We start from the raw sequence: 57671 nt of genomic DNA, 5'->3' as shown, positions 1-57671 counted from the left end.
CAACAATAAGTTTAATAGCATCTTGAGGAAGTTTTTGCAGCACACGCTCCAAATCTTCCATGTCGTTGTGCTTGTAACGGAGCTGTGTAGCAAAGCTCAAACGGCGTCCATCAACAATACTCGCATGGTCACGGTCGTCGCAAATAATATAATCGCCACGACCTACAACTGAAGCGATAACACCAGAATTTACAGAAAAACCTGTTGAAAAACAAAGAACATCGTCTTTGTGCATAAACTCAGCAAGTTCTTTCTCTAATTGTACATGCAAATCAAGCGTACCATTCAAAAAACGGCTACCTGCGCAGCCAGAACCATATTTGTCTAAAGCACGCTTGCCAGCCTCAATAACCCTTGAGTCATTGGGCAATCCTGTGTAGGCATTTGAACCAAACATGAGAATTTCATGACCATCAATGTCGGTCACTACAGTTCCTTGCTTACTTGTAATTTCTCGGAAATAGGGATAAACCCCTGCATCGATGAATTTCTGCGGTTCACAGTAACTTTTGTACTTGTCTTGTAATTGTCCCATATATATAAGGTGTAGCCGAAGCTACGTTTTTCATTAGGCTACAAAGATACGATTTTTTGTCGGAATATGGCATTTTTTCTTAATTGATTAACTAATTAATCTTTTTTCACAATAGATAATTTATTAAATACATATTAATCATTAACTTTGCTTATTAATGCTCTAATAGAGAAAAACGACAAGATGAAGAAGAAAGTTCTGTTTATAATGAATCCTATTTCGGGAACGAATAAAAAAGATTCAATTCCCGAAGAGATTGATAAATATATTGATAAAAAATTATTCGATTACCAAATAGCTGTAACCGAATATGCAGGTCATGCAATAGCTTTAACCCAAAAGGCTGTAGCCGATAAAATTGACATCGTAGTTGCCGTAGGTGGCGACGGAACTGTTAATGAAGTTGGTCAAGGATTAATCAATTCTGAAACCGCAATGGGTATCATTCCTTCTGGTTCGGGAAATGGTTTAGCACGTCATTTATGCATTCCTATCAATATACAGAAGAGTTTGGAAATTATCAACCAAAACGTCATCCACGCATTGGATTACGGAATCATCAACAATCACCCTTTTTTCTGCACATGTGGTATGGGGTTTGACGCATTCATTTCGATGAAATTTGCCGAAGCTGGTAAACGAGGTCCTATCACATACGTCCAAAAAGTTTTGGAAGAAGGCTTGCGTTACGAGCCTGAAACTTATGAGATAGAAGACGATGAAGGTGTTCATCATTACAAAGCTTTTTTGGTATCTGTAGCCAATGCTTCACAATATGGGAATAATGCTTATATTGCCCCACAAGCACACATGAGCGATGGAATGTTAGATGTCATTATTATGGAACCTTTTAATGTATTAGAAGCTCCAAAAGTAGCGATTCAAATGTTTAACAAAACATTAGATAAAGACACTAAAATCAAGTCGTTTAAGGCAAAAAGCATACACATACATCGAAAAAAGAAGGGAGTAATTCACTTCGATGGCGACCCTATAATGGCTGACAAAGATGTAGAAATAAAACTCGTTCCTAAAGGCATCAAGGTGGTTGTCAATCCTGCTGATTGCTCAGAAATAAGACGTCCGAATGTGATTCAAACTTCTTTTTCTGAGTTATTTTCATATATTGATTTAATTCGTCTCAATGTGCATAAACAAAGTAGAAAATTTCAAGCTCTTAACAAGATTATTTTCAGAAAACTAAATATGTAATGGGATTTACGTTCAAACAATTTCATATTGAACAAGACCAATGTGCGATGAAAGTAGGCACTGATGGTGTACTTTTAGGAAGTTGGGCTAATGGCGGAGAACATATATTGGACATTGGAACAGGCACAGGTTTGTTAGCTTTAATGATGGCGCAACGCTTTGAAAAAAGCCTAATTGATGCCATAGAAATTGAAGAAAATGCCTATCAACAAGCAGTGCAAAATGTGGCAAAATCAGTTTTCAAAAGTAAGATAAATATTATTCATTCGTCTTTACAAAACTTTGCGAAAAGCAACATTAACCAATACGATTCAATTATCTGTAATCCACCCTATTTCGTTAATTCATTAAAGAATAACAAAAAGAGTAAAACCATTGCACGACACAACGATACCCTTCCTTTCAACGAACTCATTTCTTTGGCTTATAAATTACTCAAAACAGAAGGAACATTATCATTGGTTTTACCCGTTAATATTTTTCCATTGATTGAAACAGAAGCAGTCATTTATGGATTCTTCTTGAACAGAAAAATAAGCATTAAAACTACTGAAAAAAAACAGCCCAAACGCGTTTTAGTAGAATACAAAAAAGAACCTACTCAAATAGAAACCTCAACGGAATATTTATTAAACCAAAATGGAGAAAAATCTATTTGGTATCAACAACTAACCAATATTTTTTACATCAACTAAGCTATTTTTCACCAAAAGCAACAACTTTGAGAAAAAAGAAAAAGCCCCATTCTTTAAAAGAGCCTATTTTGCAGCACAAAACAATAACTTTTGAGGGGTAAAATAGGCACTTTTACATAAAAAAGAAGTTGCTATTTTTCATCTCAACCCTAAATAGTGTTTACTGAATAATTTATAACTCTCTGATATTTAAGTTTATATAACTTTATTTCTTTGTTTGTTTAACTAGAAAATCGTACCTTTATATAGTTAAATCCATAGCAAGATGAAGTTTTACGCTCCAAAATACAAGCAACTTGACCTCGGTTTGCTCCGCTCATCCCTTGATGAAGTTGGACAAGACAAACCGATGGGTGGCTCTCGGAGACCTTCTTCCATGGACAGAACTTGAGAAGGAATACAACTCAAGGTTGGACAATCAGAAGAAAGGTGCAGGGAACAAGCCGGCACGCATGATTCTCAGCGCAATGATTATCAAGCACAAACTAAACCTGAGTGATGCCGAGACCATCGAGATTATCAGAGAGAGTCCCTACATGCAGTACTTTTGTGGATTGCATGAGTTCACCGACAAGCCTATATTCGACCCGAGCCTATTCGTCACGATACGCAAGCGAATCTCAGAGGAAGAACTCAACAAGATGACAGTCAAGCTTCTCGACAAGCAGAGGCGTCTTCTTGAAGAGAAACGCAAGCGTGAAGAAGAAGAGGCGAAGAGGAATGATGAGGACCCGCCGGCTCCGAAACCAGAGGATCCGAATGCCGCTTCCTTCACCGACTCAAAAGGTCGCGAGCACAAGGGAGTGCTGAAGATTGATGCTACCTGTGCCGATGCAGAGATGCGTTATCCTGTTGACGTTGATATAATACATGATGGTTGCCGCAAGGTTACCGACTATATTATAAAGGTGTGCGAGATGTTTGAGCTGCACAAGCCACGCACGAACTACAAGCATGCACGTCAGGCATACCTTCAGCTTGTCAAGAAAGCCAAGAAGAAAGGCAAGATGGTGCGTGATACTATCGGGGTGATGCTCAACTACTTGCGCAAGGACATCCGCATCTTAATGGACTTGCTTGCAAAGAACAAGACGTACTACGAGAGCCTATTCCTATATGAGAAACGCACCTTGACTGCAATCCTCACGATGTACCATCAGCAGGAGGAGATGTACAGGTCAAAGACTCATACTTGTGCAGACCGCATACTGAGCATCTTTCAGCCACACGTCCGTGCCATTGTCCGTGGAAAGGCTAAGGCAAGGACTGAGTTCGGGGCCAAGATAGGTGCAAGCATAGTCGAGGGCTATACGTTCATCGACCACCACAGCTGGGATGCCTACAACGAGAGCCAGGATCTCTTGCTACAGATTCAACTTTTCAAAGAACGCTTCGGCTACCTTCCGGCCACCATCCTTGCGGATAAGATTTACCTGAACAGGTCAAACCGAGATATACTTGAGGATTTTGAAATCCATTCATACTGCAAACCGTTAGGGCGACCACCGAAGGATCCTCCTTCAGATGAGATGAAATCCAGAATGGCCAAAGCCATCGGGGAACGCAATGAAATCGAATGCTCATTCGGTACTGGCAAGAGAATCTATCGAGCCAATGACATAAGAGCCAAGCTTCCAGATACAGCACGATGCTGGACAGGAATGTGCTACTTCGTTAAAAACGTGATGAAGTTCCTCAAGGAACTTTGTCTTGCCCTGACCGAAATCTGGCGGTTTTTCATCATTATCGTCACTATGAGGGGCTACGTCTGCTACCCTCTGTCTGTGAAGAGATAATAATTCAGCAGACCCTAAATATATTAAAGAAAAATACCAACATCATCACAAAAAATGATTTGAATCAACCTAAAACCTAATTTGTTAGGCATTATTAAGATTTATGCTAAGGCATTTATTGCCAAGATTCAGTTTTATTTTGTAATTTTGCACGTTAAAAGAAATAATGAAATTTTGATGAAACAAAATAATTCGATACAAATGTTTGCTGACTACGAAGGCGACCTTCCTGATTTTGATGTAAAAGTAGAAGGCGATGTGCCTGTATTTGTAACGCGCAACCTTGTGATGTTTCCAGGTGTTTTAATGCCTGTATTAGTAGGACGTAAGGCAACTCTAAAGTTAGTAGAATTTTTAGAGAAACACCCTAACACAATTTTTGCAGTATTCAGTCAGAAAGACGGCAATGTTGATGACCCTAAAGAGAAAGATTTATATCGTACTGGTATTTATGCACGCCTCGTTCGTGCTTTCGATATGCCAGGAAATACGCATGGAGAAAATAGAACGGCTATTCTTCAAGGTTTGGGACGTTGTAAATTAGACAAGATAACCAAAAATTCTCCCTATATGATAGGGCTTACTCACGCTGATCCTGATGCACAAGCAGATTTGAATGACTATGAGTTTATAACTGCTGTCAATGATATGAAAATGACAGCAAAGGAGTATATTCAAGGTAGCGATGAAATTCCTGACGACTCACAGTTTGCACTTGACAACATAGCAAACCCTATTGTGTCAATCAATTATGTTTGTGCAAACATGCCTTTCAGCGTTGTCGACAAAATATATCTTCTCGAAGAAGAAACTTTGAAAGACCGTTTGTTCAGGCTCATGAAGACGTTGAACAGAGAAATACAGTTTCAACACCTTCGTCAAAATATACGTTCAAAGACAAGAGAAGACTTGGACGAACAGCAAAGAGAATATTTCTTACACCAACAAATCAAGAACATTCAAGAGGAATTGGGCGACGGAGAATCAACTCCAGAGAGAAAAGAACTCTTAGACAAAGCGAAAAAGAAAAAGTGGACTGAGGATACGCAAAAGATTTTCCAAAAGGAATTTGACAAGTTGAACAATCTCAACCCACAAAGCCCTGATTATAGTGTGCAAATCAACTATTTGCAGACCATGGTAAACCTTCCTTGGAATGAATTTACAAAGGACGATTTAGACCTCAAACGTGCCGAACGTGTCCTCAATAGCGACCACTACGGCATGGAAAAAGTAAAGGAACGTATCCTTGAATACATGGCTGTCCTCAAATTGAAAGGCAGTTTGAAATCGCCTATCCTCTGTTTATACGGCCCTCCTGGAGTTGGAAAAACAAGTTTGGGCAAGAGCATTGCCGAATCAATGAAACGTAAATACGTTCGTATGTCGTTAGGTGGTCTGCACGACGAATCAGAAATTCGTGGTCATAGACGTACCTATATCGGTGCAATGCCTGGTAGAATTATCAAGAATATACAAAAGGCTGGTTCGTCAAACCCAGTGTTTATTCTCGATGAAATCGACAAAGTAACTCAAAACACCATCAATGGCGACCCAGCTTCTGCCCTATTAGAAGTACTCGACCCAGAGCAAAACTTTGCTTTCCATGACAATTATTTGGACATGGACTACGACCTTTCAAAGGTGTTATTTGTGGCAACGGCAAACGATATAAACGCTATTCCAAAGCCATTGCTCGACCGTATGGAGTTAATCGAGGTTTCGGGCTACATAACTGAAGAGAAAGTAGAAATTGCAAAACGCCATTTGCTTCCAAAAGAACTATCAAACACAGGGTTGGACATCACACACCCTAAGTTTAAATTCACCAAAGCGGCGTTCGAAAAACTCATCGAAAGTTATACCCGTGAGAGCGGTGTGCGCCAATTGGAAAAGCAAATCAATAAGCTATTGCGCAAATTAGCTTACAAGCAAGCCGTTGACAACGAATTAGCATACGAAAGTGTAGACCCAACAAAGTTGGAACAACTACTCGGCAACCCACCTTTCTATCGCGACATTTACCAAGGCAACGACTATGCAGGCGTGGTAACAGGATTGGCATGGACAAGTGTAGGAGGCGAAATTCTGTTTATCGAAACTTCATTATCAAAAGGAAAAGCTGGGAAGCTCACACTGACAGGTAACCTTGGAGATGTCATGAAGGAATCGGCAGTAATCGCGCTCGAATACGTTAAAGCACATATTGACAGACTAAACGTGGATTATCGTATTTTCGACCAATGGAACATTCATATCCATGTGCCAGAAGGAGCAACACCAAAGGACGGACCTTCAGCAGGTATTACCATTGCAACGAGTATCGCTTCGGCACTGACTCAGCGCAAAGTTAGAAAGAATACTGCCATGACGGGCGAAATAACATTGCGTGGAAAAGTGCTTCCAGTAGGTGGTATCAAAGAAAAAATTCTTGCCGCTAAGCGTGCTGGAATCACCGATATTATAATGTGTAAGGACAATAAAAAGAATATCGAAGAAATTCCAGAGAAGTATCGCAAGGGAGTTGAGTTCCATTACGTTGAAAACATTCAAGAAGTATGGGATTTTGCTTTAACCGACCAAATGGTAAAAAATCCAATCGACTTTACCATCACAGAAGAAAACAATAAAAACAACTAAAGAATGACATTTGAACTTCAATGCACTGACAATGCAAGCGATGCAAGAACAGGTATTATAACAACCGACCACGGACAAATAAAGACACCTATCTTTATGCCCGTGGGAACGGCTGGCACCGTAAAAGGTGTACACTTTTCTGAATTAGTAGAACAGGTTAAAGCCCAAATCATTCTTGGCAACACCTATCATTTATACCTTCGCCCAGGATTAGAAGTACTCAAAGCAGCAGGCGGACTTCATAAATTTAATGGTTGGAACCGCCCTATTCTCACCGATTCTGGTGGTTTTCAAGTATTTTCTTTGACAGGTATTCGCAAATTATCGGAAGAAGGTTGCCAATTCAGAAGCCATATTGACGGTTCAAAGCATATCTTTACGCCTGAAAACGTTATGGATACGCAACGTGTAATCGGTGCCGATATTATTATGGCGTTCGACGAATGTCCTCCAGGCAACAGCGACTATGAGTATTCGAAGCGCAGTTTAGGGCTAACCCAACGTTGGTTAGACCGCTGTATCAAACGTTTCAACGAGACAGAACCACTCTATGGCTACAAGCAGAGCCTCTTCCCTATCGTTCAAGGTTGCACCTACAAAGATTTACGCACCGAAGCAGCTAAATTTGTAGCCGACAAGGGAGCTGACGGAAACGCCATTGGCGGTTTGGCAGTAGGCGAACCAACAGAGGTAATGTACGAAATGATTGAACATGTCAATGCCATTTTGCCAAAAGACAAACCTCGCTACCTCATGGGAGTTGGTACACCACAAAACATTCTCGAAGGAATTGAACGTGGAGTTGATATGTTCGACTGCGTAATGCCTACCCGTAATGGTCGAAACGCAATGCTTTTCACCTACGAAGGTACCATGAATATGCGCAATAAAAAGTGGGAAAAAGACTTCTCGCCAGTCGATGCTGACGGCTGCGATATTGACGTCATCACGTCGAAAGCCTACCTTCACCACTTGTTTAAAGCAGGAGAATTGTTGGCAATGCAAATTGCAAGCATTCACAACATAGCGTTCTATTTGCGATTGGTTACCGATGCACGCAAGCACATAAAACAAGGCGACTTTGTAACGTGGAAGGCTTCCATTATAGAAAAGTTAGGACGCAGACTGTAAGACAAAATATGAAAGAGAAATTCGACAAATATAAAGCCATTGCAACCGATAAACTGAAGTCCCTCCGTGGGCATCAGTTTCTTCAAACAGCAATGAATGTTTTGCGTTGGTTAGCTAATAACTTTCATCATTTACACCCAAAACATATTGTCGGATTATTAGATTGGTACATCATAAAGAAATTTATTGGTACTTATATCTTCTCTATCGTTCTTATTATTTCCATTGCTATCGTCTTCGATTTCAACGAAAACCTCTCAAAGTTTACACAGTATCATGCTCCTTGGCGTGCAATTATCTTTGATAACTATGCGAACTTCATTCCATATTACTCGAATCTTTTCTCGCCATTGTTTGTTTTCATTGCTGTCATCTTCTTTACATCAAAATTAGCTGGCGACTCCGAAATCATTTCAATGCTAGCAGCAGGCATTTCTTTCAACAGATTGATGCGCCCATACATGATTTCTTGCATTCTGATAGCGGGGGTTACTTACTATTTAAATAGCTCAGTTATTCCGCATGGCACAGTGATTCGCCAAAATTTCAATGCACTGTATCGTAATGATAAGAAGAATACAACGGGCGAAAATATACAATTAAAGGTTGCCAAGAACACCGTTGCGTACATTCAGCATTACGATAATACATACAAGCGAGGTTATGGCTTCTCATTAGATAGGTTTGAAGGAAAAAAATTAGTAGACCATCTGACTGCAACTGAAATTCAATACGACACAATTGCTGATTCAAAGTTTCATTGGAAAGTAACAAATTGGAAAATAAGGAAGTTAAAAGGTTTGAAAGAACACATCACAACAGGAGCAGAAATGGATACGGTTATCCTCATGGAACCTACCGACCTTATCTATTTTGACGGTCAGCAAGAGGAATTTACATCGTCCCAACTATTAGATTACATATCCAAACAGACCAGTCGCGGCTCGAAAAATGTAATTCAATATGAAGTCGAATTTCACAAGAGAATAGCCATGTCGTTCTCTTCTTTCATACTTACTATCATAGGATTATCGCTTTCGTCACGTAAACGCAAAGGCGGAATGGGTATGTATCTTGGTATTGGGTTGGCTTTAAGTGTCAGCTACATTTTATTGCAAGCCATTTCTTCCACCTTTGCCATTAATACAAATGCTTCACCAATGTTGGCAGCGTGGATTCCCAACATTATTTTTGCAGCAATAGCTTATTTTTGTTATCGTAAAGCACCAAATTAATTAAAAAGAAAATATAAATAACCCTTTGTGAGAAGGGCAAAAACAATAAAATATGAATTTTGAAAGTTTAGATTTAAATGACGATATACTCGATGCACTCTATGATATGCGCTTCGAGAAATGCACACCCATCCAAGAAAATTGTATTCCTGAAATATTAAAAGGTAAAGATGTATTGGGTGTAGCACAAACAGGAACAGGAAAAACAGCTGCTTATCTATTGCCAGTCTTATCAAAATTGGCTGACGGAGGCTATCCAGAAGATGCAATTAACTGTTTGATAATGTCGCCAACCCGCGAGTTGGCACAACAAATTGACCAAGCAATACAAGGCTTTTCATACTATCTTAATGGCGTTTCATGCGTGGCTGTCTATGGCGGAAACGATGGAAATCGTTACGACCAAGAATTAAAAAGCCTCTCATTGGGTGCCAACCTCGTCATCGCAACCCCTGGAAGATTCATTTCGCACATGTCATTGGGCAATGTAGACCTATCGAAAGTGAGTTTCTTTATACTTGATGAGGCTGACAGAATGTTGGATATGGGATTTTCGGAAGACATTATGACTATCCAAAAGAATCTCCCCAAAACGTGCCAAACCATTATGTTCTCGGCTACCATGCCAAAGAAAATTGAAGATTTAGCACAAACTTTGCTCACCAACCCATCAGTCATAAAACTCGCAGTAAGCAAACCTGCTGAAAAGATTCATCAATTGGCATACGTTTGCCATGAAACCCAGAAAATGGGAATCATTAAAGACATTTTCAAAGCAGGCAATTTGCAACGTGTCATTATCTTCTCTGGTTCAAAACAAAAGGTAAAACAAATTGCTTTATCCCTCAATCAGAAGAAGATTAATTGTGGTCAAATGCACTCAGACTTAGCACAAGCCGAACGCGATGAGATGATGTTCAAGTTTAAAAGCGGACAAATTGACGTGTTGGTAGCGACCGATATATTGGCTCGTGGCATTGATATTGACGATATTGCCATGGTTATTAACTACGATGTGCCGCACGATGCCGAAGATTATGTACACAGAATTGGTCGTACAGCCCGTGCTGACCGCAAAGGTTCTGCTATTACTTTCGTTAATGAAGATGATATTTACTATTTTCAACAGATAGAAAATTTCTTAGAAAAAGAAGTTGAGAAGGCTGAACTCCCAGAAGGGTTAGGCGAAGGACTTGACTATGTAAGTAGAAATAAAGAACGCCGTAAAACTTCTGCCAAATCGCGCCGTAGAAAAGACCGCGACCAACAAAGTCATAAGGATAAGAAAGTACGCAATAACCGCAGAAACAATAATCAGCCTACTGCTACCAATGAAACGAAAAAGCAAGATGTAAAGACTAAAAAGGTACAGGACGGAAAGAATGAACCTGCAAAAAGCTATAAAAAGAATAATAATCGCAAGCAACGTCCTACCAATTTTAACGGAGAAGTTGTAGAAACGACTGATAAACAGACTCCTAAGAAAAGACAAAACAGAGTTCAAAAAGATAACAAGGACTCTAAAACCGATAAAAAACAACCACAAACGGTTGCAGAAACCACTAATAATAAACCTAAAAAGAAGCGTCCAAAAAAGAAAAAGCAACCATCGTTTGAGGCAAATGATACGCAACGTAGTAGCAAATATGATATGAGCGAATACTTCCCAAAGCCGAAAAAAGAAGAAAGCAGACTTAAAAAACTCATCAAAAAGCCATTAAAATGGTTGAGTAATTTAGGAAAGAAATAAAAAACAAATCTCATTTAAAAAGCCTTACTCATTACCTTAAAAAGGTTTAACAATGAGTAAGGCTTTTCTTTTTACCTAAATTTCTCGAGAAAGAGTGGCATCATAAGGCGAAATACAACTATTTCCCACTACTTACTTTTATTGATAAAAATGCAAAGCCCACACAGCTTTTCAATTTAATAGCGTTTTGAGGGATTTCGACATATAAAAAGAGCTCACTACAAATTTTGTAATAAGCTCTTTTCCAGATATTTTTCTTTTATCTTATTCTATCAGCTGCTCTTACCAATGCCTCATCAGCCTTAATCGCTTGTCGTGATAAGAACAAGAGAATAAGCGAAACTAACGGTAAACATGCTGCATAAGAAAAATGGAAAGTTATATCTTTCAACATTATTTGCGTCATTGCGATGTATGCACCATACCAAATAATGTTCAGAATCATGTAAAATCCACAACTTTTAATCTGTCGTTTCCTATTCTTATAGTCGAATATCGTGAATAAATGGCAAGGTAACGAAAGTAAAAGAATAGCAAACAATGGCCAAACTTTAAAATCTTTTGCTTCATTCGCCCCTTCTATCCACAAATTTGTCATGTTGCTTGGTGTTCCCATACCTTTGGATTCTAACCAACCAATTGGGAAGCAAAGACATAAGAGAATAATGATGAATGATAAGAAAAGGAAAATTGTTTGTTTCCTCTGTATCATATGTTATATTCTTCCTCTTCTACTCCGTCTTTAGATGGGTCGCGCCAATAAATATTACCGTCCAAAAATTCTTGCGTTGCCAACAATACTGGTTTTGGAAGTTTCTCGTAATAACGGCTAATCTCTATTTGTTCACGATTTTCAAATACTTCCTCCAAAGAGTCGCTATAAGAAGCAAACTCTGCAAGTTTCTTACTGAGGTCTTGCTTAATCTCAATTGAAATTTGATTAGCACGTTTTGCGATGATAGCAACACTTTCGTAGATGTTGTTTGTTCCTTTCCAAAGTTCTACCACATCACGGGTCACTGTGTTTACAGGTGATTTTGACTTCTTGTAATCCATTATATGTTTATATATTTAATATTCTATTTCTTATTTTTTGCCTCAAATTCTTTACATTTTTCAATGTATTTTTCAGCTGTTGCACGTTCTTTCGAATCAGGATACTCGTTGATAAAACCATAACATTCGTCTTCTGCATCTTGATAACGTTGCAATTTCTTTTCCTCAACACTCATTTGTGCTAATTCAAACTTACCTTTCATCACGAGAATTGCAAAATCTTCACGCAATGAAGAATAAGGGAAATCGTTTAAAGCACTTTGTGCTGTAATGATACAAGCCTCATAATTGTTGCCGCCATCGTTGCCGCAGTTGCCAAAATAAGAGCCAAGATTATAATATAACTTAGCATTCAAATATTCTTTGCGAATAAGTTTATCTTGCAAAGCAAAGAGTCTTTGTTGCGCTGTACTCTTCATTTTGCCATTAGGATACAAATCCAAATAATCTTGGAATGCGGCAATTGCAGCCACAGTAGGTGTTTGGTCTAAACGTGCTTCTGGTGTTCCTTCATACAGACTTTGTCCGATGTAAAACGAAGCCATTTCTGCGTATATTCCATGCGGATAAGTTTGAAAATATTTCTTGAAGGTTTCTGAAGCAGCTTCATAATCTCGCATGCCAAATTCCGACATTGCAAGCATATAAAGGCATTCTTCAGCGTTATCGGTACCTTTTTGTATGGTAACTACATCTTGTAATAATGGAATTGCAAAGGAGTATTTTCCGTTTGCGAAACACTCTTTTGCATATTCGTACTTGTAGGTGTAATCAGTACTTTTAAATACTTGGTTATATTCATGTGCGCAACTTGTAAAAAGTAATGTTGCAACAAATGTAATAAGAATATTCTTCTTCATAAATTCACTTTGAATTGCAAAGTTACACATAATTCGTTAATTAAACAAAGCTACTATAGTATTTTTAGCAAAAAATAGTTTTTATAGTGATTTATCCGCTCTTTTTTCCTAACTTTGTACATAGAAAATGGAATTTGAATTAACATCGAAATATAAGCCAACAGGCGACCAACCAGAAGCAATTAGACAATTAACGGAAGGTATAGAACGTGGCGACAAAAGTCAAGTTCTTTTAGGCGTAACGGGGTCTGGCAAAACTTTTACAATGGCAAATGTTATTGCCAATGTAGGAAAGCCCACGCTCATTTTATCGCATAACAAGACTTTGGCAGCGCAATTGTATGAGGAAATGAAAGGATTTTTTCCTCATAATGCGGTAGAATATTACGTTTCATACTACGATTATTATCAGCCTGAGGCTTACATGCCCACCACCGACACTTATATTGAAAAGGATTTGGCTATCAATGACGAAATTGACAAGCTCCGTCTTTCGGCTGTTTCTTCCTTATTATCAGGGCGAAAGGACGTTGTTGTCGTGTCTTCCGTATCGTGTCTTTATGGTATGGGCGGTCCTGTGGCGATGAAAGATAGTGTCATACGACTCAAAAAGGGGCAGATTATTGACCGAAACGAATTTTTAAGGCGGCTCATCAATGCGCTTTATGTTCGAAATGATATTGATTTGCAGCGTGGAAACTTCCGTGTAAAGGGCGATACGGTGGATATTGCCATGGCTTATAGTGATAATATTTTGCGCATTACTTGGTGGGACGATGAAATTGATGCCATTGAAGAGGTTGATTCTGTTTCCTATCATCGTTTGGGTACATTTGAAGCATACGAGATTTACCCTGCCAATCTTTTTGTTACAACGAAAGAACAAACCGAAGGTGCTATCCGACAAATACAAGACGACCTAAGATTGCAAATTGATTTCTTTAACGAAATTGGTGATAACATTAAAGCTCAACGCATTAAGGAACGTGTAGAATATGATATGGAAATGATAAAAGAGCTGGGACATTGCTCTGGAATCGAAAACTATTCTCGCTATTTTGATGGTCGTGAAGCTGGTCAACGTCCCTATTGTTTGTTAGATTTCTTCCCAAGTGATAACCTCATAATGATTGATGAAAGTCATGTTAGTGTGCCACAAATATCTGCCATGTATGGTGGCGACCGTGCAAGAAAGAAAAATTTGGTAGAATTTGGTTTTCGTCTTCCCGCGGCTTTCGATAATCGTCCATTACGTTTTGAGGAATTTCATAGTCTTATCAACCAAATTATTTACGTTTCAGCTACCCCTGCAAACTTTGAATTAGAGGAGGCTGAAGGTGTTGTAGTAGAACAACTTATCCGCCCAACGGGGTTGCTTGACCCTGAAATAGAAGTACGTCCGTCTGAAAATCAGATTGACGACTTAATGGAAGAAATACTTATTCGTGCTGAAAAAGATGAGCGAGTACTTGTTACCACGCTGACAAAGCGTATGGCAGAGGAACTGACAGAGTATTTGCTGAACCATGAAGTGCGTACCACTTATATCCATAGCGACGTAGCAAGTTTAGACCGTGTAAAGATTATAAACGACTTTCGCATAGGTATTTACGATGTATTGGTTGGAGTAAACCTTCTTCGTGAAGGATTAGACTTACCCGAAGTTTCTTTGGTAGCGATTTTAGATGCTGACAAGGAAGGTTTTTTGCGCAGTCATAGAAGTTTAACACAGACGGCTGGACGTGCTGCACGCAATGTAAATGGACGTGTAATTATGTATGCCGACAAAATTACTGACAGCATGCAAAAGACGATTGACGAAACAGCACGCCGTCGTGAAAAGCAATTAAAGTATAACGAAGAAAATCATATCACACCTACGCAAATTGTAAGAACTATCAAAGACACCTTGCCTTCGAGTGAAAATTCGGCTACGATTGTACCTATCAATAAGGCTAAAGCACCGCAAGCTTACAGTGAACCAACATTTGAAACCAGCATAGTAGCCGACCCTATTGTGATGAAAATGACAAAAGCACAATTGGAAAAGAGCATTCAAAACACAACATTGCTCATGCAAGAGGCTGCTAAAAATCTTGATTTCTTACAAGCTGCACAATATCGTGATGAAATATTACGTTTGCAAGCTGAATTAGAAACAAAAGAATAAGTCGGATAAAAGTAATATTTTTCTAACAAACATATTTTAGTAATTTATCTACAAAAAATCAAGCAAATTATTTTTTTTTCAAAAGAGCCTATTTTGGAGTGAAAAACATGCCCTTTTTCATCTCAAAACAATAGGTTTTATTTTTCCGACCTCATTGCCATAAACGTTAAAAGATTGGTAAAACATCTGTAATACTCTATTTTTTTGTACCTTTGTTCGGAAAATGTGTTAAGTAATTATTGAAATAAGAATTATGACTGAAGAAATAAAAAATAGCAGCGCACGCCCCCCTCATCACAGACAACCGCTTCACAATAATAAAAGTGAACGTTCCATGATACGCCAAGTGCTAAATATCATTTTTATGATTGGTGCAATCGTTGGACTTATCTTCTATTTTGCAATGGATAATCAGCAAACTGGTATCATCATTATTTTGGTATCAATGGTCTTTAAATTCGCAGAATCGGCTCTTCGACTATTTCACAAATGAAAAGATACATCTCGCTCATTTTCACGTTATTAATATTTAGCACTACTACACAGGCACAAATAATAGATCCTTTTTCTGACGATGGAACTTTTGGTGCTAAGAAATTAGGTACAAATGGAAATTTTGGTCGCTCAGACTCTATCCAAAGTCAGCATAAAGAAATACCTCGTGGCATGAAAGTGTGGACGGTTGACGATAGATTTGGCGACAAAAAAGCTGTTGTACCAGATACTTTGTCAGAGTTATTCATGAATAGTATCTTCAATACAGGACTGCGAGGCGAATATAATGCGTTAGGAAATTTAGGTTCACCACGCCAAAATCGTATTTTTATTGATAGAAAAAGTGGGGAGGAATTTATATTTATCAACCCCTACAATGGGTTTATTGTGGAGCCTTCTCAATTTCATTTCACTTCAACATTGTCGCCTATTACAAATCTTTCGTATAGCACAGCAGGCAATAGAACCAATGGCGAAGACCAATTCAAAGCACTTTTTGCAGTAAATGCAGGCAAACGTTGGGGATTTGGCTTTAAATTCAACTATCTATATGGGCGTGGTTACTACACCAATCAAAATACCTCGCACATCAATTACTCTATTTGGGGTAGTTATACAGGAGAAAGGTATCAAGCACATTTATTATTTTCGCTCAATCATCAGAAGGTTGCAGAAAATGGAGGCATTACAAATGATGCCTATATCACCAATCCAGAAATCTTCAATGAGACATTTAGTACCAACGAAATTCCAATGACGCTGAATAAAAATTGGAATAGAAACGACAACCAACACATCTTTTTCAATCATAAATATAGCCTCGGATTTTTCAGAAAAGTGCCTATGACAAAGGAAGAAATCGAAGCTAAAAAGTTTGCAATAAAGTCGGCTCAGTCGAAAAAAGAGGACGAAGCAAGACAAAAAGCAATGAAAAAAGCAGAGGAAAACGGAGAAGAATTTGATGAAGAGATGTTCAATAAAAACATGAAGGCGCAAGGTCGTCCTGACGATGCGCATATTGTAGATAAAGTTGCCCCCAAAGAAAAAACTAAAAATACAGATATTCTCTACCCTAACGCACAAGAAACTGCTAAAAACGAAGCTGATGAGCAATGGGTAAAAGACGAATATGTGCCTGTAACGAGTTTCATTCATTCATTCAGATTTGATAACTATAGACGCATTTATCAAGCATACGAAACTCCAGAGGGTTACTATTTGAATAATTATTACACCAATACCGCTACTGCAAACGATTCTATCTACGACCAGACAAAGCATTTTTCGCTAAAAAATACCTTTGCTATAGCATTGTTAGAAGGGTTTAACAAGTGGGCAAAAGCAGGGTTGAAAGCCTTTATTTCTCATGAATTGCGCCATTACGAGTTACCTACACTACTTAATTCTACACCTCCAACAGCGACACCTCTATTTGGTGGTTACGAAAAAGTGAATAAAAATGATATTTCCATTGGTGGACAACTTTTAAAAACCAATGGAAACACCTTACATTATAATATTACTGCCGAAACGTGGTTGGTAGGAAACAAGGCAGGACAACTGCATATTGACGGTAAAGCAGATTTAAATTTCCCACTCTTTGGTGATACTGTTCAGTTGGCTGCAACTGCTTTTTTCCATCGTTCTAACCCATCTTATTACATGGAAAACTTCCATTCACGTCATTATTGGTGGGACAACACGCTCGAAAAGCAAATCCACTCGCGTATTTTGGGCGAACTCTCATGGCAGAAGACCAAGACAAAATTACGCATTGGCTATGATATGTTGAAAAATTACACCTATTTTGGGGTACAAAACGATAGAACATTACAAGAAAAAAACTATCTCATCACCAAGCAACAAGTCAATGTTCGCCAACATTCAGATGCGATTAGTTTGCTAACATTACAACTCCAACAGGATTTACGCTTTGGTATTTTCAATTGGCAAAATGTATTAACATTCCAAAAGTCAAGCAATGAAAATGTATTCCCTACCCCAACGCTCAACATTTACAGTAATTTCTTTATGCGATTTAAGATTGCTCGTGTGTTAGATTGTGATTTGGGTGTTGATGCAAGGTATTTTACAAAATACAATGCACCAGAATATATCCCAGGTATGGGCGCATTTGGCATTCAAGAAAACGAAGCAAGTCGCACTAAAATAGGTAATTATCCTGTACTGAACGCTTATGCCAACTTCAATTTACAGCATACACGCTTCTTCATTATGATGTCGCATGTGAATAGTAGTAGCGGTGGTAACTACTTTTTTGTGCCACATTACCCTTTAAATGAGCGTATTATACGTTTCGGATTGAGTTGGAATTTCTTTAATTAACAAGAAAGAAAACTGAAAAAGCATGTCGGAAAAAGAAGATATACTATCGAAGATGGAGCAAAACGTTAAGACAAATTCGCTTAACGCATGGGTTCTCGCAGCTCGACCAAAGACACTTACTGGCGCAAGCGTACCTGTAATGATAGGTATTGCCTTTGCTTTTAAGGATTTAAGTTGGGAGAATTTTCAGATAATCCCTGCCCTATTGTGTGTTCTTTTTGCCTTTATCATGCAGATAGATGCCAACTTTGTAAACGATTATTTTGATTGCTTGAAGGGCAACGATGATAGTGAAACACGTTTAGGGCCTCGCCGTGCATGCAGTGAAGGGTGGATTACTTTACCTGCAATGCGCAAAGGATTAATCGCAACTACCCTACTTGCATGTATAAATGGACTACCTCTTATATATTATGGTGGCTGGGAAATGATTTTAATAGGATTACTTTGCGTTGCTTTTTGCTTCCTTTACACCACAAAACTTTCTTATTTGGGCTTAGGCGACTTACTCGTACTTGTCTTTTTTGGCATTGTTCCCGTATGTCTTACCTATTATGTCATTCTGCCAAAGGGTTTGCAAACCATTACATGGCAGGTATTTGTTGCATCGCTTGCATCTGGTTTGGTAATTGATACCCTATTGGTTGTAAACAATTACCGCGACCGTGAGAACGACAAACAAGCCAATAAAAACACGCTTATCGTGAGAATTGGTGAAAAACGTGCCGAACAACTTTATCATTGGTTAGGCTTTTTAGGTTTATTGCTCATGGATTCGGTTTTTATTTTTTCCTATTCAAGCATGAAAACATTAAGCCTCACTTTACTCTTCTTTTATCTCTTCCTCCACCAAAAGGCATTCACGGAAATGAAAAGGATAAAGCACGGAAAAGAATTGAATAAAGTTTTAGGACTAACAGCACGCAATATGTTTGTTTTCGGACTATTAGCAACAATTGGAATACTCCTCATTAAGTTATAAAATATGGATAACAGAGTAGATTTGGATTTAATGGAATTTGTAGAACAACAAATTCTACCACGATATAATGCTTTTGGACGTTCGCATGGCTTAGGTCATGTGCAGCGTGTCATAAAGAATGCTTTGGAACTTATACCCGCTACGGGAGCCGATAGTAACATGGTTTATGTGGCAGCAGCCTACCATGACCTCGGAATGGAGGGACCTCGTGCCATTCACCACATAACAAGTGGGAAAATTCTTACCGCTGATGCACGACTAAAGAAATGGTTTTCGCCCGACCAAATCACCATTATGAAGGAAGCAGTGGAAGATCATAGAGCCAGCAGTTCGCGTGCCCCACGCAGTATTTATGGGAAAATAGTAGCCGAAGCCGACCGAGAATTAGACCCTGAAGTAGTCTTTGCGCGTACCGTCATGTTTGGTTTGGAAAACTATCCAGAGAAAAACGAGGAAGAACAATGGCAACGTTTCTATGAACATATCAAAGAAAAATATGGCAGAAGCGGGTATATTCGACTTTGGATTCCTAACTCTCCTAACGCAAAGAAGTTAGAATATATTCGTGAAATATTGACCCAACCAACAAAATTAAAAATAATATTCGACAAATTGTACAAAGACCTTTTTGAAACAGCAACAAAAAACAAGTAATTTTAGACGCAACAAAAAAATAAAATATAAAGATTGATAATCATGACAAACGAAGAATTAATGCGTAGAGCCATAGAACTCTCGGAAAACAGCGTAAGAAATGGTGGTGGACCTTTTGGTGCTGTCATTGCCAAAGATGGAGAAATCATTGCCGAAGGCAGCAACAGGGTAACCATAGACAACGACCCTACCGCCCATGCAGAAGTATGTACCATTCGCAAAGCATGCGAAAAATTAGGTACTTTCGACCTTAAAGGGTGCGTAATCTATACTTCATGCGAACCATGCCCAATGTGTTTTGGTGCAATTTATTGGGCGCATTTAGAAAAAATTTACTACGCTAACGACCGCAAAGACGCAGGAAAAATTGGTTTCGATGATGATTTTATTTATGAAGAAATCGCTATTGAACCACAATATCGCAAAAAGCCATCAGAAATTATCCTCCAAAACGAAGCGATTAACGCTTTTAAGATGTGGACGCTCAAGGACGACAAAAGCGAATATTAATTGCAAAAAGAACAATGTTATTGGTCGTTAGTGCGACTTAGACTAAAATTTAGTGGAAGTATTTTCTTATAAGTTGGTTAAACGAAAAGAATTTACTTCCACTTTTGTATTTAATAATGGGCAACAATGTTCAAGTTTAAATTAATCAGAAAGAAATAAAACATAAAGAATAAAATCAATATAATCGGGTAAAAGTATCGTAAAAAGACCTCGATAGGAAATCCTAATCGAGGTCTTCGTAGATTATAGTATTGAAGTTATTATTATCTTGCTCTCAATCCACTTACAGCTTTTGCTTTGTGTGAAGCTGATTCGTTTACAGCAGCTTGACCAAAAACTTTACCAGCGTTTATATTTTCTAATTTGCGAGCCTTAATCATCTTGCCCTTTGCACCACTTGTAGATTGGCGAGATAAGTCAATATAGAAAACATCGGTGGTATTGGTGCTAATGCCATAGCCAAAGAAAGTGTCATAGCCCTTTTCTTTTTCATAACCTAAGTGGAAACCTTTATCAGGTGAAGAAGCATTCATTCTAAAAATAGTACCAGATTTATACTTAATATAGATGTCTCCATTTTTATCAACATACCATGTAAAATCTAATGTCTGAGTACTTCCGTCGGCAGCGGTATCAACTTCTTGTCCATTGCCCCCTAATGAATTCTTAGACGATGCATATTGCCAGAATTTCATATTAGCATGAAAGGTTTGAGCTTCTCTCTGACCAGTTTTTCCATCAAATTCAATCGTCATATCACCAGCCCATTCGCCTGAAAGAACTTGAACTTCCTCCATGATAGGGTCACCTTTTTGGTTGTTATAACCAAAATTAATTTGATTCATAAAAGCATCAAATTCTGCAGCTGTGGCGTTTGGATAATAATGTACAAACCAATTGTAAGCGGTGTCGTAATCTGTACCACCTGGATAAACATACCAATAATTATTGACAGCCTCAGTTACGAGATCATTGTAATAGTAATAATTTGATATATCCTCGCGTTCACTGCAACTTTGGAACGCAAATGGCATTGCCAATAAGGTCAGAGCCATAAAATACTTAGCAATCTGTTTCATATCTTTTATCTTTAATATTTTTTTATTTGTTGCAAAATTAGAAAATAGAAAGCACTTCTAAAATGTATTTTCTATATTTGGCAATAGGGAAATCCCTATAAAAATAAAGAGTCTAATATTTTAAGTCTTTTAAGAGAATAGAATTTGCATATTAAAAATTAAATGCGTATTTTTGCAATAAATACAAAATAGTCATTTAAAATAAAAAGATTAAAAGATGAAAACAGTTTATGATTTCACTGTCAAGGACAGAAAAGGCGGTGATGTAAATTTAAAAGAGTTCGCTAACGAAGTACTATTAATTGTAAATACTGCCACTAAATGCGGTTTTACACCAACATACGAGCAACTTGAGGCAACTTACAAGAAGTATCATGCAAAAGGTTTTGAAGTGCTTGATTTCCCTTGCAACCAATTTAACAACCAAGCTCCTGGTACAGACGAAAGTATTCACGAGTTCTGCAAACTTACATACGGTACTGATTTCCCACGCTTTAAGAAGATTAAAGTAAACGGCGAAGAGACAGAACCATTATACAAGTTCTTGAAAGAACAAAAAAGCTTTGCAGGTTGGGACGAAAGCCACAAACTAACACCAATTCTTGATAAAATTATTTCAGAGCAAGACCCTAACTACAAGGAAAATGCTGAAATAAAATGGAACTTCACAAAATTCCTTATCAACAAGAAAGGACAAGTAGTTGCACGCTTCGAACCTACTGAAAAGATGGAAAACATCGAAAAGGAAATCGAAAAATTGCTCGCAGAATAAGCAAATAGCAAATAAATAATTAAAGGAAAGTAGAATGGAAAGTCAATATGCCTTACCATTCTACTTTCTTTTTATATTAGACAAGTATAACCCTGCAAAAGTAAGAATACCATTGAGCATCAATAGTTCATACCCAAACTTATAATTCCATAGTTTCATGGACAAAGTATCGATTGCAAAGCATAATAATGGACTCGCAATGGCGATGTAAGGCACAAATTTATCATTCACCGAACGGCGTGTTAAAAGGCTGAAAGCAAACAATCCTAAAAGTGGACCATAGGTATAAGAACAAAGAATATAGACCGCATCTATTAAACTCGTTGAATTGAAAACTTTGAAAACAAGAATAAAAAGGATGAATACAACTGACATTGCGAAATGAATTCGCTTACGCAAAGTTTCATTTTTAGGTTGTTCACAAATATCAACACAAAAGCTTGTAGTCAAAGAAGTTAAAGCTGAGTCGGCTGTTGAAAAGCAAGCAGCCACTACTCCAATCGTAAACAACACTTCTACCCCACTGCCTAACATTCCACCAGCAACAGGTAATAACATCAATTCGTCAGGAGAAGCTGGTAAAGGAACATTCATTTTCGATAAATACATCATCAATAATATACCTAAAGACATGAAAAGAAGATTGACAGGAAGGAAAGCAAAGCCGTATGTACACATATCTTTTTGAGCATCGCGTAATGTTTTACAAGTCAAATTCTTTTGCATCATATCTTGGTCTAACCCTGTCATTACCACAACAATGAAGACCCCACTAAGAAATTGCTTCCAAAAATTTTGCTTAGAAAACCAATCGTCCCAAACAAAGATAGTGGAATGACTATCGGAAATTATCCGATTGAAAGTTTCAGAAATACTGAAATCCAATGCCGTCATCACATTATATATAATAAGGAGAAGGGCAAGGAACATGCAAATGGTTTGAAACGTATCTGTAAAAACCAAAGTCCGTATGCCGCCTTTGTAGGTATAAAGCCAAATAAGCAACACCATAGAAACCACCGTTATAGGGAAAGGAATATTAAAATCAGTAAGAACAAAACGCTGTAATATCATACAAACAACATAAAATTTAACGGCCGAACCCGTCAATTTCGATAAAAGAAAAAACGAAGCTCCTGTTTTATAACTTCTTATCCCCAATCGTTGTTTCAAATAAGTATAAATGGTTATAAGATTTAGCCGATAATAAATGGGCAAAAGTACAAAAGCGACCAAGATATAACCAAAGATAAAACCTATACAAGTCTGCGCATAAGCCATATTTTGGTCTATCACCATTCCAGGAACACTTACAAAAGTTACACCCGAAATGCTGGCACCAATCATTCCAAAGGCAACAAGATACCAAGGCGACTGCTTATTAGCACGAAAAAACGACTCATTGTTACTCGACGAAGCTGTCATTTTACTGATGAATAACAACAAGCTGAAATAAATCAATATAGTTCCTAAAATAATCATATTGCCGCAAAAAGTTGAAAATAACGTAATTCTTTGGGTTGTGTTTGATTTCTTTTATGTATCTTTGCTATCACTTTATGATAAAATAATACGTTCCAATATTGAACGGATACTCACAATAAAAGAGAACAAAGAACAACCTATGCTATGACACACACTTGAAAGCCCGATAAAAGTTAATACTTTTGCGGGCTATTTTTATACCTTTTAGTTGTAAAATTATAGTTTGACACCCGATTGCAAGGCTGCTCCAATAGCAGTACAAAATTCAGAATATTTTGGTATAATGAATCGAACATCGTAAAGACGCTCCATCATTGGAAATAAGACCTTACATTGAGGAAGCAAGGTAAGGTTACCTATCATGACAAAATCCTTAATACCACTATTCAAGGAACTCAAAATCGTAGCCGAACCAATTGATTGCAATACTAAGCAAATCAGACCTAATGCAATGTCTTCCCTACTTGCAGTTCCTTGAGCATTAGCAAAGAGAGAGGCTGTTGCATTCATTGGTAAACCAGGAAGTGGCTTTGAAGAAATATCACCAATCTGAAGATTAATGCTACCAATATCGCCTTTCATGGCTAAATCGGATATTTGCTGAATATCATCAGTATTTAATAACAAACGAGAAAGACCATTTAAAGTTCCGCCACCAATACCAATACCACCGATATGATGAATATCGTCGCCATCACACAACACTAACGAAGTACCAGTTCCCATTGAAACAACAATCATTCGGTCGCGTTGAGCTTCATAACGAGCCCCTAAACCATCAGCTAAAAACTCATCAGCTTTCTCAGTTGACAAACCATAAACAGGCTTATCAATATAGGCTGCGCCAACTCCTGTAATCATAACTTTTTCAATATCATCTAATTCTATCTTGTTATCATACAGATATTTACCAAAAGCACCATAAAGAGATGTTACTGGGTCGGTAGCTTTAATACGTAATGGTCTAACCACCTTTCCATCTCTTATTCCAACTATTTTAGTAGTAGAAATACCAACGTCAATTCCAATTGCAATTTTCATAATACCTTATCATATAAAAGTATGGGCAAAGGTACAAAAAAAGTAGATACATATTAAGTCAAACACAAAGATTTTGTAAAAAAAGCCAAAAACATTTCTGTATTTATCTGAAAATGAGTATCTTTGCACTCCGTTATGATGAGAGTAGGAATTCAAAGTATAATTATTAGATAAAAACAAAATGACAAAAGCAGATATCATCAATGAGATTGCATCTTCGACTGGCATTTCAAAAAAAGACGTGTCGGCAGTAGTAGAATCATTCATGGAAGCTATTAAAGACAGTCTGTTAAAAAGCAAGGAGAATGTTTATCTCCGTGGATTCGGTAGTTTTATCGTTAAACACCGTGCAGAGAAAACGGCAAGAAATATCTCTAAGAACACAACAATTACCATTCCTGCACATGATTTTCCAAGTTTCAAGCCTGCGAAAACATTCATTGAGGACATGAAAAAGTAAGAATCAAAATAATATAAACAATTTAAACATTTAAAAGCTATGCCAAACGGAAAGAAGAAAAAGGGACACAAAATGGCTACGCATAAGCGTAAGAAGAGATTAAGAAAGAATAGACATAAGAGCAAGTAAGCCCCAAGGGCAGAAAGACAAATATAGTCTATCAACAGACGGGGCATGTCATCGCATTCAACTCCTAACCCTAAGGGGGCGACGACACGTCTCGCTTTTTTTAAATAGGTACGTTAGTACTTATAAACACAATAAGAAATGACAAGCGAAATAATTATTGATGCCCAACCAAAAGAAATTTCGATTGCATTACTCGAAGATAAACGATTGGTGGAATACCAACGTGAACCAAGAGATGCTAATTTTTCGGTTGGAAATATCTACATTGCTAAAGTCAAAAAGCTAATGCCAGGTTTAAATGCCTGTTTCGTAGATGTAGGTTATGAGCGCGACGCATTTCTTCATTATTTAGACTTAGGAAGTCAGTTCAACTCCTTTGCAAAATATCTCAAGCAGGTACAAAGCGATAGGAAACGACTATTCCCACTACAAAAGGCCAGCAAATTACCTATCTTACAGAAAGATAGCAGTATTCAGAACATATTAGAGGTTGGTCAAGAGGTAATGGTGCAAGTAGTAAAAGAGCCTATTTCAACCAAAGGTCCACGCCTTACTGGAGAAATTTCATTTGCAGGCCGCTACTTAGTTCTCATTCCTTTTGGGGATAAAGTAAACGTTTCAACAAAAATTAAAAGTGGAGAAGAGCGCGCCCGCCTAAAGCAACTCATACAAAGCATACGTCCAAAGAATTTTGGAGTAATTGTACGCACAGTAGCAGAGGGTAAAAGGGTTGCAGAACTCGATGCTGAGATGAAAGTACTATTCAATAGATGGAATGAAGCCATAACGAAAGTACAGAAAACTCAAGAAAGACCACAACTCATATTTGAAGAGACAGGGCGTGCAGTAGGCATGCTTAGAGACCTTTTCAATCCTACCTACGAGAATATTTATGTGAACGACGAGGAAATTTGCACTGCCGTTAAAAGCTATGTTTCACTTATCGCCCCTGAAAAGGCAGACATAGTAAAGAAATATAATGGTAAACTGCCAATTTTCGACAACTTTGACGTAACGAAACAAATAAAATCAAGTTTCGGAAAAACAATTAATTATGGTCATGGTTGCTACATTATCGTTGAACATACAGAAGCTATGCACGTTGTTGATGTGAATAGTGGAAACAGAACAAAGGAGAAAGGACAGGAACAAAACGCACTTGACACCAACCTTGGCGCAGCTGATGAAATTGCTCGCCAGCTCCGTTTAAGAGATATGGGTGGTATTATTGTTGTCGATTTCATAGACATGAACTTGGCGGAAGACCGTCAAATGCTCTATGAACGTATGTGCAAAGCGATGCAAAAAGACCGTGCTCGACACAATATTTTGCCTTTAAGCAAGTTTGGATTGATGCAAATAACTCGTCAAAGAGTACGCCCTGTTATGGACGTAGATGTTGCAGAAGAATGCCCAACATGCTTTGGAAGTGGGAAAATACGTTCAAGTTTATTATTTACAGACTTATTGGAACGTAAAATTGACCAACTCACCAACAAAATAGGCATTAATAAGTTCTATTTACATGTACACCCATACGTAGCTGCTTATATTAACGAGGGATTTATATCACTCAAACGCAAGTGGCAAATGAAATATGGATTCGGTGTAAAGGTTGTTCCATCACAAAAATTGGCATTCATGCAATATGAATTTTACGATAACAATCGCCAATTCATTGACATGAAGGATACCAACGATAAACTTTAGACGTTCATCGGGTAAAGAAAAAATAATGAAAGATTAATGTGGCTATTATAAAAGAGGGTGTGTCAAAATCGACATTCCCTCTTTTTTATCTTCCTCCCTATTTGGTAAAAAAACTTGACTTATTGGTCAATAATAATTGTTCTGAACCAATCACGCAAAATACCGCCATATTGGTCTTGACTATCAGCACAAAGCAACAAAACTTGTGAACCATCTGTTAATTTAGGAGCAAGGCAAATTCCTTCATAATTAGCAAAATCTTGATGCAAAAGAGTTAATGATGTACGCCATTCTGTAAGCAAAACTTTATGAAGATAAGGAGTACGTTCTGTCAATGGTGAGGTTTCATTTATTACTTTCGATATGGTAGGGTCTACGCAGTAGAGTTTATTTTTCACGAAAGAGCCTATTTTGGAAGGTGAGACATAAAGTTCCCGCTCTAAAACAATTAGTTTTCCATCGTCTAATGCTACCAAATCAGAAACTCCCATAGCGTAATTCATTGCTTTTTTTGCAACCGTTCCTTTGTCCATTTGATAAGCATATTGGTTCAAAGGTTGTAAACTATCATTGAAAGATTGTAATCTTAAATGATTTTCAACTAACCTTTTGGGTTCAGTTTGTACACCATCGCAAGGCAAAGTAGATTCAGAAGTTGTCCAAAATAAATGAGTTTTTTGATTGTACGCTAGCGATTCAAATCCGTAATGACCTGTTGCTACATTAAATAGCATAGGGATTTTCAATTCATTACCAGTCATATTGCCAGCTAAATCGTATTCCTTTATTGTATTATCATGCTCTCTTGCAATGAACAAAGTATTGCGATTAGGGTGAAAAGCAATCCCTTCTTCGTCTGCATTAGGTGTTTTTGACGAATAAAATCCTTCCGTTTTAATATTCAATATATCACCCGAAATGGAATCAATGTCTATTGTAAAAACGTAAAAACCGCTTTCTTTTGCTTTATCAGATACCACTGCATATCGATTTTGTCCTAACCACGTTAGTCCACTATAATTGCCTTTCGGAACATTGGTCTTATAATAATGTTGCGAATGAATCTTTATCACCTTTGGAAAGCCTTTCCCAAATATCGGAAAAGCTACAAAAGCAAATAATAAAAGGAAAAGTATTTTCATAAAAGTCTTACTAAACAAACGTTTCATATCTGCAAAAATTAAAGTTCCATTCGCACTATAAAAATTAAAATCAAAAACAGGTAATTTCTGTCTATTTCAGAAACTACCTGCTTATTTTTCCTATCAAAAAGTTGATTATTCTGGTAATTGAGCCTTAAGATATAGTTTCTTAACAAACTTCATATCGTGCTCAACCATTATTTTAACCAACTGCTCAAACGAAGTTTTTCTTGGATTCCAACCTAACTTAGTTTTTGCTTTTGTTGGGTCGCCAAGCAATTGTTCCACCTCTGCTGGACGGAAAAATTTAGGGTCTACTTCTACAAGAACAGCACCCGTGTCCTTGTTATAACCTTTTTCGTCAATACCTTCACCCCTCCATTCAAGTTCGATGCCTACCTCTTTAAAAGCAGCTGTACAGAAAGCACGTACGGTGTACATTTCGCCCGTTGCAATAACAAAGTCATCAGGTTCCTCTTGCTGGAGAATTAACCACATACATTCTACATAATCTTTTGCATATCCCCAATCTCTTTGAGCACCAAGATTGCCCAAATAGAGTTTATCTTGCAAGCCTTGAGCAATGCGACAAGCCGCTAATGTAATCTTACGAGTTACGAAATTCTCGCCTCTTCGTTCACTCTCGTGATTAAAGAGAATACCATTGCAGCAATACATTCCGTACGACTCACGATAATTCTTCATTATCCAAAAGCCATAAAGTTTAGCTACTGAATATGGAGAACGTGGATAAAAAGGCGTAGTTTCCTTCTGTGGCACTTCTTGCACTTTACCAAACAATTCAGAAGTAGATGCTTGATAAATTTTACATGACTTTTCTAATCCACAAATTCTTACAGCTTCCAACAATCTAAGTACGCCCACTGCATCAGTATCAGCAGTATATTCAGGGACATCGAAACTTACTTTAACATGGCTTTGTGCTGCAAGATTGTATATTTCAGTAGGTTTTACTTCGCCAATGATTCTAATAAGTGATGAAGAATCGGTCATATCTGCCCAATGAAGATTGACCAATCTTTCCTTTTTCATATCGCGCACCCATTCGTCCAAATACAAATGTTCAATTCGTCCTGTGTTGAAAGATGAACTACGGCGTAGAAGTCCATGAACTTCATAGCCTTTTTCTATAAGGAACTCAGCCAAATAACTACCGTCTTGACCTGTAATTCCTGTTATCAATGCTATTTTTTTACTCATCTATGTTTTACCTTTATCTAAGACACTGTATTATAAAGTTTGTATTTTATTTTAATCGTTCTCTGAGAATTGCTTAATTCGCTGTTCTTCAGCTAATTTACAAACAAGCAACATGCCGTCTTTTTCTGCTACAATATAGCCCTCAAGTCCTTGAACCACTACTTTTTTCTCGTCAGTAGCATGCACAATACAATTTTTACTATCGTACATTTGAATATTCTTCCCAATTACGGCATTGCCATACAAATCGTGTTGAGTTTGTAAATGCAAAGAACCCCATGTGCCTAAGTCGCTCCAACCAAAATCGGCAGGGCAAACAAAGATTTCTTCAGCCTTTTCCATGATAGCATAGTCTACTGAAATACTTTCACATTCAGGGTAAACCTCGTCTATTGTCTTTTGTTCTTCTGCTGTACCAAGTACATCTGCCACTCTATCAAAGATGCGTGCAATACCTGGTTGATAGATTCTAAAAGCATTTACGATAGTAGAAACATTCCAAAGGAAGATACCTGCATTCCAAAAAAAGTTTTTCATGCTGATATATTTCTCGGCAGTTTCCAAATCAGGCTTTTCTCTAAACTGGTCAACCCGATAGATTTCCTTATTTCGAACCGATGGAACTGTCAAATCAGCTTGTATATATCCGTAACCTGTTTCAGGTCTTGTTGGCTTCATACCCAATGTTACAACGGCGTCTGTTTCTGCTGTAAATTTCAAGCAATTATTTATAACGCGTCTAAACTCCTCTTGGTCGGTTACAATGTGGTCGCTTGGTGTAACAACGATGTTAGCTTTTGAGTCAGACTTTTTAATTCTCCAACTCACATAGGCAATACATGGAGCAGTATTTCTTCTACATGGTTCGCTCAAAATATTTTCTTTTGGAATATCAGGCAATTGCTCATGTACCAATTCGCAATAATTTTCGTTGGTTACTACCCACACATTCTTAGCCTCAATGATACCTTTAAAACGGTCGTAAGTAAGTTGCATCAAAGACTTTCCGACTCCAAGAACATCAATAAATTGTTTGGGTTTATCGGCAGTACTCATTGGCCAGAACCTACTTCCAACTCCTCCAGCCATTATCACAAGATGGTTGTTTGTGTGCATCATAACTTTTTTGAATCTTACAATTAATAGATTTAGGTGCAAATATACGAATAAAAAATTAAAAAAACAAGATATGCAATTATCTTTCTTTCTAATCAAATAAGGATAAACTTTGGTCTTTTGGTTTTTCAATAATGGGATTTTCCTCCTCTTCGTCTATAAATTTTAACTTTAACTGCTTTACTTGCTGATTTGCAGGGTTAATATAGTAAACACCTTTCTTTACTTTTCCTATCATAGGCTCGCTTCGACGGCTCATTTTTTGCAAGCATTGCAACACTTCGCTATGTACTTTTTCATAATCTAATGGTAAAAAAAACGAATTGTGCGTATTAAAAACATGACGTGAAATCTTATTGACTGACAATCCATTATCGCCAGCCTCTATTAAAATTAGAAGTATATCTTTCTCGAATCTCATATAAAAAAAGGAGTCCATATTATTCATATAGACTCCTTCTTATTTTTTAAAAATATTTTAAGCCAAGGCTATTTTATTGTCTTCATTTTGAATTTTTCCTTCTTTCAGGAGCCACCCAATACCAAGATAAGCCTCTTCGGAGCTAATTTTTGCTATTTTTGCTATTTCAGACACAGAGAGTGCTTTCCCCTCAGCGGCAAGTGTATTGTAAACATCACCTGCTTTAAATCCTACATTTTCAGGACTTAAGTCTAAGACAATAGCCTTTTGCGCAGGTTTCTTTGTTGTTGTCCGTTTCGTTGCTTCTTTTGTAGCAACAGTTTTCTTTTCTACCATAACTTCTTTCATCATTATTAATTTCTACTCGAGTAAAAATAACAAACTGCTATTAATATCTGCAAATATACTTCAAATATCTTGATGAAACTAATTTATAAATAAAAAAATGACAACTTCGCAAGCCTCAGGAAAGGGAAATGCCGTTTTTTTGATTTAAATCAATATTTATTAGACCTTTAAATCCAACTTTATTTGCAATTCGTCTAATTGCTTGTCAGCCAAATTAGATGGTGCATCAAGCATTACATCACGTCCACTATTATTCTTAGGAAACGCTATCACGTCACGAATAGAATCCAAACCTGCCATAATGCTTACATAACGATCCAAACCAAAAGCAATACCTGCATGAGGAGGTGCGCCATAATGGAAAGCATTCATCAAGAAACCAAATTGCTCTTCGGCTTGTTGGCGTGTAAAACCAAGAACCTCAAACATTTTTTCTTGCAACTCGGTGTCATGAATACGGATAGAACCGCCACCAACTTCTATGCCATTGCAAACAAAGTCGTATGCCAAAGCACGCACTTGTTCAGGGTGAGTATCTAAGAGGTGCAAATCGTCTGGATTAGGCATTGTAAATGGGTGGTGAGTAGCCATTAATCTTTGTTCTTCATCGCTCCATTCAAACAATGGGAAATCAACTATCCAAAGGCACTTAAATACATTTTTATCTCGCAACCCAAGGCGATTGCCCATTTCTAAGCGTAAAGCGCACAACTGAACACGAGTTTTGTTCACATGGTCGCCCGAAAGAATCAACACTAAATCGCCATTTTTAGCACCAGTTGTTTCTTTAACCTTCTGCAATTGCTCTTGTGTAAAGAACTTATCAATAGAGCTTTTTGCTTCTCCGTTTTCACCATACTTGATGTAAACCAAACCTTTTGCACCTACCTGTGGACGTTTTACGAAATCGGTTAATTCATTCAACTGCTTACGGCTATAGTCAGCGCAACCGGGAACAACAATACCGCCAATGTAGTTGGCTTCGTTGAATACAGAGAAGTCGCTTGTACCCTTCAAGTCGTCCATCAATTCGACAAATTCCATGCCAAAACGTATATCAGGCTTATCAGAACCATAGCGCTTCATTGCCTCTTGCCAAGTCATTTGTTCTAACTTTTCAGGCAATTCTACACCTCTTATTTCTTTAAACAAATGGCGTGACATATCTTCAAAGACCTTCAATACATCTTCTTGATTTACAAAAGACATTTCGCAGTCTATTTGTGTAAACTCTGGTTGGCGGTCGGCACGCAAATCTTCATCACGGAAACATTTTGCAATTTGGAAATAACGGTCGAAACCAGCAACCATTAACAACTGCTTCAATGTTTGCGGACTTTGTGGAAGTGCATAGAATTGGCCAGGATTCATGCGTGAAGGCACAACAAAATCGCGTGCGCCCTCTGGCGTAGAACCTATAAGAATAGGTGTTTCAACTTCGATGAAATTCAAATTATCCAAGAAGTTGCGAATCAAAATCGTCATTCTGTGGCGCAACTCTAAATTGCTGCGTACCGCAGGACGACGCAAATCCAAATATCTGTATTTCATTCTAAGGTCGTCGCCACCGTCTGTATTGTCCTCAATAGTGAATGGAGGCGTTACCGAAGAACTTAAAACGTTCAATTCCTTTACAATGATTTCTATTTCGCCTGTTGGAATCTTGCTATTCTTGCTCTGTCGTTCGCTAACGATACCCTTAATTTGAATGCAGTATTCACGTCCGAGCTTGTTAGCCTCTTCGCAAAGACCAGCATCTTCAGCTTCATTGAACACTAATTGTGTTATGCCGTAACGGTCGCGTAAATCAACAAAGGTCATACCTCCCATTTTACGCGTACGTTGTACCCAACCAGCAAGTATAACTTCCTTGCTCGCATCTGTTAAGCGAAGTTCTCCACAAGTTTTATTTCGATACATATTTTTGCTTTTTTATTATTTCTAATTGCAAAGGTACGAACTTTTAATGAAAACAGATAATAGAGTAATGAGAAAATACTGAAAATATGGGTAATAAATAAATATACATGTATCCATGTTCAACGCTATTGAATTTTAAAATAATAGGTTTTGAACATCAAAATAAGCTATTTTAATGTTCAAAACAGCCTGTTTTATATAAACTAATTATCTTCAGCTATTCTCAAAATATTTTTTTGCAATATAATATTACCTTACACTTTGCACTTTCTCAGTATTTTTCACTACTTTTGCAGTATATATAAGTAGGTGGAAGGCATTTCTCCATAAAATAATTTGAATGGATAATAAAAAAGCAACATTAGAACTTGGCACAAAACCAGTAGGAAAACTATTGGTACAATATGCCATGCCTGCTATCATAGCGATGGTAGCATCTTCGCTCTACAATATTATTGACCGAGTTTTCATTGGACAAGTAGTAGGTCCAATGGCTATATCGGGGCTTGCCATTACTTTCCCTTTTATGAATCTTGCCGCAGCTTTTGGTGCTGCTATCGGTGTGGGAGCCTCAACCACTATTAGTGTAAGATTAGGACAAAAGGATTATAAATCGGCAGAAAATATTTTAGGTAACACAATAACCCTCAATATCATCATTGGATTGACCTTTGGCGGTATTTGTTTGTTATTTCTTGACCCTATTCTTAGATTTTTCGGAGCAAGCGAAGCTACAATTCCTTATGCAAGAGATTTTATGCAGGTCATTTTAGCAGGTAATCTATTCTCTCACATGTACTTTAGCATGAATGCTGTACTGCGTGCAGCATCGAAACCAAAGAAGGCAATGTATGCAACTATCTTTACTGTTGCGATGAACATCTTGCTTGATGTCGTTTTCATACTTTGGTGGCATTGGGGTATCAAAGGTGCAGCTTTGGCAACTATTATTTCGCAATTCTTAGCACTATGCTGGCAGATGAAAATCTTTGCTAATAAAAATGAATTATTGCATTTGGAACATGGAATCTATAAACTAAAAAGCAATTTAGTTAAGAATATCATTTCCATTGGCATTTCCCCATTCCTCATGAATACGTGTGCGTGTGTCATTGTTATATTCGTTAATACACAATTGGTTAAATTTGGTGGAGATATGGCAGTGGGAGCATTTGGTATTGCTAATAGTATTGCTATGATTTTCGTCATGATTGTCTTCGGATTAAATCAAGGAATGCAACCTATTGCGGGCTATAATTATGGTTCACAACAATACGAAAGAATGATGCGCATAGTGAAATTATCTATTATTAGTGCCACTTGCATCATGATAATTGGTTGGGCTTTAGCAATGTTTGCGCCTTATTATTGCGCGCGTATGTTTACCAAAGACCCTACGCTTATCAATGATTCTATCAAAGCCATACGCATTATGATGCTAATGTTCCCATTTATAGGAAGTCAAATTGTAATAACCAATTTCTTCCAATGTATTGGAAAAGTAAAAATTAGCATTTTCTTATCGCTTTCAAGACAGCTCTTTTTTCTTCTTCCCCTACTACTCATACTCCCAAACTTCTATGGAATAAATGGTGTTTGGGCAGCTATGCCAGCAAGCGACATTAGTTCTGTCGTGGTAGCAAACATTATACTATTTACGTTTATGAAGAAGTTTAACAAAGAAAAGACCCCAAAAGGGAAAACAAAATAAAGTCAGTTATTATGGAAAAGAAACTTATAATAAATATAGGACGGCAACTTGGCAGTGGCGGACGATGCATAGGCAAAGCCTTAGCGGAAGAGTTTAATTGCCAATTCTACGACAAAGAAATTCTGAATTTGGCTGCTAAAGAGAGTGGATTCTCTGAAAAATTCTTTGAAGAGAACGACGAACAGAAAGGTTTTCTAAAGACTCATTTCCATGTTCATCTACCTATTTTGGGCAATCACGACTTCTATAAGAACGATTTTTCGCAAGAAGGACTTTATCAATTCCAAAGTGATGTAATCAGAAAGCTTTCTGAAGAACATTCAAGGTGCGTATTTGTGGGTAGAACGGCTGACTATATATTGCGTAATAACCCCGATGCTATCAATATTTTCATTACAGCAAAAATTGATTTCAGAGCAAAAAATGTGAGCGAACGCCGAGGTTGCTCTATTGAAGAAGCGATAAAATTCATTGAAAACAAAGAGCATGAACGCGCAAAATACTATAATTATTTTACGGGAAAGATGTGGGGACACGCTGAAAGTTACGACCTTTGCGTTGATGCAAGTATCTTAGGATTTGACGAGACAAAAGATTTCATCGCTTGTTTCATTCGGAAAAAATTGAAAGAATAGAATGAAAAAGATTGGTATCATTAGCGACACACACGCTTATTGGGACGAGAAATATGGGAAATATCTTGGCGAATGCGATGAAATATGGCATGCTGGCGACATCGGTTCCATAGAGGTAGCCGATAAATTTGAAGCCTTAAAACCTTTATTTCGTGCTGTTCATGGCAATTGCGACGGCTATGATATAAGGCAACGCTACCCCGAAATATTGCGATTTAAGTGTGAAGAAGTCGATGTTTTGCTAAAACATATTGGTGGATACCCTGGGAATTATGACTTTTCTATTAGAAATAAATTATGCTATTCGCCACCAAATCTATTCGTAGACGGACACTCTCATATTCTAAAAGTTATGCCCGATAAATCATTAGGGCTACTTCATATCAATCCGGGGGCAGCAGGCTTGCAAGGATTTCATAAGGAAAGAACCATTGTAAGAATTACTATCGAAGGCAATAAAATAAGCGATTGTGAAGTTATTACATTAGCTGGACGAAAATAAGAGTCTATAAAATGTGAACTATCACACATCAATAAAAAACAAAAGAAATTATTCAAATCAAAATATCAATAACAAATGAAAACTTATTTGGTAACTGGTGCAGCTGGATTTATCGGCGCTAACTACATTAAGTATCTACTTCACAAAAAATATGTGAACGAAGATATTAAGATTATCGTACTTGATGCACTAACGTATGCTGGAAATCTTGGAACTATCAAAGAAGATATTGACGAAAAACGTTGCGTTTTCGTGAAAGGAGATATTCGAGATAAGGAACTAATTGATAAACTTTTTGCTGAAAACGACATCGATTATCTTGTGAATTTTGCAGCAGAAAGCCATGTAGACCGCTCTATCGAAGACCCACAATTGTTCTTAAATGTGAACATTCTCGGTACGCAAAACCTCATGGACGCTGCTCGCCGTGCATGGGTTACTGGCAAGGACGAAAAGGGATACCCTACATGGAAAGAAGGCAAACGTTATCATCAAGTATCAACAGACGAGGTTTATGGCTCGCTCGGAGCAGAAGGTTATTTCACAGAAGATACACCTTTATGCCCTCATAGCCCATATTCAGCAAGTAAAACCAGTGCTGATATGTTCGTAATGGCTTATCATGACACCTACCACATGCCAATAAGTATCACACGATGCTCCAATAATTATGGTCCATACCACTTCCCAGAAAAGTTGATTCCATTAATCATCAACAATATTCTTGCTGGAAAACCACTCCCTGTCTATGGTGAAGGTCTAAACGTTCGCGACTGGTTGTATGTGGAAGACCATTGCAAAGCCATTGATATGGTGGTTCGTGAAGGTCGTGTGGGACAGGCTTACAACGTGGGAGGACACAACGAAATGAAGAATATCGACATTGTTAAGCTCACTATCAAAACCATTCACGATATGATGGCTGAAGATAAAGAGCTTCGCAAGGTTCTGAAAAAGAAGGTTAAAGACGAGAATGGCGACATCGACATCTCGTGGATCAACAACGATTTGATTACCCATGTAGCTGACCGACTCGGCCATGACGCACGTTACGCAATCGACCCTACAAAGATTAAGAACGAATTGGGTTGGTTCCCTGAAACAATGTTTGCTGAAGGCATCGTGAAAACCATAAAATGGAACCTTGAAAATCAAGCTTGGATAGAAGAAGTTACAAGCGGAGATTACCAAAAATATTACGAAGAAATGTATGGAAATCGATAGGTTTTAATCATTTAAACTTATCAAGATACCAACTAAAACAAGCTAAATTCGTACGTTCCCCTGATAAAAAGGACGTACGAGTGTAGTTCATTATCTTACAAATATGACTAAAATAGGGAATTTAATTGAGCTACCCAAGCGATTAGACTATCGTGGAAACCTTACTTTTGTAGAAGGAGAAAAGAATATTCCTTTTCATATATCGCGTACGTATTGGGTTTATGATGTTCCTGGCGGACAAAATCGTGGTGGGCATTCGCATAAACACTGCCGAGAATTTATCATAGCTGCTAATGGTTCGTTCACCGTAACCCTCGACAATGGAAAAGAAAAGGAATCGTTTTTGCTCAATCACCCCTATCAAGGCTTGCTTGTAAATACGGATATATGGCGCACACTCGAAGATTTTTCGTCTGGAGCAGTCTGTTTGGTACTTGCCGAAGACCCTTTTGAAGAGGAAGACTACATCAGAGATTACGATGAATATCTACAATTCATTGATAAAAAGAACGGATAAAGATAGTTTTCTACGTTCAATCATGGTATAAGAAGTATGAAAAATAAATTTATTTCAAAGATTGATACATGGCTTTTAGCTGTATTAATCATTTGCTTTACCTCTGCCTTCATTGCAATAGCAATTAATTTTGATTGGCTTTCATTTACTATCTGTACGCTAACAACGCTCCCTGCCCTACTTTTTTTATATCCTTGCCAATACAAAGTAAAAGGAACAACGCTGGATATACAATGTGGCGTAATTCATTGGAAAAGGGATATTATGAAAATAAAAACTATCCGCCCTACAAGAAATCCGCTCAGTTCACCTGCAATGTCGTTAGACAGATTAGAATTACAATTCAAAAATGGCGAAAAAATTATGATTTCGCCCAAAGACAAAGTAGGTTTCAAAGAACGAATGAAAAGCATTAATTCTGAAATCAATTTTGTTCCTTAAAACAAAACAGTCTGTTTTAAGGTGCAAAACAATAGGTTTTGAAGTCCAAAACAGGCTGTTTTGAAATTCAAAAGAATATAGCCCATAAATACAACCCTATATTTTAATTGTAAAAACAATGTTTGAAATAAAGCAATATAGTCTTGATGATGCTGAAAAATGGAATGAATTTATAGCCATTTCTAAGCAAGGAACGTTTCTTTTCCACCGCAATTACATGGATTATCATGCCGATAGATTCCATGATTGCTCCTTTATAATAATGGAAAAGGGGCATATTTATGCTTTGTTTCCAGCCAATCGGAAAGACAATACACTTTATTCGCATCAAGGATTAACCTACGGTGGACTTATAACCAGTGAGAAAGCAACAGCCGAAAAGGTATGTGCTATCTTTCAACAGATCAATATTTTACTTAAAAATATGGGCATTGAACGTGTCATTTACAAAGCTATTCCATGGATTTACCACCGCTTTCCAGCCGAAGAAGACCTATATGCGCTTACAAATATATGCCACGCTCAACTCATCGGACGTGATATTTCGTCTACAATAATTCTCAATCGTCCCACTATTCCTTTTAATAAAGACCGCAGACACGGCGTTAGCAAGGCAAGAAGAAATAATATTATCGCAAAAGAAAGTGATAATTTAACTGAATTTTGGCAAATTCTTACAGACAATTTAGTCAACAAATATAATGTAAAACCCGTACATTCGCTTGCAGAAATAGAACTTTTAAAAGCAAAATTCCCTGAAAGAATACGCTTATTTATGGCATATAAGGAAGAAGAACCAGTTGGTGGAACAATATTATACATTACTCCACAAGTCATTCATTCGCAATATATATCTGCTTCTCCAATAGGAAAGCAATGTGGGGCTATTGATTGCATATACAATCATATTTTGAATGAAGTTTATACTGATAAACCTTACTACTTTGACTTTGGTAAAAGTACAGAAAATATGGGCAAATTCTTGAATACCTCGTTAATCTTTCAGAAAGAAGGATTTGGCGGTCGTGGTGTTTGTTACGATACTTACGAATGGAAATTATAAAACTATGATAGATTATTTGTCATTAAAACGCATCACAGCGATGCACGAAACCGAAATAAACAACGCTATTTCAGATGTTGTAGCCTCGGGTTGGTACCTCAATGGAAAAGCTATCGAAAATTTTGAAAAGGCTTATAGCAAATTTATTGGCACAAAACATTGCGTAACTTGTGGCAACGGATTGGACGCTTTAAACCTTATTCTTCGTGCATACAAAGAGTTAGGGGTTTTGAACAATGGCGACGAAGTCATCGTACCAGCCAATACTTACATAGCAAGCATACTTTCCATTACTGAAAACAACCTTAAACCTGTCCTTGTTGAACCCAATTTTGAAACTTTAGAGATTGATGAAACACGCATAGAACAAGCCATTACGCCTCGTACTCGTGCCTTAATGTTGGTGCATTTGTATGGGAAATGTGCTTTCAGTAAGACTATATCAAAATTATGTAAGCAGCATAATATCAAATTAATAGAAGACAATGCTCAAGCACATGGTTGCTATTTTGAGAATAAACGCACAGGAAGTCTTGGCGATGCTGCTGCTCATAGTTTCTATCCTGGGAAGAATTTGGGCGCATTGGGCGATGCTGGTGCAGTAACCACCAATGATTCAGACTTAGCAACCATTATTCGCACACTCGGGAATTATGGTTCAAGCCAAAAATATGTGTTCGATTATCAAGGAAAAAATAGTAGAATGGACGAAATACAAGCTGCTGTTCTTTCTGTAAAACTTAAATATTTAGATGCCGATAATGCCAAAAGAAAAGAAATAGCCCACTATTTTGAAACGCATATCAATAACGAAAAAATTATCATACCAAAGAATTTAGGACGTGATAACGTTTATCATATCTTCCCAATTCTATGCAATGAGCGTGAAAAACTACAAGCGTATTTAAAGGAAAATGATGTGCAAACCATGATACACTACCCCATTCCACCCCACAAACAAAAAGCATACAAGGAATGGAACACCCTTTCATACCCTATAACAGAACAAATCCATCGAGAAGAGCTTTCCATTCCTTGCAATCAAACAATATCTTTGAGTGATGCAAAGCTAATTACATCACTCTTAAATCAGTTTATTTAACCGATAATAATTATGGTTACACCACGAGCAGCTTGCGCTCCCATAACCAAAGCCTGTTCTATATCGGCAGTTTTACTTGGTCCTGAGATGAACGCACCAAACCCATAATCGGGCATTTCGATACGTTTGTAAGCCTCGTGCATATTGTTCACTATATTTTTGCGGTCAAGCAGGATTACCAATTCTTCTGAAATAAAGCATACTATGCGCTCTTTCATAACTTGAGGCACCCATATACAACCATTTTCAGCCACTCCTAATTCGCCTTGAACAATACCAACATCAGTACCATTTAGTTCGGCTGCCGATGCTATAGTATCTGGATTTTTGTCAGCTTTAATGCCTTTCACACTCGATGCAAACACCTTTGCTTCGGGATAAGCCGCCCTAATTATCTTGTTCAAATCTTCATTTGGCTTAGCTTCAATGACCTTTCCACCCACAGTTTTAGATATTTCAATAAATTGTTTTACGACATCATTGTAAACAATACCCTTAACTGGTGTTGCTGGCATATCAAATTGCTGAGTAGTAGCCTTGTGCAATTTGTCGAATAATTGTTCTTTCTTCATTATAGTTCTTTCTTTTTATGATGCAACTAACCATATTGCATCGCTACAACTATTTCTTCTTTTTCTCCTCTTCCAACTCTTTCATCGCTTGTCGATAAAGTTCGTGGAACGGTTTTTTAGGGAAATGTGGCATAGCATGCCCCGCACTCCATGGATTTAGCTTATTGTTCATTAGCATATTTGGAATGTAATTAGCCAAAGATGCTTGCTTTGTCATGGCATCATAGAGGGTATAATTGCCAAATACTTTGCTTAAAGTCTCTGCAATGTACTTCTTTTCCTTGTTTTCCGTACCGAAACTTTCAAGTTCTTGTCGCCAATTGTATATCTGACTCCCTGGATTTACCTTAGTAGGACACACATGGTCGCAACTTAAACAAAGTGAACAAGCCGAAACATTACCACTGTGTTTCTTTGGATTGCGTAACATTCCGAGATTCACACCAATAGGTCCTGGAATGAAATAGCTATACGAATAACCCATTGAACGGCGATAAACAGGGCAAGTATTCATACATGCGCCACAACGAATACATTTCGCAGTTTTCCAATGGGTTGGATTTGCTATAATATCGCTACGTCCGTTGTCTACCAAAATGACGTGCATCTTTCCGTCAGGACGTGCTTTTCCTATGTGCGAAGTATAAGTTATTGTAGGCTGCCCTGTTCCGCAACGACACAAAAGGCGTTGGAACACAGCGAGAGAGTCGTAATCTGGAATAACTTTATCGATGCCCATAGCCACAATATGCAACTTTGGAGCCGCCGTACTCATATCAGCATTACCTTCATTTGTACACACTACGCAGTCGCCAGCAGATGCTACGCCGAAGTTACAACCCGTCATACCAGCATCAGCCTCTAAAAATTCTTCACGCAAACTATAACGTGCGCATTGGGTGAGATAGGTTGGGTCGTGATTGCCTATTTCTTTTGAAATACCTTCTTCCTCAAAAAGTTCTCCAACTTCGTCCCTTGTCAAGTGGACAGCAGGCACTACAATATGAGAAGGCTTTAAGTTCATTAACTGCAAAATGCGTTCTCCTAAGTCGGTTTCCACCACATCGATACCTCTTTTAATAAGGTAATCGTTCATTTCACACTCTTCTGTGAGCATTGATTTCGACTTTACAAGTTTCTGAACTTTATGAGTTTCTAATATGCCGTAGGCTATTTCGTTAAATTCTTGTGCATCTTTCGCCCAATGAACGATTGCTCCTTTCTTTTCCAAATTGGTTGCAAATTCGTCCAAATACTCAGCTAAGTGAGTCAAAGTATGTTCTTTTATCTGACTTGCGTGTTCTCTTAAATCTTCCCATTCGGGTAATAATCTTGCTTGTATATCACGTTTCTGACGAATGCCCCAGAAAGTTTGGTCGTGGCGAGTTATCCTTTCAGGATTTTCCAAAAATGCAGCAGCTTTCTTTGAATGACTTGTTGCCATATTCTTTCTCCTCCTTTTCTTTTATAAACCAGCAGCTAAAATTTCAGCTACGTGCATAAATTTCACATTATACTTTTTCTTTCCAGCCACTCCTTGCATGTGCATCAAGCAAGAAGAATCGGCCCCTGTTATGATTTCAGCACCTGTTGCAATATGACGCTGTACTTTATCATCGCCCATTCGGCTACTAACGGCAGGTTCTTCAATCCCAAACATACCGCCAAAGCCGCAACATTCATCGGCACGGTCAGGTTCTTTCACAGTGATACCTTTCTTCAACTTGAGCAATTCTACGATTTTATTGAATGGTTCAACGTTTTCTTCCGTCGGAGCACTCAATCTTAACTCTCGGACACCATGACATGAATTGTGTACAGACACCACATGGTTAAATTCACCAGGCAATTCTTTCACTTTTAACACATCATATAAGAATTGTACCAGCTCCATTGTTTTCTCAGGAGTTGCACACTTGTGTTGATGAATTTGTGGGTGATTGACTTGTACAAAGGCAGCACACGATACACTTGGTGTTACTACATAATCGTAATCCTTGAAAATATCTTCAAATTTCTCTACTAATTCGCCTGACATACGTTCAAAACCTCCATTAGCCATTGGCTGTCCGCAACATGTTTGTCGCTGTGGATACTCAACATTGAGTTTCAATTTGCGGAGAAGTCTGTAAGTTGCTACTCCTACTTCAGGATAAAGCGTATCCACGTAGCAGGGAATAAATAATCCTACTCTCATATAAAATAGTTATAATCTTGTTCGTTTCTTTCTACAAAAGTAGATAATAAAAGGCAAAATAAAGAAAAAAAAGAGAGATGAAATATTGAATTTTGCATTTTTTTGCTAATCCTTTTAATTTAGATAATAAGTAAAACAAAACACGATTGTTCTAAATTCGTGTTATCAATCATCAAGTTTAGCGACTTTTACACACGCCCTTATAACAACTTGTATACCAATAACTTACAAAAGCAACTTTCTTTTATTCAATAAAAACGGCTCTTTTGCAGATTAAAATAGGCTCTTTTGAATGCCAAAACCGCCTATTTTGAAATTCAAAATAGGCGGTATTATTTTTCAATAAACTATAATTGTTCTATTTTTCCACTTAAAATAAATATACAAAAAGAGGTACTATAAGGCTACAAAATATCATTTTTATTCCTAAATTTAAAGTTTGATATATATTATCTAATCATCTTGCAATTCCTATTATTATTGTACTTTGCCTTTATTTTAAGCTATATTTTTGTACCTTTGTATTGATTTTCAAACACAGACTTACAAGAATATGAATAATAACACTCCCTTAAAAGCCCATTTAAGCATGTTGGGCGCAGAAGTAATATGGGGATTAATGTCGCCTATCGGGAAAGATGCTATGACACACGGTATCAGTGGAGTATCCATGGTATTCTTCCGAGTTTCGGGTGCAACCATTTTGTTTTGGCTCGCTGCCCTTTTTGCTAAAAAAGAACACGTTCCTTTTAAAGATGTATTCCTATTTGCAGCCGCAGCCCTCTTTGGTGTTACTTGCAATCAATGCTTATTTACTATCGGGTTGAGCTATACTTCGCCTGTCAATGCAAGCGTTATTACAACAAGTATGCCTATTTTTGCCATGATTCTTGCCTTTTTCATACTGAAAGAACCTATTACTTTTAAGAAAGCATCAGGCGTTTTTATAGGTTGTACAGGGGCTATCATCTTAATTCTTACAAGTTTATCGGCAACAACAAGTAAGGTTGGCGATGTTCGGGGCGACCTTATGGTGTTGGGAGCGCAATTGAGTTTTGCTCTCTACCTTTCGCTTTTCAGCAAATTAATCAAGCGTTATTCGGTCTTTACCATTAACAAATTTATGTTTATTTGGGCTACCATATACGTTTTTCCATTGGCTATTGGCGACTTAACAAGCATAGATTATGCAGCAATCAGTCAGAAAACATGGTTGGAAGCAGGCTTTGTTGTCTTCTTCGGCACGTTTATTAGCTACCTCTTAATGATGAATGGGCAACGCACTTTGCGCCCTACCATTGTCGGGGTTTACAACTATGTGCAACCCATTGTGGCTGTTACGGTTTCCGTACTCACGGGAATTGGTGCTTTCACTGTCTATCAAGGCATTGCCATTATTCTTGTCTTCAGCGGAGTATGGTTGGTTATTAAATCGAAATCACGCAAAGATATTGAGGTGGGTTCTCATGTTTGCGAAAAAGAAAAAATATAAGTAACTTTGCAAAAAATAGGAATAAGATGAAAGTTTGCATAGCCGAAAAGCCCAGTGTGGCACGCGATATAGCTCGAATAATTGGGGCAACCAGCTCCAAAAATGGATATTTGGAAGGAAATGGGTATCAAGTAACATGGACTTTCGGACATTTATGCGAACTAAAAGAGCCTAACGACTACGCCATTAATTGGAAGTATTGGAGTTTGGCAGCCCTGCCTATGGTGCCTCCACGCTTTGGTATAAAACTCATTGAGGACGAGGGAATTAAGAAGCAATTTGCCATTATCGAAAAATTGTATCAAGGCGCAGAAGAAATTATAAATTGTGGCGATGCTGGACAAGAGGGCGAGTTGATTCAACGTTGGGTAATGCAGAAAGCAAAGGTAAAATGCCCTGTGAAGCGACTGTGGATTTCGTCGATGACAGACGAAGCCATTAAGCAAGGTTTTGAAAACTTGAAAGACCAAAAAGACTATGAACCGCTCTATTTAGCAGGACTTTCCCGTGCCATAGGCGACTGGCTTTTGGGCATGAACGCCACAAGATTGTACACCTTAAAGTATGGCAACAACAGGTATGGGCGTAACGCTCAAGTGTTGTCCATAGGTCGTGTGCAAACGCCAACATTGGCTTTGATTGTTGAACGACAAAGAGAAATTGATAATTTTAAACCTGAACCTTATTGGGTTTTGGCTACCATTTACCGCAATACACAATTTACGGCTACCAAAGGAAAGTTCACTTCAAAGGAAGAAGGGCAACAAGCCTTTACAACCATAGAGGGTAAACCATTTGAAATAACGAGTGTTGCAAAGAAAAAGGGAACAGAACAACCCAAACAATTGTACGATTTAACTTCGCTGCAAGTAGATTGTAACAAGAAATTTGGCTACTCTGCCGAAATGACTTTGAACACTATTCAGAGTCTTTACGAGCGTAAATATACCACTTACCCTCGTGTTGATACGCAATATCTTACAGACGACGTTTACAGTCAGTGTCCGCAAATCATGAACGCCTTGTTTCAAACCGCTTTTGCAGGTAAAAAGCCATACGCCGATGTGGTAAAAAAATTGGGCGGAAAGCCACTTTTGAAAAGTAAAAGAGTGTTCGACGCATCGAAAGTTACCGACCACCATGCCATAATTCCTACCCATGTTGTGCCACAAGGACTCTCTGATGCTGAACGAAACGTTTATGATTTGATTGCAAAACGTTTCATTTCAGTGTTTTATCCTGATTGTACTTTCTCTACAACCACTGTGTTGGGGAAGGTGGACAAGATAGAATTTAAAACTTCGGGAAAGGAAATTATCGAAGCTGGCTGGCGTGAGGTGTACGAAAATCATGAGGAAAAAGACACAGAAGCCGAAGCCAACGATAAAAATGAGGCAAGCGAAAAAACACTACCAACATTCGTAAAAGGAGAAAGTGGGGCGCATGAACCTACATTAACCGAAAAACAAACCACGCCACCAAAGTATTATACCGAAGCTACCCTACTCCGTGCTATGGAAACAGCGGGTAAATTAGTTGATAATGAAGAACTTCGTGCAGCTTTAAAGGAGAACGGAATAGGGCGACCATCGTCGCGTGCAGGCATCATTGAAACGTTATTCAAACGCCATTACATACGCCGACAAAGAAAAAACCTTGTGGCTACAGAAACAGGAATGGCACTCATTGACACCATTCACGAGAAATTGCTCACATCGGCAGAGCTTACAGGCATTTGGGAGAAGAAGTTGCGCGATATAGAACATAGAAAATACGACGCAGGGCAGTTTATCAATGAGCTAAAAGAGCAGATAACAAAAATTGTAAACGATGTGTTGGCAGACAATTCCAATCGGAAAATTGGGGAAACAACACCGCAAACATAAACCAAAGCGGAGGCAATAATTTGTTTGCCCGTACGTTAATAAAATATGAATCAACGCCATTTCACATATTATAATAAAATAAAGCAAGTGGGAAATCAACTTAAAAAGCATGATTTCTGGTTTGTTTTAACCCTTGTTCTGCTCGTTAGTAGCTGCGGAATCGACCGAAATATTAAGAAAGGAGAGAAGTTTCTCGAAATTGGAGAATACTTTGATGCTGCCGCACAGTTTAAGACAGCCTACCAAAAAACACCTGCAAAGGAGCGAGAACAGCGTGGAAAATTGGCTAAAAAAATGGCATTTTGTTACGACAGAATCAATCAATCGCAACGTGCTATAGCTGCTTACAGAAACGTAATACGCTATAAACAAGACGACAAAGAAACACACTTAAAGTTGGCTGAAAACCTTATGAAGGTGGGAGCCTACCCTGATGCGGTTAAAGAATATACCATTGCGTTAGACTCTATGCCCGATAACGATATGGCAAAAGAGGGACTTTCGGCTGCCAATATAGCCCCTACTATCAAAGAACAGGGGTCGTATTATGAGGTAAGACGAATGGATAAATTCAATTCAAGACGGCAAGATTATTCGCCAATGTTCTATGGCGACCAATATAATGAACTTTATTTCACTTCGACACGCAACGATGCGCAAGGCGATGAGATAAGTGGCATAACAGGAACAAAGCCTGGCGACATCTTCGTCAGTGAGAAAGACGACAAAGGAAAGTGGGGTGCGCCACACACAATAGAGAGTGGATTGAACTCAATTGCCGATGAAGGAACGCCAGCTTTCTCGCCTGACGGACGTGAAATGTACATTACCCAATGCTTAACCGATGCCACCTATCCTCGATTTGCACAGATAGCAGTGAGCAGCAGAGCCGATGCGGCATGGGGAAAGCCTAAACCTTTGGAAATAAGTAGAGATACCTTGTCAAGCTATGCCCACCCTGCCCTATCGCCAGACGGCAATTGGCTCTACTTCGTTAGTGATATGCCTGGTGGAAAAGGAGGCTTGGATATATGGCGAGTTCGATTGATTGGTGGCACAACAGGGGGCGTTGAAAACCTCGGTGCGCCCATAAATACGGCAGGAAATGAGATGTTTCCAACGTTCAGACCTAATGGCGATTTCTATTTTTCATCAGACGGTCATGGCGGATTGGGGGGCTTAGATGTCTTTATAGCAAAGGTGGGAAGCGATAAACGCTACCATATTGAGCACCCTGGATTTCCTTTAAATTCTGCTGGCGACGACTTCGGACTCACGTTTGAGGGCAAACACAACCGTGGTTTCTTCTCGTCTAATCGTGGAGATGCTCGTGGTTGGGACCATATTTATAGCTTTGAATTGCCTGAAATAATACAAACCATTAAAGGTTGGGTCTACGAAATGGAGGGATACGAGTTGCCCGCAGCGCAAGTTTTCTTAGTGGGCGACGACGGAACAAACCTAAAATTATCGGTAAAAGGCGATGGGTCGTTCGAGCAAGAAATAAAGCCTAACGTGAATTACATTCTCTTAGCAACGTGTCAAGGTTTCCTTAACCACAAAGAAGAGTTAAAGGTTGAGCCTGTAAAGGAAACGAAAGAATATACTTTGCAATTCCCTTTGGCGAGCATTCGTGTACCTGTCATGATTGACAACATCTTCTACGATTTTGATAAAGCTACACTTCGACCAGAATCGGAGGCTGCATTAGACAATCTTGTGAAACTTTTAAACGAAAATCCTAACGTTACCATAGAACTTTCGGCACACACCGACTACTTAGGACGGGCTGAATACAACAAGAATTTGGCACAAAGAAGAGCCGATGCGGTGGTGGCTTACTTGATAAAGAAAGGTGTCTCAGCCGACCGTTTGTCGCCTGTTGGTTACGGAGAGGGTAAGCCTAAAACTATAAGAAAGAAAGTTGCAGAGAAATATCCATGGCTAAAAGAAGGTCAGGTGCTTACCGAAGAGTTTATAAAATCGTTGCCAAAAGACAAGCAAGAAATAGCCAACCAAATGAATAGGCGTACTGAATTTGTTGTTCTCCGCACCACTTACGGTATGTTTGACGAGAAAGGTAATCTTAAAAATCCGCCAAAACCAAAGGAAAAAGAAACCTTAGAGGACGACGGCGATGTTTATTTTGAGATTCAATAATGGCACGAAGAAAGCAAAATAGCTATGGAAAGACATCAAGTTCAAGACCAAAATGCAAAGACTTTTGACGACAATAAGTTGCCAAAAGCCTTTGTTGCATACACAAAAGAGTTATTTGGCGAAGAACGCTTCAATAAGTTTTTGTCGGGTTTGGGGCAGCCTTCGCCTGTTAGTATCCGCCTCAATCCGTTCAAATTGCCTGCCAATGCTACCATTAACGAGGCGTTAAAGCCCACGCAAATACCATGGTGCAAGGAGGGATTTTACCTTAACGAGCGACCCAACTTTACGTTCGACCCTTTGATACACGCTGGTGCATACTATGTTCAAGAGGCTTCTTCGATGTTTCTTGCCCATATTTTACGACAATTTGTTCATTTTCCTGTTGCATTGCTCGACCTTTGTGCTGCTCCAGGGGGCAAAACAACATGCGCAAGAACGGCTATTCCGTCAGAAAGTATTGTCTTTTCCAATGAGCCAATGGGCAAAAGGGCGCAAATTTTAGCCGAAAATGTACAAAAATTTGGACACCCTGACGTTGTTGTAACCAATAATTATCCGATAGAATATAAGAAAACAAAACTCAAATTCGATGTGATTGTCGCTGATGTTCCATGCTCTGGCGAAGGAATGTTCCGCAAAGACGAACAAGCAATGGCAGAATGGAGCGAGAAAAATGTAGCAAATTGTTGGCAATTACAGCGCAGTATCGTGGCTGATATATGGGACAATTTAAATCCTGGCGGACTCCTTATTTACTCTACTTGCACGTTTAATGCGCATGAAAACGAGGAAAATATCGCATGGATTCTCAATGAATACAACGCTGAATTGTTGGAAGTAAAAACGGAAAAGGATTGGAACATAATGGGGTCGCTCATCAATAATCCGTTAAAAGATAAAGATTCGTTCCCTGTTTACCGCTTTATTCCAGGATTTACAAAGGGCGAAGGCTTGTTTATGGCAGTGATAAAAAAGGCTGGAACAAACCCTAATTTGGCAGAAAAGCATACAATAAATGGCGAAAAATTGATTGGCGAAGCTAAGAAAAAGTTGTATATCATAGCCCATGGGGTAAAGGCTGGCACAACAAAGGGTAAGAATGTTGTCCCCGACCATAGTTTGGCTCTCATGATAAATGGAAAAAACGATTTTCCAAAGATAGAAATCAACTATGAAACGGCTATAAAATATCTTAGAAGAGAGGCAATTACACTGGAAAGCAACGCTCCAAAAGGTATTGTTACCCTTACTTTTAAAGGACTTGCCATAGGCTTTGCCAAAAATTTAGGCAACCGTGCCAACAATTTATACCCACAGGAGTGGCGCATAAAGAGTAGCCATTTGCCTGAAGAACAATCGATAATAAATAAAATACAGATATGAAACAATACCTTGACCTGCTCAATCGTATCATAACGGACGGTGTTCAGAAAGGCGACCGCACTGGAACAGGAACATTATCAGTATTCGGTAACCAAATGAGATTTAATCTTCAAGAGGGTTTTCCATTGCTGACAACAAAGAAATTGCACCTAAAAAGCATCATTTACGAATTACTTTGGTTTCTCAAAGGCGACACAAATGTGAAATATTTGCAGGAGCATGGTGTTAGAATTTGGAATGAATGGGCAGACGAAAATGGAGAACTTGGTCCTGTTTATGGGCATCAATGGCGTTCATGGCCTAACTATAAAGGAGGCACTATTGACCAAATTTCTGATGTAGTGGATATGATAAAGCACAATCCAAACTCTCGTCGTATGCTCGTAACGGCTTGGAATCCAGCTGAAGTAGAGGATATGGCATTGCCACCTTGCCATTGTCTTTTCCAATTTTATGTGGCAAACAACAAACTTTCATTGCAATTGTATCAACGTTCGGCAGATACTTTCTTGGGAGTACCATTCAATATAGCCTCGTATGCACTCCTCTTGCAAATGATGGCACAAGCAACAGGACTTGAAGTGGGCGATTTTGTTTATACAACTGGCGATACCCACTTGTATTTGAACCATTTGGAACAAGCGAAACTGCAACTAACACGTGAGCCACGCCCATTGCCAAAGATGAAAATCAATCCGAATGTAAAAAGTATATTCGACTTTCAATACGAAGATTTTGAACTTATTGACTACAATCCGCACCCTCATATTGCTGCGGAAGTGTCGGTTTAAAAAACTCGTAGAGTGGCATTCGTATTAAAAAAACACACTTGCAAAAATAAAAGGAAATAGGAAAGAAAATAAAAATGGAAATAAATATCATTGCAGCCGTTGCGAAAAATCGTGCAATAGGCTATCAAAACGATATGGTCTACTTCATTAAAGAAGACTTAAAACGATTTAAACAACTTACAACAGGACATACTGTTATCATGGGACGACGCACTTTCGAATCGCTTTCAAAGGGTGCTTTACCCAACAGACGCAATATTGTATTAAGCCAAACAAGTACAAATTTTCCTAATTGTGATGTTTTTACCTCACTCAACGAGGCGTTAAAACACATCGGAGCTAACGAAAAAGCATTTATTATGGGCGGTGCAAGCGTATATAAAGAAGGTTTGCAAATCGCAGACCGACTCTATTTAACTGAAATAGATGCTACCCCACCCCATGCTGATGTATTTTTCCCAGAATATAATGATGGAACATGGGAAATAGAAAACAAGGAGGAACGTCCTAAAACAGACGATTCACCAGCCTATGCCTTTGTTGATTACGTTCGTAAAAAATAAAAAGAAAAGTTGCAGACAATAAAAAATCACGATAAATACACTTATATTCATCGTGATTTTTTTATTATTTGAAAGCGTCCAACGCCTTAATTCAGAACTTATAGCCCAACGTTAATAAGAGTTGGCTTCTGTTATTATCAATCTTTGTTGCAGTTGAAGTGTTTGAATAAGTCGTTTTAGTAGCCTTATCCACCACTGCCATGTTTGAGAACGGATAGAAATCGCCCTTTTGCGCACTATATTGATAAGCCAAATCTATATTCCAATTTTTTACTTGATAGCCCACACCAGCTGTGAAACGGTTAATAGCGTCCCAATTTACAAAATCGGTTGTCGATTGATAATTCGTTCCGTAAGAAGGAACAGAAGGGTCTTTTTGCGCATTCTTATCATATTTTGAACTTACATAGTTGTAACCTACACGCAAAGCAAAATTGCTAACTGGCTTATATTCAGCACCCAATTTCAATGTGCTAACCCCTTTTAAGGTTTGCTCCGTATGCTTGTTCATAGCATAGTCGGCAGTTGTTGTTTCCACTGCATCGCCGTAATAATCGTAATAAACGCCATTGTTCACACGAGTATTTATTGTTGAATGGTCTTCGTACTCGTAGGTAAGTCCCAAAGCTAAGTAATTTCCAATGGTATGCCCCAATGAGAAGCCAAACTTCCATGGTGTCCAAATCTTAAATTCGTAAGAATTTGGCACTTCGCCCCATGTATTCGTAGCATTTATGTTTGCATCGACATCAACACGGCTAACGTTTTCAGTACGCAAATCATACCATGTTGGAGTTTTTACATAGGCACCGAATCTAAATGGGGAGTCATAAATTGGACGAACGATAACACCTGCAGTAATATCAAATCCTGTACCTGTTATTGTTCTAATATCTTGTGATAAAACACCGCCCAAATTGTTAGCTAATTTTTCGTCATATTGGCTCTGACCATCGTAATGAACGTCTTTCAAACCAAAGGTTACACCAAGGTAAACCTTATCTTGAATGTTGCCACTAATGTTGAAATCATAGTTGCCAATGTAGCCTGTGTTGGCTCTATCAAATATAAATTCATCAGCAAGATAGCTTTTATAAGTATTTTTGTGAGTAGCATCTGGAAGCAGAGTGTTAAAGTAAAGATAGTCTAATTGATTCCAAGTCCATGCTACATCGTTACTCCTACTATTCTGATAACCAATATTTTCTTTACCATTATTACGCACATCGAAACCACCTTGCGCATCGTTGCCAATCACATTCTTAATGAACGACTGATTGTTTTGTGAGCCATGTCCCAATTTATTCGATGCGTTAAGAATATAATCAAAATTCTTTCCTTTCGTATAGTTGAACCCAAAATTCATATTTGAGTTGTTACGAGCACGAGTTGAATAAACAAAACCTATCTGATCGAAACTTGCATTGGTCTTTTTACCATCGGCGAATTCAATTCCTTTATGTTGCATCAACAAGCCACCGCTAACAGTTACTTGTGAACGGCGAAACAAACCGATACCAGCAGGGTTACTTCCTATAGTAGAAATGTCGGCACCAAGAGCTTCCATAGCACCACCCATACCCACATAACGAGCAGTTCCATTAAGGTCGAAACCTGTCAGTTTCGCATTTTCGTATGTTTCCTGAGCTACTGCTGGCAACGATATTAAAGTTGCTGCCAACAAATAATAATGCATCTTCATAATTTACAAATTTATTTAGACGTTTTTAATTTTCTATACTATTACTATCTAACGATTTATCTATGTCCACCGAAGCTACCACCGCCCCCTCGTGAACCACCACCAAAGGAGCCACCGCCACTACGAGAACCTCCGCCGAAGCTACCACCACCGCTGCGTGAGCCACTACCAAAGGAACTTGAGTTGTAAGAACGTGTGTTACCTCTATCGTAGTTATTGAATTGACTTTGACGTTGTTGATTTCCAAAACGACTTTGTTGATTTCCAAAACGGCTATTTTGGTTTCCAAAACGACTATTATTGTATGTATTTCGTGAATTGTAGTTCGAATTATTATTGCCGAATCGAGATGAACGTTGATTCATGTTACCAAACACGCGATTAGAGTTGTTGCGGTAGGTTTGACCACTATAATTATTGTTTCTACCAAAATGGTTTCCAGTGCCAGTATGACCATTATAATAGCCGTAATAGCGATTTCCATAATAAGGGTAACCATAGCCGTAGTAAGGGTAACCATATCCATAATAAGGATAGCCCCAACCATAATTGTAACGCCATGGATTATACCAACCATAGTATCCTCCATAACCATAATAGCTACCCCAACCGTAATAACCGCGATACCCATAATGCCAAGGGTCGTAGAAATCGTCGTACCATGGATTCCAATAGCCAACAGAGGCGTAAACTCCTACTGCAGGATAGCCATAGCCCCAATAGCCACGATAACCATAAAAGTCGTCGAAGCGCCCCATGCGGCGACTATAAGCAAAGTCGTCTGAATTGTTTTCGTAATAACGTTCGAATTGATAAATCGTATCTATTCGACTCATTCCGTCATTTGTACGATATTCTACAATATCGTTGCCCAAAGAATCACGACCTATTTTTTTATAGAAACCTTGCAAATTTGCACGACGATTGTAGTCGTAATCATTTTTCTCGATACCACTATAATAAGTTGGGCTATCATCTACTTGAACTTCAACATTCTTTACAGACTGCTTAGATGGTATAAAATAAACATCATCTTGCGCCATCATTGAAAGAGGAAGTGCTGCTGCCATTAATGAAAATAGTATGAATCGTTTCATGATTTTTACCTCCATTTATTTGTTATGTATTTGTTATTCTTATTTTCCGTTTTTCTATCTGATGCAAAAATACTACATCTGCTTGTGCAAATATACGGATTTTCCCTAACTTAAGATAGGTTTTTCCCTAAATATTTATTTAAATAAAAAAAAATCGGATTTATTCAAAGGCGATTTTAACAGATATCGGAAGAAAAGGACAAGAGCCTCGCTTTTTACATATTCCGCTCTCTTTTAAAAAAAACAGGCTCTTTCCGAAAAAAGAGCCTGTTTCATGGTTCAAAAGAGCCTGTTTTATCGTTCAAAAGAGCCTATTTTTTAAGCAGCTTCGTGCGTTTTTTATATATCACTGAATAACAATGGTTTACAAAATATTTCTATTTCGCTTCGTTGCAAGTCAAATAGAATCTTCTAATTGGTCAGACATATCAGCACTATTCGCATCATCAGACGATGTTCCAAATTCATCTAAAATGCCATTGATAGCAGAACCCACTACTCCTTTTATTAAATCAGTTGTTGGGTCTATAATATTTTCTTTCAGTTCTTTTTGTACTTTCTGCTCAAGCTCTTGTTCAATATTCAGTTCCGCTGTCTTATAATATTTTTCGGAAGCCTCTTTTAGCTGTTCTTTGTTTACAGTAAACACGTGATTAAACACACCAAACGAAACGATTTTATCTTGATTATTGTAGTGAACCTTACCCACCGAACAGATAACGTAATTATCAACGTGTATCAAATTGTCCACCGCAGCATCAATTACCTTACGAGTAAAAGCATTAGCTATCGTTTGAAAAGCCTTGGTTATCACATCACTATTCGTATTTTCACCTGCATCTTGAGCCGATTCAGTGATGGTTTGTGTAACCACATCTGACAAAGCCTCTTTGTGTTGGTCGGTATTTGGGCAAGTAAATATCATCAATGCAATGAGAAATGCGATTCCAATAAGTCCACCTATCAAACAACCTTGCATCGTTTTCGACTTCTTTTCAGGCTCATGATAATAGGTTTTATCTGAAATAGTTTGCGCTTCAACGTACGGAATTTCTTCTATTGGTTTCCCATTTATAGTTGATTCTTGATTTAAAGTTTCAGTTTCATTAACAGGCTCTTTCATGTTTTCATTAGAGTTATCCATTAATATGCTTCTCAATTCTTCCACTTGCCATGCAGGAATCCACTCGTTTGAGTTAGAATCCATCACCAAAGTTGTAGCCTCAATGCTACGTTCTGCAAGTTCCTTTAATGTATAAGGTCCTCGTTTTTCATTATTAATATTGATAAAATACTCCATTTTTAAAGCTATTTTGCATATTTAATAACATTGAGTTGTCGCTTTCTGCAACACTCAAATCTATATTGACGATGCGAATTTATGAATTATTTCTGAACCGACAAAGTTTTCTCCCAACAATTAGAAAAATCAAAGAAAACTAAGGAAAGTTTTTACAATATTTAAAGACGAAACATAAAAAAGTTACCCAATTATTTGCGGTTTTTTATGTAATTTATTAACTTTGCAGTTATTTCGAAATAAGAAACTTTAATATAATGTTTGAGAATTTAAGCGACCGTCTTGACCGCTCCTTTAAGATTTTAAAAGGCGAGGGAAAGATAACGGAAATAAATGTAGCGGAAACGCTCAAAGATGTTCGTAGGGCATTGTTAGATGCCGATGTCAACTACAAAGTAGCAAAATCGTTTACAGATACTGTAAAGCAGAAAGCTTTGGGTATGAACGTATTGACAGCGGTTAAGCCTGGCCAATTAATGGTAAAAATAGTTCACGATGAACTTGCCGAATTAATGGGAGGCGAAACCGTAGGATTGACCCTTGAAAACAAGCCAGCAATCATCTTAATGAGTGGTTTGCAAGGTTCTGGTAAAACAACATTTACTGGAAAACTTGCAAATTTATTGAAGACTAAGGAACATAAAAAGCCGTTACTCGTTGCGTGCGATGTGTATCGCCCTGCGGCTATAGAACAATTAAAAGTTGTAGGCGAATCGGTAGGTGTTCCAGTTTATAGTGAACCTGAAAGCAAAGACGTAAATGCCATAGCAGAACACGCTATTAGGGAAGCAAAGGCAAACGGAAACGACGTTGTTATCATCGATACTGCTGGTCGTTTGGCAGTAGACACAGAGATGATGAACGAAATTGAGAGTTTAAAAAACCATGTAAACCCTGATGAAGTGTTATTCGTAGTTGATTCAATGACGGGTCAAGATGCGGTAAATACAGCAAAAGAGTTTAACGACCGACTCAATTTCGATGGTGTTGTCTTGACAAAACTTGATGGTGATACACGTGGTGGTGCAGCTCTTTCTATTCGTACAGTCGTAACCAAACCTATTAAGTTTATCGGTACGGGCGAAAAAATGGAAGCATTAGATGTATTCCACCCTAATCGCATGGCTGACAGAATCTTGGGCATGGGCGACGTAGTATCATTGGTTGAACGTGCGCAAGAACAATTTGACGAAGAAGAAGCTAAGAAACTTCAAAAGAAGATTCAGAAAAACAAATTCGATTTCAATGATTTCTACAACCAAATTCAGCAAATCAAAAAAATGGGTAATCTCAAAGACCTTGCTGCAATGATACCAGGTGTAGGAAAGGCAATACGTGATGTGGATATTGACGACAACGCTTTCAAGGGAATAGAAGCCATTATTCAGAGTATGACACCAAAGGAAAGAACAAATCCTGAAGTGTTAAACAACTCTCGCAAGCAACGCATTGCAAAAGGTTCTGGTACGAATATTCAAGAAGTAAACCGTCTTGTAAAACAATTCGACCAAACCCGCAAGATGATGAAAATGGTAACAGGCTCGAAAATGGCTGGTATGATGGGCAAAATGAAAAATATGCCTGGAATGCCAAAAATATAATAACAATATTAAAACCTAAGACCGGAACCTTATGGAATACAAATTAATTGACGGTAAAGCTACCGCAACAGCTATCAAAAAGGAAATTGCGGAAGAAGTAAAAAAAATCGTTGAGAATGGTGGGAAACAACCACACCTCGCAGCAGTACTCGTAGGACACGATGGCGGCAGTGAAACTTATGTTAAAAATAAAGTTCTTGCTTGTGAGGCTTGCGGATTTAAATCTTCGCTCATTCGTTACGAATCTGATGTAACAGAAGAAGAATTGCTCGCATGTGTAGATAGATTGAACAAAGATGATGATGTCGATGGATTCATCATGCAATTGCCTTTACCAAAGCACATTGACGAACAAAAGATAATAATGGCAGTAGACTATCGCAAAGACGTTGACGGATTCCACCCTATCAATGTTGGTCGCATGGCGATTGGCTTACCTTGCTTTATTTCAGCAACACCTTTAGGTATGCTCACTTTGCTTCAACACTACAATATCCCTACTTCAGGAAAGAAGTGTGTGATTTTAGGACGCAGCAATATCGTTGGTAAACCAATGGCACAATTGATGATGCAGAAGCACTTTGGAGATGCAACTGTTACTGTATGCCACTCACACTCAAAGACTTTAAAAGAAGAGTGCCGTGCTGCTGACATCATTATTGCAGCGATAGGTATGCCAGAATTTGTTACTGCCGATATGGTAAAAGAAGGCGCAGTCGTACTCGATGTAGGCACAACTCGTGTTCCTGATGCTTCTCGTCCAAGCGGTTTCCGTTTGTCAGGCGATGTTAAATTTGACGAAGTTGCACCTAAGTGTT

General features: G+C 38.1%; 52 protein-coding genes (2 of these 52 only partly in view). 33 read left to right on the top strand and 19 right to left on the bottom strand.

Features of this window, described 5'->3' with window-relative positions:
• Positions 1-535 carry the start of a serine palmitoyltransferase gene (gene spt / locus DYI03_RS05355; RefSeq protein WP_004357491.1) on the bottom strand. It extends 656 nt beyond the left edge of the window, so only the first 535 of its 1191 coding nucleotides appear in the window; the start codon lies at positions 533-535; its stop codon lies beyond the left edge, outside the window.
• 183 nt (positions 536-718) lie between these two features.
• Here spt and DYI03_RS05350 point away from each other — a divergent pair, with 183 nt between their 5' ends.
• The 8 genes from DYI03_RS05350 (at position 719) to DYI03_RS05320 (ending at position 10994) form a co-directional block, all read left to right on the top strand.
• Positions 719-1747 carry a diacylglycerol/lipid kinase family protein gene (locus tag DYI03_RS05350; RefSeq protein ID WP_004357381.1) on the top strand — a complete coding sequence of 343 codons (1029 nt, stop codon included), beginning with the start codon at positions 719-721 and terminating at the stop codon, positions 1745-1747.
• The gene (locus tag DYI03_RS05345; RefSeq protein ID WP_021670108.1) at positions 1747-2442 is read left to right on the top strand and encodes a tRNA1(Val) (adenine(37)-N6)-methyltransferase; all 696 of its coding nucleotides are present in this window, start codon (positions 1747-1749) and stop codon (positions 2440-2442) included. The genes DYI03_RS05350 and DYI03_RS05345 overlap by 1 nt, the downstream gene beginning before the upstream one ends.
• A gap of 265 nt (positions 2443-2707) precedes the next feature.
• The gene (locus DYI03_RS13855) at positions 2708-2833 is read left to right on the top strand and encodes a hypothetical protein (RefSeq protein WP_262510447.1); all 126 of its coding nucleotides are present in this window, start codon (positions 2708-2710) and stop codon (positions 2831-2833) included.
• Positions 2775-4238: an IS5 family transposase gene (locus tag DYI03_RS05340; RefSeq protein ID WP_244916334.1), complete on the top strand. Its 1464-nt coding sequence runs from the start codon at positions 2775-2777 to the stop codon at positions 4236-4238. The genes DYI03_RS13855 and DYI03_RS05340 overlap by 59 nt, the downstream gene beginning before the upstream one ends.
• Positions 4239-4415: 177 nt before the next feature.
• Positions 4416-6878: an endopeptidase La gene (gene lon, locus DYI03_RS05335; RefSeq protein WP_025064412.1), complete on the top strand. Its 2463-nt coding sequence runs from the start codon at positions 4416-4418 to the stop codon at positions 6876-6878.
• Positions 6879-6881: 3 nt separating this feature from the next.
• Complete coding sequence (tgt, locus tag DYI03_RS05330; protein ID WP_021668567.1) at positions 6882-8009, top strand: tRNA guanosine(34) transglycosylase Tgt; 1128 nt, start codon at positions 6882-6884, stop codon at positions 8007-8009.
• A gap of 92 nt (positions 8010-8101) precedes the next feature.
• Complete coding sequence (locus tag DYI03_RS05325) at positions 8102-9244, top strand: LptF/LptG family permease (RefSeq protein ID WP_231556623.1); 1143 nt, start codon at positions 8102-8104, stop codon at positions 9242-9244.
• Between the two features lie 52 nt (positions 9245-9296).
• Positions 9297-10994, top strand: coding sequence for a DEAD/DEAH box helicase (locus tag DYI03_RS05320; protein WP_021668566.1), 1698 nt, complete (start codon positions 9297-9299; stop codon positions 10992-10994).
• Between the two features lie 259 nt (positions 10995-11253).
• Here DYI03_RS05320 and DYI03_RS05315 read toward each other — a convergent pair whose 3' ends face one another.
• The 3 genes from DYI03_RS05315 to DYI03_RS05305 are packed head-to-tail and all read right to left on the bottom strand — an operon-like array spanning position 11254 to position 12910.
• Positions 11254-11706 (bottom strand): DUF4293 domain-containing protein, encoded by a 453-nt coding sequence (locus tag DYI03_RS05315; protein WP_021668565.1) that lies wholly within the window; start codon positions 11704-11706, stop codon positions 11254-11256.
• Positions 11703-12050, bottom strand: coding sequence for a DNA-directed RNA polymerase subunit omega (locus tag DYI03_RS05310; protein ID WP_004357506.1), 348 nt, complete (start codon positions 12048-12050; stop codon positions 11703-11705). Before DYI03_RS05310 ends, DYI03_RS05315 begins: the two co-directional genes overlap by 4 nt.
• A 23-nt stretch (positions 12051-12073) precedes the next feature.
• Positions 12074-12910 carry an outer membrane protein assembly factor BamD gene (locus DYI03_RS05305; RefSeq protein ID WP_025064413.1) on the bottom strand — a complete coding sequence of 279 codons (837 nt, stop codon included), beginning with the start codon at positions 12908-12910 and terminating at the stop codon, positions 12074-12076.
• A gap of 127 nt (positions 12911-13037) precedes the next feature.
• Between DYI03_RS05305 and uvrB the strand changes: the two genes are divergently transcribed.
• From uvrB to DYI03_RS05275, 6 genes are all read left to right on the top strand, one after another.
• Entirely contained in the window at positions 13038-15080 is a 2043-nt protein-coding gene (uvrB, locus tag DYI03_RS05300; RefSeq protein ID WP_021668564.1) for an excinuclease ABC subunit UvrB, read from the top strand.
• A 253-nt stretch (positions 15081-15333) separates the two neighbouring features.
• On the top strand, positions 15334-15573 hold the full coding sequence (locus tag DYI03_RS05295; RefSeq protein WP_004357572.1) for a hypothetical protein: 240 nt from the start codon (positions 15334-15336) through the stop codon (positions 15571-15573).
• A complete protein-coding gene (locus DYI03_RS05290; RefSeq protein WP_021668563.1) occupies positions 15570-17921 on the top strand; it encodes a putative porin in 2352 nt (783 codons plus the stop codon). The genes DYI03_RS05295 and DYI03_RS05290 overlap by 4 nt, the downstream gene beginning before the upstream one ends.
• Before the next feature lie 22 nt (positions 17922-17943).
• Complete coding sequence (menA, locus tag DYI03_RS05285) at positions 17944-18903, top strand: 1,4-dihydroxy-2-naphthoate octaprenyltransferase (protein ID WP_021668562.1); 960 nt, start codon at positions 17944-17946, stop codon at positions 18901-18903.
• 3 nt (positions 18904-18906) lie between these two features.
• Positions 18907-19557, top strand: coding sequence for an HD domain-containing protein (locus DYI03_RS05280; RefSeq protein ID WP_021668561.1), 651 nt, complete (start codon positions 18907-18909; stop codon positions 19555-19557).
• A gap of 42 nt (positions 19558-19599) precedes the next feature.
• A complete protein-coding gene (locus DYI03_RS05275) occupies positions 19600-20067 on the top strand; it encodes a nucleoside deaminase (RefSeq protein WP_004357276.1) in 468 nt (155 codons plus the stop codon).
• A 263-nt stretch (positions 20068-20330) separates the two neighbouring features.
• Here the strand turns inward: DYI03_RS05275 and DYI03_RS05270 are convergent, their stop codons facing one another.
• Positions 20331-21146 carry a hypothetical protein gene (locus DYI03_RS05270; RefSeq protein WP_004357122.1) on the bottom strand — a complete coding sequence of 272 codons (816 nt, stop codon included), beginning with the start codon at positions 21144-21146 and terminating at the stop codon, positions 20331-20333.
• Positions 21147-21363: 217 nt separating this feature from the next.
• Here DYI03_RS05270 and DYI03_RS05265 point away from each other — a divergent pair, with 217 nt between their 5' ends.
• Positions 21364-21918, top strand: coding sequence for a glutathione peroxidase (locus DYI03_RS05265; protein WP_004357584.1), 555 nt, complete (start codon positions 21364-21366; stop codon positions 21916-21918).
• 60 nt (positions 21919-21978) lie between these two features.
• Here DYI03_RS05265 and DYI03_RS05260 read toward each other — a convergent pair whose 3' ends face one another.
• Positions 21979-23400 (bottom strand): sodium:solute symporter, encoded by a 1422-nt coding sequence (locus DYI03_RS05260; RefSeq protein ID WP_021668560.1) that lies wholly within the window; start codon positions 23398-23400, stop codon positions 21979-21981.
• A gap of 219 nt (positions 23401-23619) precedes the next feature.
• Positions 23620-24444: a type II pantothenate kinase gene (gene coaW, locus DYI03_RS05255; RefSeq protein WP_021668558.1), complete on the bottom strand. Its 825-nt coding sequence runs from the start codon at positions 24442-24444 to the stop codon at positions 23620-23622.
• A 181-nt stretch (positions 24445-24625) separates the two neighbouring features.
• Here coaW and DYI03_RS05250 point away from each other — a divergent pair, with 181 nt between their 5' ends.
• A complete protein-coding gene (locus DYI03_RS05250; RefSeq protein ID WP_004357258.1) occupies positions 24626-24904 on the top strand; it encodes an HU family DNA-binding protein in 279 nt (92 codons plus the stop codon).
• A 267-nt stretch (positions 24905-25171) separates the two neighbouring features.
• On the top strand, positions 25172-26743 hold the full coding sequence (locus DYI03_RS05245) for an Rne/Rng family ribonuclease (protein ID WP_004357224.1): 1572 nt from the start codon (positions 25172-25174) through the stop codon (positions 26741-26743).
• Positions 26744-26862: 119 nt separating this feature from the next.
• Here DYI03_RS05245 and DYI03_RS05240 read toward each other — a convergent pair whose 3' ends face one another.
• The 6 genes from DYI03_RS05240 to aspS form a co-directional block, all read right to left on the bottom strand.
• Positions 26863-27885 carry an esterase-like activity of phytase family protein gene (locus DYI03_RS05240; protein ID WP_036858577.1) on the bottom strand — a complete coding sequence of 341 codons (1023 nt, stop codon included), beginning with the start codon at positions 27883-27885 and terminating at the stop codon, positions 26863-26865.
• 135 nt (positions 27886-28020) lie between these two features.
• Positions 28021-29106: a GDP-mannose 4,6-dehydratase gene (gene gmd, locus DYI03_RS05235; RefSeq protein WP_004357551.1), complete on the bottom strand. Its 1086-nt coding sequence runs from the start codon at positions 29104-29106 to the stop codon at positions 28021-28023.
• A 51-nt stretch (positions 29107-29157) separates the two neighbouring features.
• Entirely contained in the window at positions 29158-30225 is a 1068-nt protein-coding gene (locus DYI03_RS05230) for a mannose-1-phosphate guanylyltransferase (RefSeq protein ID WP_021668556.1), read from the bottom strand.
• An 88-nt stretch (positions 30226-30313) separates the two neighbouring features.
• The gene (locus DYI03_RS05225; protein ID WP_025064415.1) at positions 30314-30643 is read right to left on the bottom strand and encodes a hypothetical protein; all 330 of its coding nucleotides are present in this window, start codon (positions 30641-30643) and stop codon (positions 30314-30316) included.
• A gap of 57 nt (positions 30644-30700) precedes the next feature.
• Positions 30701-30979: a winged helix-turn-helix domain-containing protein gene (locus DYI03_RS05220; protein WP_036869831.1), complete on the bottom strand. Its 279-nt coding sequence runs from the start codon at positions 30977-30979 to the stop codon at positions 30701-30703.
• A 171-nt stretch (positions 30980-31150) separates the two neighbouring features.
• The gene (aspS, locus tag DYI03_RS05215) at positions 31151-32911 is read right to left on the bottom strand and encodes an aspartate--tRNA ligase (RefSeq protein WP_004357603.1); all 1761 of its coding nucleotides are present in this window, start codon (positions 32909-32911) and stop codon (positions 31151-31153) included.
• Positions 32912-33251: 340 nt separating this feature from the next.
• Here aspS and DYI03_RS05210 point away from each other — a divergent pair, with 340 nt between their 5' ends.
• The 8 genes from DYI03_RS05210 (at position 33252) to DYI03_RS05175 (ending at position 40106) form a co-directional block, all read left to right on the top strand.
• Positions 33252-34622, top strand: coding sequence for an MATE family efflux transporter (locus tag DYI03_RS05210; protein WP_021668553.1), 1371 nt, complete (start codon positions 33252-33254; stop codon positions 34620-34622).
• A gap of 11 nt (positions 34623-34633) precedes the next feature.
• On the top strand, positions 34634-35257 hold the full coding sequence (locus tag DYI03_RS05205) for a cytidylate kinase-like family protein (protein WP_021668552.1): 624 nt from the start codon (positions 34634-34636) through the stop codon (positions 35255-35257).
• Position 35258: 1 nt separating this feature from the next.
• Positions 35259-35759 carry a metallophosphoesterase family protein gene (locus DYI03_RS05200; protein WP_021668551.1) on the top strand — a complete coding sequence of 167 codons (501 nt, stop codon included), beginning with the start codon at positions 35259-35261 and terminating at the stop codon, positions 35757-35759.
• 75 nt (positions 35760-35834) lie between these two features.
• Positions 35835-36983 (top strand): dTDP-glucose 4,6-dehydratase, encoded by a 1149-nt coding sequence (gene rfbB / locus DYI03_RS05195; protein ID WP_021668550.1) that lies wholly within the window; start codon positions 35835-35837, stop codon positions 36981-36983.
• Between the two features lie 103 nt (positions 36984-37086).
• Entirely contained in the window at positions 37087-37500 is a 414-nt protein-coding gene (locus DYI03_RS05190) for a sugar 3,4-ketoisomerase (protein ID WP_004357280.1), read from the top strand.
• 36 nt (positions 37501-37536) lie between these two features.
• A complete protein-coding gene (locus DYI03_RS05185) occupies positions 37537-37941 on the top strand; it encodes a PH domain-containing protein (RefSeq protein WP_021668549.1) in 405 nt (134 codons plus the stop codon).
• Positions 37942-38059: 118 nt separating this feature from the next.
• Positions 38060-39004 (top strand): GNAT family N-acetyltransferase, encoded by a 945-nt coding sequence (locus DYI03_RS05180; protein ID WP_021668547.1) that lies wholly within the window; start codon positions 38060-38062, stop codon positions 39002-39004.
• Positions 39005-39008: 4 nt separating this feature from the next.
• Positions 39009-40106 (top strand): DegT/DnrJ/EryC1/StrS family aminotransferase, encoded by a 1098-nt coding sequence (locus DYI03_RS05175; RefSeq protein ID WP_036869825.1) that lies wholly within the window; start codon positions 39009-39011, stop codon positions 40104-40106.
• On the opposite strand, the gene DYI03_RS05170 is transcribed toward DYI03_RS05175, so the two are convergent.
• Genes DYI03_RS05170 through DYI03_RS05160 form a run of 3 tightly spaced genes read right to left on the bottom strand, consistent with a single transcriptional unit; the run spans position 40103 to position 42875 of the window.
• The gene (locus tag DYI03_RS05170; protein ID WP_021668545.1) at positions 40103-40678 is read right to left on the bottom strand and encodes a LutC/YkgG family protein; all 576 of its coding nucleotides are present in this window, start codon (positions 40676-40678) and stop codon (positions 40103-40105) included. The genes DYI03_RS05175 and DYI03_RS05170 overlap by 4 nt on opposite strands.
• 49 nt (positions 40679-40727) lie before the next feature.
• Positions 40728-42122 carry a lactate utilization protein B gene (locus tag DYI03_RS05165; RefSeq protein ID WP_021668544.1) on the bottom strand — a complete coding sequence of 465 codons (1395 nt, stop codon included), beginning with the start codon at positions 42120-42122 and terminating at the stop codon, positions 40728-40730.
• A gap of 21 nt (positions 42123-42143) precedes the next feature.
• Positions 42144-42875, bottom strand: a complete 732-nt coding sequence (locus DYI03_RS05160; RefSeq protein WP_021668543.1) for a (Fe-S)-binding protein — start codon at positions 42873-42875, stop codon at positions 42144-42146.
• Between the two features lie 553 nt (positions 42876-43428).
• On the opposite strand from DYI03_RS05160, the gene DYI03_RS05155 reads away from it, so the two are divergent.
• The 6 genes from DYI03_RS05155 to DYI03_RS05130 all read left to right on the top strand — a co-directional run bounded on the left by DYI03_RS05155 (position 43429) and on the right by DYI03_RS05130 (position 51153).
• Positions 43429-44367, top strand: a complete 939-nt coding sequence (locus DYI03_RS05155) for a DMT family transporter (protein WP_021668542.1) — start codon at positions 43429-43431, stop codon at positions 44365-44367.
• A gap of 26 nt (positions 44368-44393) precedes the next feature.
• Positions 44394-46253 (top strand): DNA topoisomerase 3, encoded by a 1860-nt coding sequence (locus DYI03_RS05150; protein ID WP_025064416.1) that lies wholly within the window; start codon positions 44394-44396, stop codon positions 46251-46253.
• A gap of 45 nt (positions 46254-46298) precedes the next feature.
• Positions 46299-48413 (top strand): PorE family type IX secretion system protein, encoded by a 2115-nt coding sequence (gene porE / locus DYI03_RS05145; RefSeq protein WP_021668540.1) that lies wholly within the window; start codon positions 46299-46301, stop codon positions 48411-48413.
• A 24-nt stretch (positions 48414-48437) separates the two neighbouring features.
• Positions 48438-49799 carry a methyltransferase RsmF C-terminal domain-like protein gene (locus DYI03_RS05140; protein ID WP_021668539.1) on the top strand — a complete coding sequence of 454 codons (1362 nt, stop codon included), beginning with the start codon at positions 48438-48440 and terminating at the stop codon, positions 49797-49799.
• Positions 49796-50590: a thymidylate synthase gene (locus tag DYI03_RS05135; RefSeq protein WP_021668538.1), complete on the top strand. Its 795-nt coding sequence runs from the start codon at positions 49796-49798 to the stop codon at positions 50588-50590. The genes DYI03_RS05140 and DYI03_RS05135 overlap by 4 nt, the downstream gene beginning before the upstream one ends.
• Before the next feature lie 74 nt (positions 50591-50664).
• Positions 50665-51153, top strand: coding sequence for a dihydrofolate reductase (locus tag DYI03_RS05130; RefSeq protein WP_021668537.1), 489 nt, complete (start codon positions 50665-50667; stop codon positions 51151-51153).
• Between the two features lie 91 nt (positions 51154-51244).
• Here DYI03_RS05130 and DYI03_RS05125 read toward each other — a convergent pair whose 3' ends face one another.
• The 3 genes from DYI03_RS05125 to DYI03_RS05115 all read right to left on the bottom strand — a co-directional run bounded on the left by DYI03_RS05125 (position 51245) and on the right by DYI03_RS05115 (position 55252).
• A complete protein-coding gene (locus tag DYI03_RS05125; protein WP_021668536.1) occupies positions 51245-52855 on the bottom strand; it encodes an OmpP1/FadL family transporter in 1611 nt (536 codons plus the stop codon).
• 56 nt (positions 52856-52911) lie between these two features.
• Complete coding sequence (locus DYI03_RS05120; protein WP_025064417.1) at positions 52912-53952, bottom strand: hypothetical protein; 1041 nt, start codon at positions 53950-53952, stop codon at positions 52912-52914.
• Positions 53953-54349: 397 nt separating this feature from the next.
• Positions 54350-55252 carry a GYF domain-containing protein gene (locus DYI03_RS05115; RefSeq protein ID WP_021668533.1) on the bottom strand — a complete coding sequence of 301 codons (903 nt, stop codon included), beginning with the start codon at positions 55250-55252 and terminating at the stop codon, positions 54350-54352.
• A 257-nt stretch (positions 55253-55509) separates the two neighbouring features.
• On the opposite strand from DYI03_RS05115, the gene ffh reads away from it, so the two are divergent.
• Both ffh and folD read left to right on the top strand, forming a co-directional pair.
• Positions 55510-56853: a signal recognition particle protein gene (gene ffh / locus DYI03_RS05110; RefSeq protein WP_021668532.1), complete on the top strand. Its 1344-nt coding sequence runs from the start codon at positions 55510-55512 to the stop codon at positions 56851-56853.
• A 31-nt stretch (positions 56854-56884) separates the two neighbouring features.
• A protein-coding gene (folD, locus tag DYI03_RS05105) for a bifunctional methylenetetrahydrofolate dehydrogenase/methenyltetrahydrofolate cyclohydrolase FolD (RefSeq protein WP_004357607.1) crosses the window boundary here: on the top strand, positions 56885-57671 show its 5' portion. 98 nt of this gene lie beyond the right edge of the window; only the first 787 of its 885 coding nucleotides appear in the window; its start codon is at positions 56885-56887; its stop codon lies off the right edge, out of view.

It is taken from the genome of Prevotella disiens, assembly GCF_900454955.1.
In the GTDB taxonomy this organism is placed as follows: Bacteria; Bacteroidota; Bacteroidia; order Bacteroidales; family Bacteroidaceae; genus Prevotella; species Prevotella disiens.
This window is presented reverse-complemented; position numbering and strand designations above follow the sequence as displayed.

Bases quoted from the DNA above. Each gene is read 5' to 3' on its own strand.
- DYI03_RS05350 (WP_004357381.1), top strand. From the start codon at position 719: ATGAAGAAGAAAGTTCTGTTTATAATGAATCCTATTTCGGGAACGAAT.
- DYI03_RS05345 (WP_021670108.1), top strand. From the start codon at position 1,747: ATGGGATTTACGTTCAAACAATTTCATATTGAACAAGACCAATGTGCG.
- DYI03_RS13855 (WP_262510447.1), top strand. From the start codon at position 2,708: ATGAAGTTTTACGCTCCAAAATACAAGCAACTTGACCTCGGTTTGCTC.
- lon (WP_025064412.1), top strand. From the start codon at position 4,416: ATGAAACAAAATAATTCGATACAAATGTTTGCTGACTACGAAGGCGAC.
- tgt (WP_021668567.1), top strand. From the start codon at position 6,882: ATGACATTTGAACTTCAATGCACTGACAATGCAAGCGATGCAAGAACA.
- DYI03_RS05325 (WP_231556623.1), top strand. From the start codon at position 8,102: ATGAATGTTTTGCGTTGGTTAGCTAATAACTTTCATCATTTACACCCA.
- DYI03_RS05320 (WP_021668566.1), top strand. From the start codon at position 9,297: ATGAATTTTGAAAGTTTAGATTTAAATGACGATATACTCGATGCACTC.
- DYI03_RS05315 (WP_021668565.1), bottom strand. From the start codon at position 11,706: ATGATACAGAGGAAACAAACAATTTTCCTTTTCTTATCATTCATCATT.
- DYI03_RS05310 (WP_004357506.1), bottom strand. From the start codon at position 12,050: ATGGATTACAAGAAGTCAAAATCACCTGTAAACACAGTGACCCGTGAT.
- DYI03_RS05305 (WP_025064413.1), bottom strand. From the start codon at position 12,910: ATGAAGAAGAATATTCTTATTACATTTGTTGCAACATTACTTTTTACA.
- uvrB (WP_021668564.1), top strand. From the start codon at position 13,038: ATGGAATTTGAATTAACATCGAAATATAAGCCAACAGGCGACCAACCA.
- DYI03_RS05295 (WP_004357572.1), top strand. From the start codon at position 15,334: ATGACTGAAGAAATAAAAAATAGCAGCGCACGCCCCCCTCATCACAGA.
- DYI03_RS05290 (WP_021668563.1), top strand. From the start codon at position 15,570: ATGAAAAGATACATCTCGCTCATTTTCACGTTATTAATATTTAGCACT.
- menA (WP_021668562.1), top strand. From the start codon at position 17,944: ATGTCGGAAAAAGAAGATATACTATCGAAGATGGAGCAAAACGTTAAG.
- DYI03_RS05280 (WP_021668561.1), top strand. From the start codon at position 18,907: ATGGATAACAGAGTAGATTTGGATTTAATGGAATTTGTAGAACAACAA.
- DYI03_RS05275 (WP_004357276.1), top strand. From the start codon at position 19,600: ATGACAAACGAAGAATTAATGCGTAGAGCCATAGAACTCTCGGAAAAC.
- DYI03_RS05270 (WP_004357122.1), bottom strand. From the start codon at position 21,146: ATGAAACAGATTGCTAAGTATTTTATGGCTCTGACCTTATTGGCAATG.
- DYI03_RS05265 (WP_004357584.1), top strand. From the start codon at position 21,364: ATGAAAACAGTTTATGATTTCACTGTCAAGGACAGAAAAGGCGGTGAT.
- DYI03_RS05260 (WP_021668560.1), bottom strand. From the start codon at position 23,400: ATGATTATTTTAGGAACTATATTGATTTATTTCAGCTTGTTGTTATTC.
- coaW (WP_021668558.1), bottom strand. From the start codon at position 24,444: ATGAAAATTGCAATTGGAATTGACGTTGGTATTTCTACTACTAAAATA.
- DYI03_RS05250 (WP_004357258.1), top strand. From the start codon at position 24,626: ATGACAAAAGCAGATATCATCAATGAGATTGCATCTTCGACTGGCATT.
- DYI03_RS05245 (WP_004357224.1), top strand. From the start codon at position 25,172: ATGACAAGCGAAATAATTATTGATGCCCAACCAAAAGAAATTTCGATT.
- DYI03_RS05240 (WP_036858577.1), bottom strand. From the start codon at position 27,885: ATGAAAATACTTTTCCTTTTATTATTTGCTTTTGTAGCTTTTCCGATA.
- gmd (WP_004357551.1), bottom strand. From the start codon at position 29,106: ATGAGTAAAAAAATAGCATTGATAACAGGAATTACAGGTCAAGACGGT.
- DYI03_RS05230 (WP_021668556.1), bottom strand. From the start codon at position 30,225: ATGATGCACACAAACAACCATCTTGTGATAATGGCTGGAGGAGTTGGA.
- DYI03_RS05225 (WP_025064415.1), bottom strand. From the start codon at position 30,643: ATGAGATTCGAGAAAGATATACTTCTAATTTTAATAGAGGCTGGCGAT.
- DYI03_RS05220 (WP_036869831.1), bottom strand. From the start codon at position 30,979: ATGGTAGAAAAGAAAACTGTTGCTACAAAAGAAGCAACGAAACGGACA.
- aspS (WP_004357603.1), bottom strand. From the start codon at position 32,911: ATGTATCGAAATAAAACTTGTGGAGAACTTCGCTTAACAGATGCGAGC.
- DYI03_RS05210 (WP_021668553.1), top strand. From the start codon at position 33,252: ATGGATAATAAAAAAGCAACATTAGAACTTGGCACAAAACCAGTAGGA.
- DYI03_RS05205 (WP_021668552.1), top strand. From the start codon at position 34,634: ATGGAAAAGAAACTTATAATAAATATAGGACGGCAACTTGGCAGTGGC.
- DYI03_RS05200 (WP_021668551.1), top strand. From the start codon at position 35,259: ATGAAAAAGATTGGTATCATTAGCGACACACACGCTTATTGGGACGAG.
- rfbB (WP_021668550.1), top strand. From the start codon at position 35,835: ATGAAAACTTATTTGGTAACTGGTGCAGCTGGATTTATCGGCGCTAAC.
- DYI03_RS05190 (WP_004357280.1), top strand. From the start codon at position 37,087: ATGACTAAAATAGGGAATTTAATTGAGCTACCCAAGCGATTAGACTAT.
- DYI03_RS05185 (WP_021668549.1), top strand. From the start codon at position 37,537: ATGAAAAATAAATTTATTTCAAAGATTGATACATGGCTTTTAGCTGTA.
- DYI03_RS05180 (WP_021668547.1), top strand. From the start codon at position 38,060: ATGTTTGAAATAAAGCAATATAGTCTTGATGATGCTGAAAAATGGAAT.
- DYI03_RS05175 (WP_036869825.1), top strand. From the start codon at position 39,009: ATGATAGATTATTTGTCATTAAAACGCATCACAGCGATGCACGAAACC.
- DYI03_RS05170 (WP_021668545.1), bottom strand. From the start codon at position 40,678: ATGAAGAAAGAACAATTATTCGACAAATTGCACAAGGCTACTACTCAG.
- DYI03_RS05165 (WP_021668544.1), bottom strand. From the start codon at position 42,122: ATGGCAACAAGTCATTCAAAGAAAGCTGCTGCATTTTTGGAAAATCCT.
- DYI03_RS05160 (WP_021668543.1), bottom strand. From the start codon at position 42,875: ATGAGAGTAGGATTATTTATTCCCTGCTACGTGGATACGCTTTATCCT.
- DYI03_RS05155 (WP_021668542.1), top strand. From the start codon at position 43,429: ATGAATAATAACACTCCCTTAAAAGCCCATTTAAGCATGTTGGGCGCA.
- DYI03_RS05150 (WP_025064416.1), top strand. From the start codon at position 44,394: ATGAAAGTTTGCATAGCCGAAAAGCCCAGTGTGGCACGCGATATAGCT.
- porE (WP_021668540.1), top strand. From the start codon at position 46,299: ATGAATCAACGCCATTTCACATATTATAATAAAATAAAGCAAGTGGGA.
- DYI03_RS05140 (WP_021668539.1), top strand. From the start codon at position 48,438: ATGGAAAGACATCAAGTTCAAGACCAAAATGCAAAGACTTTTGACGAC.
- DYI03_RS05135 (WP_021668538.1), top strand. From the start codon at position 49,796: ATGAAACAATACCTTGACCTGCTCAATCGTATCATAACGGACGGTGTT.
- DYI03_RS05130 (WP_021668537.1), top strand. From the start codon at position 50,665: ATGGAAATAAATATCATTGCAGCCGTTGCGAAAAATCGTGCAATAGGC.
- DYI03_RS05125 (WP_021668536.1), bottom strand. From the start codon at position 52,855: ATGAAGATGCATTATTATTTGTTGGCAGCAACTTTAATATCGTTGCCA.
- DYI03_RS05120 (WP_025064417.1), bottom strand. From the start codon at position 53,952: ATGAAACGATTCATACTATTTTCATTAATGGCAGCAGCACTTCCTCTT.
- DYI03_RS05115 (WP_021668533.1), bottom strand. From the start codon at position 55,252: ATGGAGTATTTTATCAATATTAATAATGAAAAACGAGGACCTTATACA.
- ffh (WP_021668532.1), top strand. From the start codon at position 55,510: ATGTTTGAGAATTTAAGCGACCGTCTTGACCGCTCCTTTAAGATTTTA.